The 57,671-nt window shown below is 64.2% G+C and carries 48 protein-coding genes (2 of these 48 only partly in view); 16 read left to right on the top strand and 32 right to left on the bottom strand.

The window, feature by feature from the left end; genetic code table 11:
• The 6 genes from ACLQ2O_RS15570 to ACLQ2O_RS15545 all read right to left on the bottom strand — a co-directional run.
• Positions 1–1,328, bottom strand: the 5' portion of a protein-coding gene (locus ACLQ2O_RS15570; RefSeq protein ID WP_425831747.1) for an AAA family ATPase. Its footprint begins 622 nt before the window's first position; the window shows 1,328 of its 1,950 coding nt (coding positions 1–1,328); its start codon is at positions 1,326–1,328; its stop codon lies beyond the left edge, outside the window.
• 92 nt (positions 1,329–1,420) lie between these two features.
• Positions 1,421–3,112: a hypothetical protein gene (locus tag ACLQ2O_RS15565; protein WP_425831745.1), complete on the bottom strand. Its 1,692-nt coding sequence runs from the start codon at positions 3,110–3,112 to the stop codon at positions 1,421–1,423.
• A 46-nt stretch (positions 3,113–3,158) separates the two neighbouring features.
• Complete coding sequence (locus ACLQ2O_RS15560) at positions 3,159–4,391, bottom strand: AAA family ATPase (RefSeq protein ID WP_404645227.1); 1,233 nt, start codon at positions 4,389–4,391, stop codon at positions 3,159–3,161.
• A 34-nt stretch (positions 4,392–4,425) separates the two neighbouring features.
• Positions 4,426–5,421, bottom strand: a complete 996-nt coding sequence (locus tag ACLQ2O_RS15555; protein ID WP_425831743.1) for a hypothetical protein — start codon at positions 5,419–5,421, stop codon at positions 4,426–4,428.
• A 105-nt stretch (positions 5,422–5,526) separates the two neighbouring features.
• Entirely contained in the window at positions 5,527–6,468 is a 942-nt protein-coding gene (locus ACLQ2O_RS15550) for a hypothetical protein (protein WP_425831741.1), read from the bottom strand.
• Positions 6,469–7,201: 733 nt separating this feature from the next.
• Positions 7,202–7,720, bottom strand: coding sequence for a hypothetical protein (locus ACLQ2O_RS15545; RefSeq protein ID WP_425831739.1), 519 nt, complete (start codon positions 7,718–7,720; stop codon positions 7,202–7,204).
• Between the two features lie 1,031 nt (positions 7,721–8,751).
• Between ACLQ2O_RS15545 and ACLQ2O_RS15540 the strand changes: the two genes are divergently transcribed.
• Positions 8,752–9,024, top strand: coding sequence for a hypothetical protein (locus ACLQ2O_RS15540; RefSeq protein WP_425831737.1), 273 nt, complete (start codon positions 8,752–8,754; stop codon positions 9,022–9,024).
• Positions 9,025–9,111: 87 nt separating this feature from the next.
• Here ACLQ2O_RS15540 and ACLQ2O_RS15535 read toward each other — a convergent pair whose 3' ends face one another.
• The 8 genes from ACLQ2O_RS15535 to ACLQ2O_RS15500 all read right to left on the bottom strand — a co-directional run bounded on the left by ACLQ2O_RS15535 (position 9,112) and on the right by ACLQ2O_RS15500 (position 22,261).
• Positions 9,112–9,669, bottom strand: a complete 558-nt coding sequence (locus ACLQ2O_RS15535) for a DUF7694 domain-containing protein (RefSeq protein ID WP_425831735.1) — start codon at positions 9,667–9,669, stop codon at positions 9,112–9,114.
• 197 nt (positions 9,670–9,866) lie between these two features.
• Positions 9,867–11,651, bottom strand: a complete 1,785-nt coding sequence (locus tag ACLQ2O_RS15530; protein ID WP_425831733.1) for an SNF2-related protein — start codon at positions 11,649–11,651, stop codon at positions 9,867–9,869.
• Between the two features lie 614 nt (positions 11,652–12,265).
• A complete protein-coding gene (locus ACLQ2O_RS15525) occupies positions 12,266–12,589 on the bottom strand; it encodes a VRR-NUC domain-containing protein (protein WP_425831731.1) in 324 nt (107 codons plus the stop codon).
• Positions 12,590–15,715: a hypothetical protein gene (locus tag ACLQ2O_RS15520; protein ID WP_425831729.1), complete on the bottom strand. Its 3,126-nt coding sequence runs from the start codon at positions 15,713–15,715 to the stop codon at positions 12,590–12,592. It lies immediately after the preceding gene.
• A gap of 323 nt (positions 15,716–16,038) precedes the next feature.
• Entirely contained in the window at positions 16,039–17,901 is a 1,863-nt protein-coding gene (locus ACLQ2O_RS15515; RefSeq protein ID WP_425831727.1) for a DNA primase family protein, read from the bottom strand.
• Positions 17,902–19,075: 1,174 nt separating this feature from the next.
• Positions 19,076–19,516 (bottom strand): hypothetical protein, encoded by a 441-nt coding sequence (locus ACLQ2O_RS15510; RefSeq protein ID WP_425831725.1) that lies wholly within the window; start codon positions 19,514–19,516, stop codon positions 19,076–19,078.
• A gap of 91 nt (positions 19,517–19,607) precedes the next feature.
• Positions 19,608–20,420: a CPBP family intramembrane glutamic endopeptidase gene (locus ACLQ2O_RS15505; RefSeq protein ID WP_425831723.1), complete on the bottom strand. Its 813-nt coding sequence runs from the start codon at positions 20,418–20,420 to the stop codon at positions 19,608–19,610.
• Positions 20,417–22,261, bottom strand: a complete 1,845-nt coding sequence (locus ACLQ2O_RS15500; protein ID WP_425831722.1) for a DHH family phosphoesterase — start codon at positions 22,259–22,261, stop codon at positions 20,417–20,419. The genes ACLQ2O_RS15505 and ACLQ2O_RS15500 overlap by 4 nt, the downstream gene beginning before the upstream one ends.
• A gap of 151 nt (positions 22,262–22,412) precedes the next feature.
• On the opposite strand from ACLQ2O_RS15500, the gene ACLQ2O_RS15495 reads away from it, so the two are divergent.
• Positions 22,413–22,751 carry a histone-like nucleoid-structuring protein Lsr2 gene (locus tag ACLQ2O_RS15495; protein ID WP_425831721.1) on the top strand — a complete coding sequence of 113 codons (339 nt, stop codon included), beginning with the start codon at positions 22,413–22,415 and terminating at the stop codon, positions 22,749–22,751.
• An 87-nt stretch (positions 22,752–22,838) separates the two neighbouring features.
• On the opposite strand, the gene ACLQ2O_RS15490 is transcribed toward ACLQ2O_RS15495, so the two are convergent.
• From ACLQ2O_RS15490 to ACLQ2O_RS15480, 3 genes are all read right to left on the bottom strand, one after another.
• Positions 22,839–23,165 (bottom strand): hypothetical protein, encoded by a 327-nt coding sequence (locus ACLQ2O_RS15490; protein ID WP_425831720.1) that lies wholly within the window; start codon positions 23,163–23,165, stop codon positions 22,839–22,841.
• Between the two features lie 289 nt (positions 23,166–23,454).
• Positions 23,455–23,931: a macro domain-containing protein gene (locus ACLQ2O_RS15485; protein ID WP_425831718.1), complete on the bottom strand. Its 477-nt coding sequence runs from the start codon at positions 23,929–23,931 to the stop codon at positions 23,455–23,457.
• A gap of 63 nt (positions 23,932–23,994) precedes the next feature.
• Positions 23,995–24,177, bottom strand: a complete 183-nt coding sequence (locus tag ACLQ2O_RS15480) for a hypothetical protein (RefSeq protein ID WP_425831716.1) — start codon at positions 24,175–24,177, stop codon at positions 23,995–23,997.
• Positions 24,178–26,654: 2,477 nt separating this feature from the next.
• On the opposite strand from ACLQ2O_RS15480, the gene ACLQ2O_RS15475 reads away from it, so the two are divergent.
• Both ACLQ2O_RS15475 and ACLQ2O_RS15470 read left to right on the top strand, forming a co-directional pair.
• Positions 26,655–27,959, top strand: coding sequence for a ParM/StbA family protein (locus tag ACLQ2O_RS15475; protein WP_425831714.1), 1,305 nt, complete (start codon positions 26,655–26,657; stop codon positions 27,957–27,959).
• A gap of 124 nt (positions 27,960–28,083) precedes the next feature.
• The gene (locus ACLQ2O_RS15470; protein ID WP_425831712.1) at positions 28,084–28,893 is read left to right on the top strand and encodes an N-6 DNA methylase; all 810 of its coding nucleotides are present in this window, start codon (positions 28,084–28,086) and stop codon (positions 28,891–28,893) included.
• A 99-nt stretch (positions 28,894–28,992) separates the two neighbouring features.
• Here the strand turns inward: ACLQ2O_RS15470 and ACLQ2O_RS15465 are convergent, their stop codons facing one another.
• From ACLQ2O_RS15465 to ACLQ2O_RS15410, 12 genes are all read right to left on the bottom strand, one after another.
• Positions 28,993–29,424: an NADAR family protein gene (locus ACLQ2O_RS15465; protein ID WP_425831710.1), complete on the bottom strand. Its 432-nt coding sequence runs from the start codon at positions 29,422–29,424 to the stop codon at positions 28,993–28,995.
• 176 nt (positions 29,425–29,600) lie between these two features.
• Positions 29,601–30,335, bottom strand: a complete 735-nt coding sequence (locus ACLQ2O_RS15460; RefSeq protein WP_425831708.1) for a hypothetical protein — start codon at positions 30,333–30,335, stop codon at positions 29,601–29,603.
• Between the two features lie 629 nt (positions 30,336–30,964).
• Positions 30,965–31,366, bottom strand: coding sequence for a hypothetical protein (locus tag ACLQ2O_RS15455; protein WP_425831706.1), 402 nt, complete (start codon positions 31,364–31,366; stop codon positions 30,965–30,967).
• 391 nt (positions 31,367–31,757) lie between these two features.
• Complete coding sequence (locus tag ACLQ2O_RS15450; RefSeq protein ID WP_425831704.1) at positions 31,758–32,135, bottom strand: hypothetical protein; 378 nt, start codon at positions 32,133–32,135, stop codon at positions 31,758–31,760.
• Positions 32,136–32,146: 11 nt separating this feature from the next.
• A complete protein-coding gene (locus ACLQ2O_RS15445) occupies positions 32,147–32,407 on the bottom strand; it encodes a hypothetical protein (RefSeq protein WP_425831702.1) in 261 nt (86 codons plus the stop codon).
• Between the two features lie 106 nt (positions 32,408–32,513).
• The gene (locus ACLQ2O_RS15440) at positions 32,514–32,864 is read right to left on the bottom strand and encodes a hypothetical protein (RefSeq protein ID WP_425831700.1); all 351 of its coding nucleotides are present in this window, start codon (positions 32,862–32,864) and stop codon (positions 32,514–32,516) included.
• Between the two features lie 264 nt (positions 32,865–33,128).
• Entirely contained in the window at positions 33,129–33,608 is a 480-nt protein-coding gene (locus ACLQ2O_RS15435) for a single-stranded DNA-binding protein (RefSeq protein WP_425831698.1), read from the bottom strand.
• A 181-nt stretch (positions 33,609–33,789) separates the two neighbouring features.
• Positions 33,790–34,113, bottom strand: coding sequence for a hypothetical protein (locus tag ACLQ2O_RS15430; protein ID WP_425831696.1), 324 nt, complete (start codon positions 34,111–34,113; stop codon positions 33,790–33,792).
• 525 nt (positions 34,114–34,638) lie between these two features.
• Entirely contained in the window at positions 34,639–34,866 is a 228-nt protein-coding gene (locus tag ACLQ2O_RS15425) for a hypothetical protein (protein ID WP_425831694.1), read from the bottom strand.
• Positions 34,867–35,051: 185 nt separating this feature from the next.
• Positions 35,052–35,300, bottom strand: a complete 249-nt coding sequence (locus ACLQ2O_RS15420) for a hypothetical protein (protein ID WP_425831692.1) — start codon at positions 35,298–35,300, stop codon at positions 35,052–35,054.
• Positions 35,301–35,336: 36 nt separating this feature from the next.
• Complete coding sequence (locus tag ACLQ2O_RS15415; protein ID WP_425831691.1) at positions 35,337–35,624, bottom strand: hypothetical protein; 288 nt, start codon at positions 35,622–35,624, stop codon at positions 35,337–35,339.
• Between the two features lie 158 nt (positions 35,625–35,782).
• Positions 35,783–36,064 carry a hypothetical protein gene (locus tag ACLQ2O_RS15410; RefSeq protein ID WP_425831689.1) on the bottom strand — a complete coding sequence of 94 codons (282 nt, stop codon included), beginning with the start codon at positions 36,062–36,064 and terminating at the stop codon, positions 35,783–35,785.
• A 270-nt stretch (positions 36,065–36,334) separates the two neighbouring features.
• On the opposite strand from ACLQ2O_RS15410, the gene ACLQ2O_RS15405 reads away from it, so the two are divergent.
• The 7 genes from ACLQ2O_RS15405 to ACLQ2O_RS15375 all read left to right on the top strand — a co-directional run bounded on the left by ACLQ2O_RS15405 (position 36,335) and on the right by ACLQ2O_RS15375 (position 48,199).
• On the top strand, positions 36,335–36,679 hold the full coding sequence (locus tag ACLQ2O_RS15405) for a hypothetical protein (protein WP_425831687.1): 345 nt from the start codon (positions 36,335–36,337) through the stop codon (positions 36,677–36,679).
• Positions 36,676–37,851: a hypothetical protein gene (locus tag ACLQ2O_RS15400; protein WP_425831685.1), complete on the top strand. Its 1,176-nt coding sequence runs from the start codon at positions 36,676–36,678 to the stop codon at positions 37,849–37,851. The genes ACLQ2O_RS15405 and ACLQ2O_RS15400 overlap by 4 nt, the downstream gene beginning before the upstream one ends.
• A 233-nt stretch (positions 37,852–38,084) precedes the next feature.
• Complete coding sequence (locus tag ACLQ2O_RS15395) at positions 38,085–40,523, top strand: DNA topoisomerase (RefSeq protein WP_425831683.1); 2,439 nt, start codon at positions 38,085–38,087, stop codon at positions 40,521–40,523.
• 31 nt (positions 40,524–40,554) lie between these two features.
• Entirely contained in the window at positions 40,555–41,439 is an 885-nt protein-coding gene (locus ACLQ2O_RS15390; RefSeq protein ID WP_425831682.1) for a hypothetical protein, read from the top strand.
• A gap of 184 nt (positions 41,440–41,623) precedes the next feature.
• Complete coding sequence (locus ACLQ2O_RS15385) at positions 41,624–42,505, top strand: hypothetical protein (RefSeq protein WP_425831680.1); 882 nt, start codon at positions 41,624–41,626, stop codon at positions 42,503–42,505.
• A 145-nt stretch (positions 42,506–42,650) separates the two neighbouring features.
• Entirely contained in the window at positions 42,651–44,858 is a 2,208-nt protein-coding gene (locus tag ACLQ2O_RS15380; RefSeq protein ID WP_425831679.1) for a hypothetical protein, read from the top strand.
• The gene (locus ACLQ2O_RS15375; protein ID WP_425831677.1) at positions 44,855–48,199 is read left to right on the top strand and encodes a hypothetical protein; all 3,345 of its coding nucleotides are present in this window, start codon (positions 44,855–44,857) and stop codon (positions 48,197–48,199) included. The genes ACLQ2O_RS15380 and ACLQ2O_RS15375 overlap by 4 nt, the downstream gene beginning before the upstream one ends.
• 85 nt (positions 48,200–48,284) lie before the next feature.
• Here the strand turns inward: ACLQ2O_RS15375 and ACLQ2O_RS15370 are convergent, their stop codons facing one another.
• Positions 48,285–48,689 (bottom strand): hypothetical protein, encoded by a 405-nt coding sequence (locus ACLQ2O_RS15370; RefSeq protein ID WP_425831675.1) that lies wholly within the window; start codon positions 48,687–48,689, stop codon positions 48,285–48,287.
• An 888-nt stretch (positions 48,690–49,577) separates the two neighbouring features.
• Between ACLQ2O_RS15370 and ACLQ2O_RS15365 the strand changes: the two genes are divergently transcribed.
• Positions 49,578–50,669 carry an abortive infection family protein gene (locus ACLQ2O_RS15365; RefSeq protein ID WP_425831673.1) on the top strand — a complete coding sequence of 364 codons (1,092 nt, stop codon included), beginning with the start codon at positions 49,578–49,580 and terminating at the stop codon, positions 50,667–50,669.
• A 23-nt stretch (positions 50,670–50,692) separates the two neighbouring features.
• Here the strand turns inward: ACLQ2O_RS15365 and ACLQ2O_RS15360 are convergent, their stop codons facing one another.
• On the bottom strand, positions 50,693–51,340 hold the full coding sequence (locus ACLQ2O_RS15360) for a hypothetical protein (protein ID WP_425831671.1): 648 nt from the start codon (positions 51,338–51,340) through the stop codon (positions 50,693–50,695).
• Between the two features lie 38 nt (positions 51,341–51,378).
• The gene (ltrA, locus tag ACLQ2O_RS15355) at positions 51,379–52,668 is read right to left on the bottom strand and encodes a group II intron reverse transcriptase/maturase (RefSeq protein WP_425831669.1); all 1,290 of its coding nucleotides are present in this window, start codon (positions 52,666–52,668) and stop codon (positions 51,379–51,381) included.
• Between the two features lie 327 nt (positions 52,669–52,995).
• Here ltrA and ACLQ2O_RS15350 point away from each other — a divergent pair, with 327 nt between their 5' ends.
• From ACLQ2O_RS15350 to ACLQ2O_RS15335, 4 genes are all read left to right on the top strand, one after another.
• A complete protein-coding gene (locus tag ACLQ2O_RS15350) occupies positions 52,996–53,484 on the top strand; it encodes a hypothetical protein (RefSeq protein WP_425831667.1) in 489 nt (162 codons plus the stop codon).
• A gap of 802 nt (positions 53,485–54,286) precedes the next feature.
• Positions 54,287–55,390: a tyrosine-type recombinase/integrase gene (locus ACLQ2O_RS15345; RefSeq protein ID WP_425831665.1), complete on the top strand. Its 1,104-nt coding sequence runs from the start codon at positions 54,287–54,289 to the stop codon at positions 55,388–55,390.
• On the top strand, positions 55,383–57,569 hold the full coding sequence (locus tag ACLQ2O_RS15340; protein ID WP_425831663.1) for a tyrosine-type recombinase/integrase: 2,187 nt from the start codon (positions 55,383–55,385) through the stop codon (positions 57,567–57,569). Before ACLQ2O_RS15345 ends, ACLQ2O_RS15340 begins: the two co-directional genes overlap by 8 nt.
• On the top strand, positions 57,566–57,671 hold the 5' portion of the coding sequence (locus tag ACLQ2O_RS15335; RefSeq protein ID WP_425831661.1) for a DUF6262 family protein. It continues 311 nt past the right edge of the window; only the first 106 of its 417 coding nucleotides appear in the window; the start codon lies at positions 57,566–57,568; its stop codon lies beyond the right edge, outside the window. Before ACLQ2O_RS15340 ends, ACLQ2O_RS15335 begins: the two co-directional genes overlap by 4 nt.

Below are 57,671 nucleotides of genomic sequence, written 5' to 3'. Positions count from 1 at the left end.
TTCGAGTCCGATCCGACGTACCCGGGAGGCGCTCCGATGATCCGCGACATGGACGAGTCGTGGTGGAACTCGGTCATATTCAGCGCGATCGGCTCCTGGCCGGTCAGCTGCTCGGAGATGATTTTCGCCGTCTCGGTCTTGCCAACGCCGGAGGCGCCCGCGAACAGCCACGCCATGGGTGTCGTGCGCGGGAACACGTCGAGCTCTTCGCGCGAGATGCGGTCGACGAGGATGGCGAGTACGGAGTCTTGTCCCTGCAGGCGCTCCGTCAGGGTGGTGCTCAACAGGGTGAGGTCGACAATGTTCTTGATGCTGTTTCCGGTGAGCATGCGCCGGGCGACGTCGTGGACCCGATTCTCGGTGAGAGGGACGCACGGGATCGCCTGTAGCGCCTGCACGGCGGCGGTGTCGCCGCTCACGATCGCTGCGGTGATGAGCCGCTTCTGCTCGAGGACTCGGTCGGCCATGGCTCGATCCAGGAGCGTGATCGCGTTGTCGGGCCTGTGGGACCCCGCATGGGAGTTCTCATCCGCGACCCGGACCACTGAGGCCAGGACTCTGTCGTCGACCGTGATCTGCTGCCGGTAGTGGGCCAGCAGGCCCGGCCGGATCTTCTTCAGAACGTCGTGGGTCTGGTCGGCGGTGATCTCGTCGACGACGAGCCGGGAGAACCGGCGCTTGAACGCGGGGTCGTCGTCGAGCGAGCGGGCCTCTTGCGTGGTCGTGGCGCCGATGACCTGCATGTCGCCGCGTGCCATGGCTGGCTTGAGGATCTGCGCGATCTTCGCGTAGGTGCCACCGTCGGAGCCAGCGGTCAGCTGATGGATCTCGTCCATGAACAGGATGACCTTGTTCTTGGGGTCGGAGGCGTAGTCGACGATCGACTTGACCTTCTCCTCCAGCGCGCCGAGCAGGGAAGACCCGGCGACGAGATTGGAGATCGGCAGCTCATAGACCGTGTGGTTCTTGAGCCGGTCCGGGATGAGGGTGTCGCCAAGGGCGATGCGCCGGGCGATGTCTTCGACGATCTTGGTCTTGCCCACTCCGGCGGGACCGACGAGTAACGCGTTGGGCTTGGTCTTGCCGATCAGGATTGACAGGACCTGCTCGATGATCCGATCGCGAAATAGCGTGGGATCGGCGTTCTGGTACTTCTCGTTGTAGTCGATGAGCATCTCCTCGACCGCATCGAGGTCGTCGCCGGAACCACCGCTGTTGCCCGTGGGCAGGCCGGAGATCGCGAAGCCGGGGGGCACCGGAGAGCCGCCGGATCCGGTCGGCGAGTCTGCGTCATCATCGGGACGGCCTGTGAAGTTCTGGAGGCCCATGGATCGTGCTCCTTCGCGGGAGGTGTGGGTGACAAGATGCGACGACGGCGCCAACCGGAAAGTGAGTGGCACCGTCGTCGGGATACGACGACTCAGGCGATCATTCCCAGCAGTCGCTGCGCGGTGGCCGGCTCGATGTGCTGCATGGACCTCGTGAATTGCCTGGCGCTGGAGACCATGGCGTCCCAGTCCATGGCGCCGCATGGTGCGTAGTACAGGTTGGCCGGGTGGTCCTCGCGTGTGGACGGTGGTGACCATTCGAAGTCGGTGATGACCAGGCTCAGCCGGCGCTTGCGCACCGCGCTCGCGTTGATGTAGCGCCAGATCTGCAGGTAGTCGGTGCCGCCATCGACTTTCGGGACCTTGCGGAATTCCCGCCAGATCTGGGTGATCGACTTGTTCTCAACCTTCAGCAGCGTCTCCTGCGAAAGCACGTGGCTGAATGAGTTGAAGTACAGGTTCACGTTGAGCTTCTTTGCGATCCGGATCAGCATCAGGACCGCTTCCTGATAGTTGGCCTCCGTGATCGATCCGGATGTATCGACGTAAACGTGGAGGTCCGGCATGTAGCTGACGCTGATGATCCGGCCGGCCTTGTTGAAGTCGTCGGGGTCACGACGGTTCGCCTTGAGAAACGTGGTCTTCGATTTGCGGAAGATGTTCTGCGACCGGTTGACCTTGCCCATCCGCATCAGCACCCGTGTAAGCGCCGCGAACAGGTCGACCTTGGAGGGCGGCTGCTTGCGGAACAGCACTCGGGCTGCCCTGGCTGCCTGTCGGCCGGGCTGCTGCAGGCTAGCCATGGCCTTGGCCTTGGCGGTTGCCCGTTGCAGGGTCGTGAGCTTCGACAGGGCCTGGTGCGAGACGACCTTCACCGGCGCGGCCAGTGCCTGGTTGATAATTCTCCATTCGCTGGTGACCTTGCTGGCGCGAGCTCTTGCATGCGCTTCAACGCTCACCAGGACGAGCGACCGCGGGCAGAACAGTTCGCCGACCGTGAACGGCAAGATGCCGGCGGTGTCGACAACTGCTGCGGTCTGGGACCGCGCGTGAGCCCCTTGCTGCTCGACGTAGACCATCAGCATGTGCACAATCAACCGGGCGAACGAGAACTCGTCGTTGCCGTCGGCGTCATCGGCACGTAGCTGCAGCGACTCGGTCAGGCCTTTGAGTGAGAGTGCGGCGAAGTCGCCCATCAGCTTCACAGTCTGAGCAGGCAGCCCCGCGCTCATGGATTGGACCTGTCCGGTGAGCCACGCCTTGAAGTCATCGAACGCGGCCGCCGACTGGAACCAGAATCCGAGCGTGTCCGGGTGGTAGGCGTAGGCCAGGGTCGCGAAGAACTCGTCAGCGCTGCCGGATCCTGACAGGAGCCCCTTCGCGGCGGGGATCACGTCCTCGCGGGCCGTGTAGATGACAGTGCGGCTCGGAGCGGGCAGCTTGTGTGCTCGCCCAGCCTGGGCAGCGAACAACTCGCCGACCGGTAGCGGTGTGCCGTGGTCGTAGCTGACCAGGGTCTGGCCGAGCAGCTCCTTCATGGTCTGCTCTGCCGACGGCTGGGCGGTGTCGGTCAGACAGGACATGAGCAGCTGCTCGATGTCTGGGCCAAGGTCATTGCCGTTGGCATCGGTGATACTCACCGGTGCAGTGGGGTTGAGCGGGGTCCGCAGCGGATCAACGATGACGGAGGTGATGGCAGGCAGTGGGTCGTAGTCCCCCTTGCACGAGATGGTGTGTACGGGGTCGAGCACGGCCGGCTTCTGGTTGGTGACGATGATCGTCATGACGGCGCGTCCCTCCTATCAGGGGTGTCTGATGCTCGGCCGCGGATCAGAGAAACGCCGAGATCATCGGCTTGACCGTGTCCGCCACCCTCGTTCCGCTGTTGAGAAGGGCCTCGACGTTCTGCGTGTCGGTCTGCTGCGCGGACAGCATCTCGACGAGCGTCCGCATGTGCGCCGCCTCGATCTGATTCGTGGCCTGGGCGAGCTGTTCGATCAGCCGGCTGTTGTCGTCGTGCTCCTTCAGTGCGTAGAGCAGCGAGCCGGACTTGTCGGAGTCGGTGAGGTCCGCGATGAGCGCCGCCAGGTCGGTGACCGATTGCGCGGCTTTGAGGTCGACGTAGCAGTTCGGTTTCGGGACGTTGATCTGGTTGGTTGCCGCCTGGCCGTTGCCGCTGGCGAGGTCCTCGGCGATCACCGAGACGACCTGCACTGCGAAGGTCGTGTTGCCCACGTGTGACTCGACGGCTTCGTTGAGGACCGTGGTCTCGCGGTCCCCGATCGTCGTCTGCATGGCCAGGTAGCGCGACAGCTGTGCTCGGTCGGCGATGTTCAGCCAGCGTGACAAATTGTCGATTGTGCGCGGAGTCGTGAGCTGGTTCATCTCCTCTCCGGAGTCGAACAGCTCGGCGAACGAGGAGGTGGTGGCGTCATCGTCATCGTCGGGGCCGTCGGCGGCGACGATTCCCGAGATCGCCTTCTGGAAGACCAGCGCCGGGAACTGCGTGAGGACCTTCTTCACCCACGGGTTGAGCTCGTCTCCGAGGATGCTCATGAGCGTCGCGGCCTCGGGCTCGACACGGTAGATCGAGAAGCGGGACAGGCTCGCTTCGTCGAGCGTGGTGACGTTGCCCTTGTCGTTGCCGGCCACGATGATGCGGACGTTCTTGGGCAGCTCGACGTGTCCCATGCGGCGCAGCGTGACCAGGGTCAACGCGCCGGAAGTGACATCGGAGGTCGTGCGGTTGATCTCGTCGAGGAACAGGATCGGCCACTCGCGCGGGTTCGCCTCGGCATAGTCGATGCAGTCCTGGATGACGTGGTGCGGGTAGAAGACCTGCTTGTAGGACCCGCTGTCGGTCGGAACCAGCCTCGCACCTGTGAGGTCTGCCTTGTCTGCGAGCTGGTTGCAAGGGAGCACGAAGGCCTTGGTGTTCATCGAGTACGCCAGTGCCTCGACCCACGACGACTTGCCGATGCCGGGCTCGCCCATGAGGGCAGGAACGATGTTCATCTCGAGGTCCTGACGGATGATCTCGGACAGCGTGTCGTTGAAGCGCATGGTGAGGGTGCCTTCTGTGGTGGGGACGGGGATGTCAGGAGTCGGAATTCTGTTGCGCGACCATTGCTGCTGCGCGGTCGAGCAGGAACGGACGCCCGTTGCGGCGTTCCCTGTGCTTCGCGCGTTCGGGAAGGACCTGCTGGGCTGCCTGAAACAGCAGCCAGGCCAACTCGCTGCTGGAGTAGCTGCGGCCGAGCGAGATGTGCTCGACCAGGTGATTGAGCATCTGGCGGTGGAGCGTTCCGAGGACTGAGAACTCGTATCGGGAGTGATCGCCGCCAAAGTCGTCAAGCGTCTTGAATCGGTGACTTGCAGCTGCGACGGTCTGGCGGATGATCTGCGATCCGCCGGGGATTTCCGGCGCCTCAGCTCCGGTACCGATGTCGGCGGCGGATGCGGTTTGTACCCGAACGCGCTGGGCGAGGAAGGCATACACGTCCGCGACCGAGGTGAACCGTCCCGGGGCGGCCGTGGCGGGACGGGCCGCGGAGGCGGGGTTCGGCGCGCGACGCGTGAAGGTCACCCAGTGGTCAAGCAGGATCTCGTACCAGCCGTGCTCCTCTCGGAGCACGCGTTTGCCGGCGGCGATCGGGAACGCGCTGAAGTTGTCAGGCAGCGGTGTCACGAGGTGAAAGCCGCGCCCCGACATCGACTGCTCGCAGTAGACGACCTCAGGCAGCGCGAGCAGCTGCGCTGAAACTTCCGGTGGACACTCGGACTCGATGTCGATGACCATGAGACCGTCGGTGGAAGCGCGCAGATAGAACGCGGTGTTGGTGGCCGTGGGGAGCCTGTCGGTGAGTTCGTCGAGAACGACGAGGCACTGCTCGTCGACGGACCAGGCACCCCGAAGCCAGTTGTCGTCGAGCAAGGCGCGCAGGTCGATCGGCGCCTTCCGCGTGACCTTCGGATCGTCGGGATCATCACCGAGGCGGCCCGAGATCGTCCACCGGGCGGCACCCGCGAGCGTGCGAATCGCAGGGTTGTCGTAGAAGGCTGTGAACCTGATGCGGGGGTCGTCATTCGTCATCGGCGGCTCTCGCTGTGGGATGTCGGACAGATCGGTGAGGCGAGACCGGACATGGCTCCCTGTATCGAGGCTCGTTTGCAGGGGCCATGCCGGTCCGGGCAGGGATCAGCCCTGGTAGGTGATGCCCGCCGTCTCGCCAGACGATGAGGAATCGCTCCAGGGGTTGGCCGGAGCGGCCACGGCCACCGGGGCACCGACCGCCGAGCCGGCATCCTTGAGCGCGGCGTTCTCGGCCTCCAGGCGCGCGAGCCTGTCCTCGAGGCTCTCTTCCCGCGACGTGGCCGGCGCAGCAGCCGGAGCCGTGGTCGGCGTGCTAGTAGCCGCAGCATGAACTACGGCACCAGCTGGGGCCGCGTGCTGCGGCTGAGGGGCCGCCGGACCCGGAAGGGCGAAGCCGTTCTCGTCGATGACTGTGCCCGTGCCATCGTCGACCGCGGTAGCAGCCGCCGTATCACTCTGCTCCCCCGCTGGAGCCGCGGCCTGGACGGTCTGCGGCGGAACGGCAAAGACGATGCCGCGCGCGGCGAGCTCGGCGGTGCTGGTGTTGCCTGCGTAGTAGCGAACAGGCTCGTTGACGATCACCTGATCCAGCGACAGGCCCCGATTGCTGTACCCCTTGGGCTTGTACACACGCAGCACGAGGGTGACGTCAAGCCCCTGGGCCAGCTCTCGGCCGGACGTGTCCGGCACAACCTTGCCGTCGTCGCCGGGTACTGCGATGCCCGGGAGGTTCTTGCCCTTGGAGTCGATCGAGTAGTTCGCGCCGGTTTCAGGCCGCTTGGCGGAGCCGTAGCGTCGCTCGGCGACGAACCGTTCCTCGACAGTGGGGTTGGCGGGATCCTTGCAGATGACCTCCGCGTGAGTAATGGTCGCGGTGGTGTGCGGCACCTTGACGGCGTTCATGCCGTTCTGGACCTTACGGGCGTCGGATGCCTCGAGGGCGGCACCGTCGATGAGGCGGGTGAGGCGGGAGAAGCCGAGCTTGCCGCGGACGAGGACGAGCTCGCCCTCGGTGAGCTCGCTCGCGGAAACAGAGTAATTGACCATGCTTGGACGCTCTTTCTGTGAGATTGGCTAGCCTGTCTGGATCTTTTGAGACAGGCGGTGAATCGGCAGGCCGGCTCCTATTGAGTGAAGGGCGACTCACGTCGGGACAGAGCTCGTAAACGAACACGCATCGGTGACCACAGCCATCGATGAGAGATGGCAGTGCGCCGCCCGGGCAGAACAGGCGACCGACTGGTTCCTGCGACCCGCGCACGGGGTCGGCGCTGCACCATCGGCAGATGGCAAGTCAGCGGACCGCCTGGTCCAGCAGCGGGCCATTCAGCCGGCATCGATGGAGGCGTCAGTCTGCCGCGGGCTCACAGCTGGAGACTCGACGCGCAGACACAATCAGGAACGAGATCAATGAGCTCGTATCCAGCGCTCACCATGCGAAGCTGCGGCTCGGCCAACCGTTTTCTGCCGGGATGACACCACCGGCCCCGCCGTGCTCCTCGCCGTACCCGTGACCGACGTCAGTCGGTCTGCAGTTGCGCGCTGGGTACCACCGGGATGAACGCGTTCCCTCACTCGACCCCACGGGATCTCACTGAGGCGGTCGAGGTGGCGTCTTGTCGAGATACGGACGGCTATCGTCCCCAATTCACATGACGCGATCCTCAAGGGCGACCCTGGGGCTCCACAGGGGACCCGGAGGATAGACAGAGGTCGTAGATAGGCAGAGCCCGGGCGGGGGCTCTGGTCTTGATTTAGGCGATCTGTAGCGACGGATCGCTCATGCTGCGCCGGCATCATCAGACTCGTCGGGTCCGAGTACAAAGCCGCGGGCCTCGCCGCTTTGCATCAGGTCCGGGAGGTGCGCCAGCACCACTGCCTTCTGGGTGGCTCGACGATCAGCGTCGATGTCGTATTCGCGCACCGCGTCCATGTTGACGACCCACCCGTCCTCGCGGGCTACTGCCTCCTCGAGCTCCGAGCCGGGTGTCACGGGCATCTCGGTGTAGTCGTGGTCGAACTCAGGTGCGACAGCGAGCTGGTCACAAGGCTCCACCACAGGGAGCGTGTCCGCGCTGACACGGCGGCCCTCATCGTCGAACGCAGTGAGGAACACCCGGTCTGCCCGCTTGGTGTTGTTGACGTGAACGGCTTCGACAGAGGTGTCGACGATAAAACTTGTCAGCCCAAGACGCTCGCGGACGCGAGCCCGAGTCTCGTGGCACCACATGATGCATCGTGCCTTCTTGAAGCCCTCAAATTCTCCCGCGCTGGACGCCTCGGGTTGCTGGTAGCTCATCGGTGCGCCCTTCAGGCGTGCGGTCGAAGAACTCGGCGACACCCGGCGCCGGCTCGTCGATGACCGATGTGGTCCCAGTCCTCGAGCCCCCTACCAGCGCACCGTGTCCGAAACACCCGCTGACCGCCGTTTCGCACGGCAACCACCTCCCATGTAGTCGCAGTTTTGGCCCCCCTCCCTGCTCCCCCAGCTGGTCGCTGAACCAGCAACAGAAGCCTATCCGCTGGTCCTACCTGTCGCGGAGGAATTGTGTGGAGCTGTGGATAAGTACGTTGACACTGCTTGAGCATCGCTTCCCGACCCCCGTCGAGCTGTCCGATCGCGTGTGTGTCTTCTCCGGGCCGCCGCACCCTGTCAGCGTGTTGTACGCGGCCGCCCGCACTGCCGTCCACACGACCTCCGCCACCGCAGGCGCCAAGTACCGCGATGGGCGGGAGGAGATGTGGAAATAAGGCTCCGGAACCTTGGATGTTCTCGGCACCCAACCTCCAAACCGCTGAACAGGCCGACCATCATTGCCTCCGGCAATAGACAAAATCAAGACCTATCGGTCTCGATTGCACGAACCTGCAACGCACATACACCGGCGTGTCAACTCCCTTAAATGCGCCCACACAACCGTCAGCACCCGCACATGCACGTGCATCCGCACGGCCATCGCCATGTGCAGGCATGCATAACTGCATCAACCGACGCCGGGAGCGGCATTAACATTTGATCAAATTAGCAGCGAGTTATGCGCCGGGCACCCATTGTGACGAATACCAGAAATGTGAAGAAGTCTCGCCAATTGCGGACGCGCGCGAAGGGCCGTCGACCACCGCGGCGGGAGGTCGTCGGGTGCCTGTGCACTGGCAACGGGCTACCGCTCGCACCCGCGCCGGCAGCATCCCGCTCGGCGCTGTGGTGTCGTCTCGACGGCGTCGGACGCGGGTGCGGATTCAGGAGGGCCAGCGCCCCGTGGAGACGAGTGCGTGCTAGCAGTCGAGGAGCTCGCAGACCGGACACTCGGGCGCCCCTTGCGGAGGAGCGTGCTGGACGGTGAACCCACAAAAGCAGCCGGTGGGGGTGCCGTCGGTGACGTGCATGAAGGCGTTCTCGCGGCCTCGGATGTGAGCGCGGGCATCAACTATTTCCTTGGGTTCGGCGAAGCTGACGCCGCTGACACCGAGCGGCCCGAGGAGGCCGGAAATGGCTTTTCTCAGAGTTCCGGTTGCTGTCTGGCCTCCGCCAATATTCATGCCATTGGAGAAGGCTGCCAGTTCGGCATTGTTCGAGGATTGCTGCGATTGACCGGGATTTGAGTTCTCTGTGTCGCCACGGGATGTGAAGTCACGCATAGGTGTTTCTCCCCTGTTGCAGGTGATATACGGGAATTGCGCGGCTCGCCATTACCAGATCACGCCTTTATGACTCAGATTGGTGTCGGCGCCGTCTTCGAACGGATTCTGCCGAGCGTTGGACAGTTTGCCGCCATGGACGATGACCAGCGGCGCAACCGTTGTGGCGTCGGTATCGGTCAGGACTTCGTCCAGCACGGCGCGGCCGCTGTACCAACCGAGCTGGGGAGCGTCGGGATTGCCGGCCCGCCACACCCAGAGGTGGCGTTGATTGCTGCCGTCGATCAAACGGGACTCGGCTGGGAAGCACTCCATGGCCTCGGCCTCTGATCCACACAGTTCAGACTTGATGCGCTGGATATCGCGCCATGTGATCGGTTCGGGTTGGCGATCGCGGCGGCGGAACGACAGGTGCACATCATGGGTCCCTTCGAGGCCTGCCCACCGCACGCTTCGGTCGTGGCGAGTCGCTACCAGTACCGTGTAGCGGCTGTTTTGCCAGACCTGCTCGCCGGTGGTGGTGTTCTGGTGTCGCGCGAAGGGCGTCCACGGTTCTTGGTGACCTGCGGCCTTGGCCGGGTTGCCCGACCTTCTTCTGGTCTTGGGCATCTTGGTTGCCTCCTATCGGTTGTGGTGTTCTCCTGAGTCGGCGCTGCCGCGGAACGGCAGACGTAGCCGTTTCGGACGATCGACTGACAGCCGACCGCCCGCTCGGTTGGGGACTCAGTTCGGGCCCTCTTGTGGGCTAAATCGGCGATGCGAGATACTGCGATTCGAGGCGCGTCCGGTGGGTGGGCTACGCGAGCTCAGAGCCGCGTGGTCAGCCAGAGGTCGTTGAGGTCGTCGCGGATCTCGTCCTGAAGCGCGGCGAGCAGGGCGGTGTCGACATCGACGGCCCGGATGAGCCGGTCCTGTGTCAGCCGCTTGGCAGACAAGACCAGTGGCATTCGCTCGTCCTGGGTGCCCTCGCAGATGAGCTGGAGGATGCGTACAGGTTTGGTCTGTCCGGTGCGGTACACCCTGCCGTTGGTCTGTTGGTAGTGCTTGAGGGAGAACGGCAAGGTGTACCAGATCAGGGTGGAACCGCCTTGCTGGAGATTCAGTCCGGCACCGGCAGAGGCGGGATGGATCAGCATCACTGGGATGTCTTTGGCGTTCCAGCGCCGGGTCATCTTGCGTGAGCCATCGAACGCCTCGGTGTGGGTACCGGCCTGGTTCAGGTGCGTGAGCAAGCGTTCCTTGTCGGACCTGAAGTGGTAGGCGATCAGGATCGGGTCTCCACCGTGGTTGTGGATGAGGCGTGAGGCCTTGTGGAGCTTCTCGTTGTGGATGGTCTCGTACCGGCCGGCAGTGCTCGGGTCATCTGGGTCGGCGGTGTACAGCGTGCCGGACGCGAACTGCATGAGCTTGCTGGTGAGTACGGCCTGGTTTTCAGCGACGACAGTGCTGACCAATTGTTCGTCGGGATCCTGGAAGAACTGGTGGATCCGCGCTGTGCGAGACGATTCGTCTGCTGCGCGCAGCGCCTCACCGGTCAGCGTCGCGAGCTGGGCACGGATCGTTTGGGCATCCGGCTCGGCAGAGTTCTGCAGCCAATCGTCGTAGGCCGCGTTCGCGGCCCGCAGCGCGGCTTGGTTGACGATGTCGATGACCAGGTCACGCCTGAACTCCCGGTAGGCCGTCAGCACGTCGGGCGTCAGGCTGACGCGGACGTCCTCGACGGTGAGGTCAGGCAGGTTCAGCGACGTGTTCTGCGCACTCATCACCAGATGTGCGATGGCCCGGTGGATTTCCTGCTCGGCGCCAGGCTTGGGCAGCCACTTCGCCGGCGTGGTGGTGCCCGGGACCATCTTCGGCGTGAACCAGCGCTCGCGGTACTCCGTGATCGTCGTACCGAGCGCCTGACCCTGATCGAGGAGGTACGTCTGGCTCCATAGGTCTTCGAGGCCGTTCGGTGCGGGGGTGCCGGTGAGCTCGATGAGCCGGGTGATCGCAGGACGTACGGTCTTCAGTGCCTTGAAGCGGTTCGACGAGTGGGACTTGAACTCCTGGCTTTCGTCGATGATGACTGTCTGGAAGGGCCAGATGATCGTGTCGCGCCCGTCGAGGTGCTGGATCGGCATCTGGTCGACCAGGCCGGTCTGGCAGTGCAGGCAGGTGTGCGGGTCCGGCACACCGTTGCCGTGGCAGGTTGGGCAGTTCTTCTGCGGCGTGCGCGAGATCAGTTCTTGGTTGATGAAGTACATGGTCGGTGGGTCGGTGAACACCTGGCGGAACCGTTCGAGACGGTCGTCGCGGCTGAGCTTCCTGTCGCGTTCATCCGCGATCAGGGACCGGACACGAATTGGGATGCGCCGTTCCTCGATTTCGTCGAGCCAGGTCGACCGTGCAATCGCTACGGGAGCGATGACGAGGATGTGTCCGATTGGCCGGATGTGCTGCAACGCGGTCAGTGTGCTGAGGGTTTTGCCGCCGCCGATGTCTACCCAGATGCCGGCGAACGGGTGCGCGATCATGAAGTCGACTGCGTGCTGCTGGTGTGGCATGAGGGCGGGCATCTGGGGTGCAACTGTGGTGAGGGTGGTGGTCATGCAGATTGGGCCGACCTGTGCCGGCCGGCGCCCTCCTCTCGTGGTGGATCGGTATAGGCGTGGCTGTCGGCGGTCATCGCAGGAGTGCCCCGGCGGCTGCGAGGCAGACGAGGGACAGAAGGACGATGAGCAGGATCACCGGGACCGGTAGGTCCTTCTTCTGGTCGTCGCGGCGATCGTTGTGGGCTTGCCGTCGTGGTGCTGCTTCTTCATCCGCGCCATCTCTGGGCTCCTTTGGTCCGTGAGGTTTGTTGGCCGTGACGCCCAGACGGTGGAGTGGGGCGTGGGGCCGCTTTGAGTGGCCCCACTTCACGTCGGCTTCTCTGGCCCGGGCCTTTCGAAGGCCCGCGGGGGTCGCCGGGCTCGGTCGCTCCGCCTGTGGAGCCGTTGAGTTCACAGCGAGTGCGCCGCGACTGCGGTACTGCACAGGGAGCAGGTGCTCGCTGCCCCTGGATTGACCACTACCAACGTGGGTCGGCCGCGGCCGGTGATTCGGTGTGCTGTCGTGGTTGAGCGGGACGTCTATCTCGGGGTCCCCCGGCAGGCCGCCGGCCTGCTCGTCCAGTCACGGCGCGGTCTGGACGGCCGAGTGTGTCCGGCGTGGCTCGCAGTGGTCAGACGGCTTCGCGCTCATCAGGTTCTGCAGTCTGTCGACCACCGGCGCTGAGCTCGAGGATGAGCCGGTCGACGCTTTCGTGGTCGTCGACGAGATGGACAGCGGCCCCGTAGCGTCGGAGCTTCGAGTGCATCACGTGCTGAATCTTGCGCAGGGTACCGCCGGGCTTCTTCAGCTCAACGAACACAGTCTTGGCCTGTGTTACGACGATGCGGTCGGGCACGCCGTTGCGTGCCGGTGAAACGAACTTCAGGCACAGGAATCCGTGCTTCTTGCACTGTTCCCGGAAGTACTGCTCGATGTCACGCTCACGGCGCCCCATCTAGGCGTTCATCCAGTTCTTGGTGAAGGTCTCGGCAAGCATCTGCGTGTACGCTCCGAGGTCGAGTGCCTCGATGATCGCCGTGAGCGCCGATGGCTCCAGAGTCTCCAGATCGTCGTTGCAGATGACCATCGACCAAGCGGGGTCGATGCCGTTGATCTTGCGGATGGCCACATCGCGGTCGTCTGGGACGAGGGTCAGTCGCGGGTTCTGTGAGTTCATCCACCGGGTTGCGGCCCAGCCGTGGTGGGCGAGAATCGACACGGCGGTCTCATCCGGCGCCGGCCGCTGGGCACCCTCCCGGCGCTTGGCCTGCGTCGCGGGCGGGATCTTCCAGGCGCCGGCGTTGTGGAGACTGACGGTGCCTTCGATGCCGTGGCGTACGACGAACACCCGGTTCACCATTTGCAGCGGCTGCGGGTCAACGATCGGCATGTTGTCGACGCTCGTGTTCGGATCCATTGGGGCAGCAGCGAACGGGTAGGTAATCGAGCCGCGCGATGCGGCGATGACGTTCTGGAACAGCAGTGCCGTGCGCAGCGGGTGTTCGGGGTCGATGGCTTCGCTCATGATCTTGTGTCCAAGGCCTGCGTCGAAGGTCTCCGACAGTGCGGCCTCACCGCGGCTGGCCACGGCCTGCAGGTAGCGGGCCAGGGCGAAGTCGATCACGGCCGGGTGGGCCAGTGACTTGTCCGGGCGGGGCCCTTCGTGGCAGGCCAGTGTCCCGCCGGAGGCGCTGATGATTCGGCTCTCGGTGAGTGCTCTGCCTTCCTGTGGGGCGGTGAGCTCCAGGCGGTTGTTCGAGTCCTTGCTGATGAGGAACATCGGCTCTGGCTCGATCTCGATACCGATCAATGCGGCCTGCTCGGCGAGCACCTGGTCGTTGGTCTGTCTGTCGAGCATCGAGTAGAGACCGTCGGTGTTCGTGGAGATGATGCGGGCGCCGGCGAGGGTTTGTGCCTGGCCAATTCGCCAGCTGAAGAGCTGGCCGATGATGCGCATCGAGATGATCCGGTTGTTCATGCGGATCGGGTTCTTGTGCGAGGCGTCGCCCGCGCCGGACGCGGCGTTGAGGATGAGCTTCGTCCCGTTGCGCAGGGTCGTCAGTCGCTCCTTGTCCGACCGCTCGAGCCCGGGCAGCTTGAGTTCGCGTCCAAGGCGCTCCTTGTCGAAGAAGATCGTTGCGTAGCGGTCCTCCCCCAGCTCGGGGTTGTAGAACGCTCTCATGTTGCGCAGCAGGTTCGGGTAGTAGCTCGTGAAGTCCTCGTGCGTGACGAGACCGGCCGAGGTCCGGGCGTATCGGGGGTGCAGCTTGGTGGACGCATCGTCCCTCATGATGAACAACTCCGGCGCCTTCTTCGCAGGCTCGGTGCGATACTCGGCCGACTTAGTCGCAGACTTCGCCAACACCGCCTTGCCCCGGATGACGAACACTCCACCTGGGCTCATGCTGTCGGCGATCGCTACGTCGAGAGCCTCGTCGGCCGGACGCTGTGTCGCCAGGAGATCCGCAGGGTCGGGGAACTGTTCCCGGGCGTGTGCCACCTGCTCAGCCTGCACCGGATCGTCTTTCCTCGGCTTGCGGTACCGGACCTTGTCCGGCTCGGAGCCGATGAGCACGAGCCGCTTGTCGACGGTGGTTCCGTCGGGCAACGTGAGGGTGTTGTGCTGGCGTTTGGCTTCGGCTACGTAGTCCTTGGCATCGGGGTAAAGGTGGCGGGCGAGATCGAGCATCATCTTGAGGGCGAGATGGTCCGCGTGGTCTCGGTCGAACTGAGCAATGTCGGCCTCGGCGCCGTGGATCCCGCCGGTGGAGAAGGTGGCGAAGCACGACGACGGGGTGCCGTCAGCGAGGTAGTACGGCAGATTGTTCGGTGACTTCGGGATCTCCCGCAGTGAGCGAGCAGGCAGGCTGTAGAGCTCGCCGTACTCGTCGGAGTCGTTGAAGTTCTGCCCCTCGATCGACCGGTAGTATGCGACGACCTGCATGAAGTCGGCGTGCGCTTTCGCGTGCGCGAGGTTGGTGGCCCGATCGGGCGCAACGTCTTGCTCGAAGAAGCGCACGCATTCGTCGAGGACGTTGACCTGGGCGATCCCGCGTTCGTGGGCTACCTCGGCGGCGGGATAGAGGTACGACACGTTCTCGATGTCGCTGAGCGCTTCGTAGGGGGCAAGAATCCGGCCCACGAACTTCGCCGAGGAGGAGTCGACGGTGAGCCGGTCCCTGCGTACCTGGCCGCTACGGGCGAACACTGTCTCGGAGTATTGGGCCAGCAGACCGGCCTTCAGATCGAAGGCGCTGGAGTACGTGGCGTGCTTGAAGAGGCGGGCCAGACCCACACAGTCAGCGACGTTGTAGGCCAAGAGCTCGTAGAGCTCTTCGAGCGTGGTGATGACAGAGTCGTGGCTGAGCTTGCCGGACTCCTTGATCTGGTACCCGAGCATGCCGAGCAGTCGCTTGAGGCTCACCTTCCACTGCGCCTCGTTCAGCCGGGCGACGTCGAGATGGCGACCGGACTGGAGCATGGCCCGCCGGATTCTTCCCTGTGGTGTGTCCCAGCCGAGGTAGCCGGGCATGTACTCGATGTTCTTGGCGTCGAACAGCTCGTCATTGTGGACGCGCAGTGCGGCCGCCGTAATCGGCCTGAATTCCGGGCGCTGAGCAACGACCTCCAGCAGGAGCTGTTCGGTCTCCGCGATGCGCTGCGGCGTGCTCGCGTTGCGGCGTTGCTGCCGGGCGTGCGCCAGGCGCGCGCGGTGGTCGACGACATCGGAGTACACCTCGGACAGGTACAGCGCCAGCATCGTGGTGTCGTAGTTCATCGAGTTGTATCCGGCGAGGAACGGGTGGCGGCCCGCGGGGTTGAAGCCAGGATCGGTGTCACAGACCGGGCGCAGGTCGTCGGGGTAGGACGATTCCTGTGCTGGGTCGCACACCTGCTCGGCGTCGGACAGACCGACGAGCTGCGCCAGCCGCAGGTTGCCTCCGACCGTGTGCAGGTCATGAAGCAAGACGTTCGTCTGCCGAAGCCCCGGGTTGCCGGCACGGATCGCGCCGACCAGTGCATGACCGTCGACGGCTGCGGCCAGTGAGGCGTCGTCGACGAGAAAGAACACCTCGACCACGTCGCGCCCGGTCGGCAGGCCGGGCGTGTAGGCGGCGATGCTGAAGACGTTCGACAGTGACTCGATGTCGTAGAAGGTGAACAAGGACGAGTTGGCTGTGATGCGGGGCAGCCGCGGCGCCTGAGTGCTCTGTGCTTGGGCAGGCACGGTGTCTCTCCTTTCGCTGGGGTTCACGCAGGGCAGGCCGCGGTTTCGGGGAGTTGTCGATGCGGTGGTACACCGTGGGGGCAGTGCTGGCCTGAGGGGCATTCCGGCCCGTCCCTGGGGTCGGAAGGTGCGGGTTCGAAGGCGTCTTGGAACGAACGAATCGGTCGAGGCACGAGTCAGGCTCCGTCGTCGGTGTCTGGGTGGACGGAGACGTTCGCGTTGGGCGTGGTCAGCGCCCGGCGGAGCAAGCCGCGGTAGCTCGCCTGTAGCAGTGGCTTGCCGATCCTCTGCGGGTTGGTGCCCTTGTAGGCCGGCGCGTACCAGGTCTTCAGTTCGTAGTCGGCGATCAGTGGCTCGGCGACGTTCATCAGCTGGCCGGGACGGACCTTGCGGTTCTTGTTTGGGCAGTGCCAGTCGGGATCGGTTTCGACGACGGCAACGAGGCCCGACACGAACTTCTGCCGGCTGATCACGGATCCCGACGGCGAGACCCGGATGAACCAACTTTTGAACAGGTCGTAAAGGAACGGGAACGGCAGCAGGTCCCAGACGAACAGCTCGCGAAACTCCTCCCAGAAGGATCTGACCGGGTCGTTCACTTCCTTGTACTCGGCGAGCACGGCGTTGGTGGCAACCGGCTCAGACAGCTGGTAATAGTTGCCCGGCTCTGCAGCTCCAGCGCGATTGATCGCGTACCACAGCGCGTACTCGAGGACTTCCCTGCGCTGCAGGTAGTCGTCTTTGATGTACTTGCGCTCAATCCCGCTGAAGCTCTTGGTGAAGGGCACGAACAGCTGCCTGCGGTAGAAGCTCTCCGACTTGTCCTTGGTCTTCGGGAACTCGTTGAGGCACTGCACCATGAACCCGAAGAACTGGAACGCGATCGGCATCCTGTACTTCCGGTTGATCTGGATGACATCGCCGGTCACGATCGCTTTGAGGTTGGCGGCCTTGTCGATAAGCGTCCCGACGTCGTTCTCGTCGACGATGATTGCGTTGGCTCGGACGAGGGGTTCGAGCGCGAAGTCCTTGCCGAAGTCGGCGAGCGGGATTGCGGTGTGCGTGCCGTCGCCGACAAGGTTGCGCATCAGGGCGCAGAGCGTGCCTTTGCCGTTGTTGCCCCGCTCGCTGTAGAACCAAGCGGTCTTGCCCCAGCGAACGTGCGGCCGGACAATGGCGCCGATGATCTCCCAGATCAGGTCGGCGAGCCCCTCCTGGCCGGGCTCATCGAACATCTCGTTGAGCCAGGCAACAATCTCCCAGTCGCCGTCGTCAGGGTGCGTGATCACCTGCACCGGGGCGTCTTCGACGTAGTCGACACGGCTCTTGGAGAGGAAGACGATGGCCGGATCGAAGGGGTGGATCTTCTTGGCTTCGAACCGGAACGTCCGGCCATCGATCTCGATGTCGCGATCCTCGGTGCCGTAGAAGACGATGCCGTTGTTCACGGCAAGGAGATCGCGGTGCATGCAGCGCTGGGTCCGCGGGCTGTCCTCACGCAGGATCGCAAGAACTTCTTTGAAGTCATTCAGCGTGAGCTGGGTGTTGTAGCGCCGCGCTGCAGTACGTAAGTCATCCTCGCTCACGGTGTAGGTGCCGCGGTCGACACCTGTGGTGTTGTACATCGCGAGGAGGTCGTACTCGCGATCGGTGTCTTTCGCGTTCGGCGCGATCCGGATGACGTGGTGCAGACGCAGAAGGATTTGTGCGATCTGCCAGTACGACAATCGTTTGGCGAGTGGCAGCTTGCCGTCACCCTGCGGGATCTTCGCGTTCTCGGCCTTGATCACGGCGTTGCCGGCGGCGAGCAATTCCTGTTCGAGCAGGCGTGGAGCCGGCGGGTTGGCCGGATCGAGGCGCGACAGGTACGTAGTCGTCACGTGGGTGACGATGAGATTTTGAGGGGCGGCGGCCTGCGAGCGGTGGTTGAAGAAGTCGAGCAGGTCGCTCAGCAGCGTCGCGGTGCGCATCGTGGAGGGCGAGGCACCGGCATCGGCCGAAGATGCGGACGTGCTCGTGCCTGTCCCGGGATTGGTCATGCGTCGTCTCTTCCCGTGCTGCAGGAGACCCGTCGGCAGGAGTGGGAAGCCGACACGGACTCGGATCTGAATGGAACGTGTGCTTCAACCCTATGTCATTCGATTCATCATTCGCAATCATTCCGACTGAACACGATAGATCATTCGAGTAGCTGCGCACCGGACTTGTGCGACAAGAGGCGCGAGAGGAGCACCACGATCGGGGGCGGCGTGGCGCGGATCTCGGGACCGTATCCAGCGCTACGCCGCACACAGCCCCGCGGGCGGCGTCAGCCGCCCGAGCCACCGGCGAGGGCTCACGGTCAGGGTGGGAGACGTGATGACTACCGGACCGATCGCCCACCACTGCCCATACCGGCAAATGGGCCTGTACCACTTCGCGTGGTACAGGCATTCCCGCAGGTCAGAGCAGAAGTTCACTGGACCTGCACTGACGGTGTACCACTTTCCCAAGTTGAAGTGGTACACACATAAACCCAGGTCAGGCAGGGTTTTATACCCCTTGTACCACTCGTACCAGGAAATTCAGACCTAACGTGCGCATCCGTACGCGCGTGCAGCAACCGGCCCACGACTGCCCAGCAAGGTCCGGCACGTCTACGTGAATCCCCGCCAAGACGGCTAACTTCTGCCACCTCATGAACGTCGGCCTAGGGAGAAGGTCGATGCACCGGTGGTACATCCGGTACATCGACTCAAAGTGGCGCCTGACCTGGGGAAATTGGCGTACCAGTCGGATCTCGACAGTGGTACATGCTGATCGCGAGAAGCTGGTTGAGCCACCTGTATTCCGTGGTCAGGCAGGGTTACAGGGTGTACCAGAGACCGTGGTACACACCTCGACGTCAGATTGCGATCAAAAAGGCGAGCCCCGGATGAGACGGGAGGGTCTCATCCGGGGCGAACCAGCCGGCAGTCGCCGGCTCGAGATGGAATCAGATGCTGATGTTTTGAGTCTACTGTGAGCCACTGCAATCGACATGGATTCGAATGCCTTATCTCAGCTTGTCGAGAGCCCTTTCAATCAGCTATTGTGGTGAGTAAGCGAGAGATCGCGGTCGCCGTCGCGCTTGGCGAATGGGAACGTGTAAAGAAGGGCCGGAGGGCATTCCCCGTGGGAAGGGAGCCTCTCCGGTCCTTCTCGCGTATCCGGCCGCCGTGATGCGGTGATTGATCATCGTGGGATCAGTACTGCAGCTGTCTCCGGCGCGAACCTCAGCTTCCGAAGGTCTTGCTGGTAGTCCGGATATGGCGAGTCTGGTCGCTGTGTTCGCGAGCCTGTCCGCTCGATCACGTACATGATTTCGTAGGTGACCGAATGGTTCCGGTTGCTGTGGATGTAGTCCTCGCGCTTGTCGAGCTTGATCGTACTGAAGCCCTCGACCTGGTTCATCTTGCGGTAGAAGCGGCCGACCTTACGTTTGATGCGACGCTGGGCCTCGTCGTGGGACCGGCCCCATGCGGTGATGCGGAAGATGTGGGTGTAGCCGATGTCGAAGGTCGGAAAGTGCTTGGCGCCGGCGAAGGCCAGGCGTGCCTTCGCCTCGAGCGTCGGCAGGAGAGCTGGAGTCATCAGTTCGCCGTCGACATAGACGCAGGGTTCGATGACGGCCACGATGATCAACTCCTCTCACTACGCTGATCGAAGGCCAGGTTGACGAAGTTCTTCTTCTCAGCCATGCCCCCGGTGACCGGTTGGACACCGGTCACCCAGGCACCACTGCTGCGGCACCTGTTGACCGAGCTCGCACGAACAGGGGCGCGAGGCATACTGTCCAGGCCGCCGCCAGAGGTACCACATAGTGCGGGGCTGCCAGGGCGTGTATGGCTTGAGGCGGAACCAGCATCGCGGCGAGGTTGTATGCCGCGTGCACTACGACGACTTGCCACAGCCCACGCGTGCGCTCCGCAACCAGTGCGAGCACGATTCCCAGGGGCGCCGTGGCCGCGGCTTGAACAAGGTTGCCGTGCACGCAGGCGAAGACCAGCGTCGTGATCAGCGTCGCCGCCACGATGCTCGTGCGCCTGCGTAGCAACGGGTAGGCCAGCCCCCTGAAGAGGGTCTCCTCGCTGAGCGGAGCGACTACGAGCGTCAGTGCTACCACGAGCGCCGTCGCTGAGGCGCGCTCGACGTCGAGGTGCCGGTCGAAACCAGCAGAGCCGATGAGCCCGTACAGCATGAGCGCGTTCGCCTGGCCGGCCAGGAACGCCAGCGCGGCGGCGAGCGCTGCCCACCGCCAGAAGCCGCGCTGGCGCCGTGCGTCGCCCGGAGGTAGAGGCGCAGGCCCGTATGAGACCAACTGCGGCCGCAGGAGGCGGACGCAGCCCACGGCGACTACGACGATCCCACCAACGGTCATCGTGGCTACGACAGGGCTCGTAATCCATGCGGCGATCGGCAGTGCGAGCAGGGTGTAGCCACCGATGACGCCGAGCACCACGGACGCGCACCAGCCGACGCGGCTTAGGGACGAGGCGAGGGGATGCGACGGTCCGGCGATGATCCTTCCGGTCGTCATAACGGCTCCGCGATGACAACCTGAAGTCGGGTCTCTCCCCTGAATGTGTTCAGCTGAAGCCTGCCAAGGAACCGCAGCAGCCCTGAGCTTCTGTGGGCAATATTGAGCAGCTGGTCATGCTGCTCGTCGGCAGCGTTCCACCACAGGCAAGCGAGGCCGGTGCGGGTGACGAGTCGTAGATGTTGCTTCTCGGACCCGATCCGGTCCACCCTGAACCCGTCGATCACGATCTCGAAGAGCGGCTCGACGAAGCCGTGCCCGAACGGACGCAGCGTCTCGATGCGTCGCACCAGCTCGATCAGCGGCTCGACGTCGGTCAGCGGCGCATCGCACTCGGGGCCCGCGCCGAGCACGAGATCGCCGGCCGGCTTGACGGCGTCACCCGCGACGAGCATCGCGGCACGAGTGGCGTCCGCGAGAACCTCCACGAGCTCATCGAGCGCCTCAGCCGTGCGCAGCTTGACTCCGCACGCTTGCTGGTGGCCGATGGCCTGCAGGTCGTCGTGCTCCTCGAATGTGGTGATGATGTCGAACCAGTCGGGGGCTCGTCCGGATCCGCTGAGCGGTTCCGAGAGCGTCGTCGGCCGGTTCAGCACGATCACCGGGTGCCCGCTCCGCTCCATCAGCTGATTGGCCAGCAGCCCGTACATGCCTGCAGGCGCGTCGGAGAAGTAGACCCAGGGCGCCAGCGGCTGGTCGCCGGTGGTCAGCTCCTCCAGGTGCTCGACGACCAGTTCCTTGCGACGCTCGTTGTTGGTGATGATCCGCTGGGCTGCCGCGAGTTTCTGAGCTGTGACCGGGCTGGTGAACAAAGTGAAACAGTCGGACAGGGGCGTGCCAATGCGCCGGGGACTGTTCATGGCTGGGGCGATGTAGAAGCCATAGAAACCTTCGTCGATGTCATCAACGCTCCGCACCTTGCCGGCCTGCGCGAAAGCCTTGAGGAGTATCGCGAACCCCTCGAAGGCAGCGAGGTACGCCGGATCATGTCCGCCCTGCTCGGCGGCCAGCAACTGCATGAGCGTGGCCTTGGCAACGTCGATGCTGTCGGGGTCAGGGTCCAGCCCGCCGTAGCGGTTCGGGATCAGGTTCGGTGCGGGCGCACGAAGCAGCCGGGCGATCGAGAGGGAGTCACGCACGAGCTGCCGGTTCTCGTACAACACGGGCATGACGTCGGAAACGGTGCCGAGGCCGGCGAACAGGCGGAGCAGGCGAATGGCCCATAGCTTGAACGGCTGGTGCTCCGCGGCGTAGGCCTCTAGAACCTGGTAGAGGACGTGAGCGCCGCAGATCCCGCGAAGTGCGTAGGTCTCGTCGAGGCGACAGGGGTTGACGGTGACATCGGCTGCGCTGCCGGGTGCAAGTTCCTGGTGATGGTCGGTCACGAGGACCTTCCACCCCATTGCTTGTGCGGCACGGACTCCAGCGTGAGAGTTCACTCCGCCGTCGCAGGTCAACAGCGCGGTCGTCGCCGGGTAGGACCGGTGGATCTCGGCGATGTCTTCAGGGGTCAGGTCGTGCCCACGTCGGTAGTCGGGAACATGGAGATTCACCTCGAAGCCGAGCTCCTTGAGCCCCGCATATCCGAGGACGCCGGAGGCGATGCCGTCCATGTCGAAGTCGGGAGCGATCGTGACTGTGCTTCCGGAGCGGCGGAGGTCTTCCAGCGCGGCGACCATCGTCTCGAGGTCCTTGAGCGCGTCGTGCTCCTCTTTGTCGATGGCCGCGAGGTACTCGTCGGTCCATCCTCTGCGCTCGCACAGAAGAGAGAACAGGTCATTGGTGATTCCGGCTCGATCCAACTGATGATCGGAGTCGGCGAGAGTGGCGGTCGTAGTCATCATGTCCTTGCTGACTCACTAGGGACTCGTCATGCGATTCTAGCAGTGATAGCATCCGAATCATGCTCGGATCGCAGCGCATGTCGACTGTTTGATCAAATTGACGCCGAATGACTTCTCACATGCCAGTCGATCGGTTAGCGTCGGCGGCATGGCGAAGAGAGAAGTGTTCGAGTCGGACATCAGCGGCAAGCCCGACGCCGCGACGGTCACCTTTGGACTCGAGGGTGAGTGGTATGAGATCGACCTCACCGACGATGAGAGGAAGCAGCTTGAAACGAAGCTGAAGTCCTACTTGACGAAGGGTCGTAAGGCGGCGCCCAAGCAGCCTGAGAAGAAGCGTACGGTCCCGACCATGACCCCGGAGGAGCGTGAAACGATCCGGGCATGGGGACGGGAGAACGGATTCGACGTCCCTGACTTTGGCCGGATCCCGAAACAACTCCAGGCCGCCTACGACAAGGCGCACAAGATCGATAGGGGCAAGTAGCCTCCACCTGCACTTAGCTTCGCCACAGAGCCCCGCTGCTGTTCTTGCAGCGGGGCTCTGCTCTGCCCCCAAGTCGCGGCGGCAGTCTCAGATTGGCAGCAGCGAGGGACGGACTACGTCGACGGTCTCGATACCTGCCCGGATGGCCTGGCCGCGGCAGTGTGCGGTGCCATGCGAGAAGTGCCCGGGGAACCTCGGCATGAGTTGCTCGTCGCGCCTCTGGCGACATCCGGGCTTGCGGCATAGGTCGTGGAACGCCGCGCAGACCACGGTGCTCCCCTGCATGCTCAGGCCGGCGACCAGGTCGACCATCTGCTGATTGCGGACGAAGCCTGCTTGCTTGCCGTACGCCTTCCACTGGGCGGGAACGGGCAGGATGTCGAAACCCTCGGCTCGCCACAGCATCTCGGCCATGGCGTCCGCCCCGCGCCCGTCGGAGTCGGCCGGGCAGTGCCCGGATACGAGCAGCGGACTGGTGACGCTCGGTGGTCCCCAGACTTGCCATACGTCGCGGAACGAGGCACGCATCCCTGCCTCGTCTTCCCAGGTGCGCGCGCCCGTGACGAGGAGGACGTGGGAGTAGCACCGGCCTGTCGGAGACTTCACGACTCCCGCTTCCGCCTCATGTGGCGCGACGTCTCGCATGACAATTCCTCTCCTGGGTGAATGATTGCGGAAATGATTTCGAGACAAGTCCGACTGACTATCGTGTGGTCGGCGGGTACAGCAGTACCTGTACGCCAGCCTCAGCGACAGGGCCCATGGACTGCACGATTCGGCTGGACACCTCGCCCCAGACGAGTCCTCCGAGACCGCAGCCGAGAGGCGGCACAGCAACAGAGCTGGCTTCGGATTCTTCGATCATCCGCCGCAGAGCGGCAAGACCCGACTCGATCCATTGAAGTTTCGACGGGTCACGCCAGTGCTGCTTCGTGGGGAAGTTCGCGATGATCACTCGGGTCGGCAACCCGCCCTCCACAACGTGTACGTCGATGTCTCCGACGTGTACCAGTCCTAGCCGGCAGCGATCGCTGTAGGCGGCAAACATGCTCGGGTAGCGCTGCTTGAACTGCTGCGCCAGGCCGGCACCCATGACTCCGCGTGTGTTGACGGGGTTGACGAGGATCTCCGCGCTGCTGTCGAAGAGGTCTGTTCCCGGGTCCTGGAAGATGATCGGCATGCGCGCTCCAACTTGTGTTGGTGGGGTGAGGCGGCGGCTCGCGTGCGCCGCGGGACTGTCGAGCTACTCGATCCTCGGCTCGGTGGCTTCGTAGGCCAGCACGTGCGCGATGGTGTCGATGCACCCGTGCTTCTCGACCAGGTGGATGAACACGACTTGCTCGAGCTGGCGGTTGCACAGGATTGAGTCACAGTCAGGCTCCGGGCATTTGGCCGAGATCGTGATCACGGGCGCGTCGATGGTCACCGAGCGCCCCCACCAAAGCGAGTTGGGCGGCGGCGGTCGGCTCGTCGCCGGGGCGTGACGTGCGCGCACTGGTCTGAGGCGTGATTCACGATGCTCTCCTACTGGTCTTCTTCGCGACGGATGGCAGCGGCGGACCCGACAAGGCCTGTTGCTGCGTTCTGCTTCTCGTCGAGAAGTCATTCGGACCTCTAGGCCTGCTCGACGAGTGCGGTGTGAACAGGGAGTCGGCCTGGCCTGCCTTCTCCTGTTTCGTCCCGTGCCAGCTCTGCTGGCTCTGAGACGCCTCCGCTGGTTCGCGGTCGTCGCCACCGCGACTGTGTCGACGTGCCCGTAGGGCATTCACCTCTTTCTCGCCGGCGACGAGCGCAGCGGCTCATCCGCCCCATTTGGGCATGCCGAGCGCAGCGAGGTGAGGGAGCGCCAGCGACCGGGGAACCCGTCGGCTATGCCGACCAACACGTCCTCGCAGCGCAGCGGAGAGGCCGAGCGAAGCGAGGGTCCGCAGGACACGTGTTGCCAGGTTTCCTTATGCCCTTCTTCTCCGCCTTCTGTTCCACGTCCGGAGCGTTAGCGGAGGACTGGAACGCTGGTATATCAGGGGAACTTCTCGGTACGTACCGGTCCGGACTTCGTGTCATCTTGCGCGAAGCGCGTGTACGGTCCGGTGCCGTTTCCCTGGTCATGGCCCTCTTGGGGTGTTCGGTCTGATCGAGGCCCGTGGCACCGCCGTACGGATGCTCGTTCGTGGCTCCGCGAGGCACGAGCGGCGTGCTCTTCTCTCATCAGTACGGGTAGTCCTCTTCGGGGACTTTGGCCCCCTGTCGCTTCGCGACGTCCCGATTGCCGCAGCCACGCCACCCCGTGGTTTTGACCTTCTGTCGCGGCGGTCGCCACCGCTGGGATCGACCTCTCGCTGCGCCGCGCCGCGGCTCCCGCCACATCGTGCGCCGGCGCCTGCTACCACCTCCGGCGGCGGACAGTCGTTGGCGTCTATCACCTCGTGGCCTGTCCATCGTGTCGGCGCTTGTTGCACCGCGCCCGAGGCGGGCCGCAGGTCCGTTGTTGCTGCCTGCGCAGCAGTCGTGGGCGCAGTAAGAGAGGGATGGCCCGTGCTCCCGAGGAGCATCTGTGTCCGGGGCAGAGCAGCCGATCGCGTCGACTCTCGGCCTCCGGGTCGAGGCTGGAATCGCTGGATCGACAACTGGCAGGACCAGCGCGACGAGAGCTCGGAGCGGGGGAACAGCCCCCGGTCTTCATGGGACTCGTCAGGGGCGCAATCAGGTCTGTGGCTCGGCTTTTGCACACCGGGACAGGTCGTCGCCGGGACCGGGTGCATCCACGCGGCAGTCCAGAAGATGCGAGGTTGGCTCATTCTCGGTCGCTGGGTGTGCTTCTGGGGCTGGCAGGGCTGCGCCGCGTCTTTGACGGTCGCTGCCTGGGACGTGTCGGTGCACATGGAGGGACTGCGACGAGCCCGGGACCGAACTGTGTGCCCCTCTGGGCTCGATGAGGGCTTCGTTTCGCCTCTTTCGCGACCACTGCCGGGTAGTACTGAGTCCTCGATCCGTTTCGGGGCGATACAGGTGTCCGGGCTGGGCCGCATGCGACACACACCGAGACCACGAGCGTCCACGGCGCAAACGGACAGGCGGGGCGTATTCCGGTCCGTGCGGCGTCCTTGGCAGACCCATCGTGCGCCAAAGGCCAGTAGGGCATGGTCATCCACGGTCTTGGGCCGGGCCCTTGCTGGTCCCGCCGTGATTGCGGCTGCGACATGCGGAGCTGCCACGGGACCGCGAACCCCCTGAGCGGACCAACAGTAGGCCTTTCAATGGCTCATTTGAGTGATGCGGATAGACCTTTCAGAGACCATGCGATAGATTGCCGATAGGCGACTCGGAAGAGCCCCGAATGAGCCCAGGAGATCACGACGAACAGGGAGCGTGTATGCGATGAGTAGGAGCGGTGAGTCCGAGACGGCGGAGCCTCGGCGGCTTCGCTGGAGCGTTCCCGCGGCCGATGTATCGGTGAACCGGTGGCTCGACGTCCAGGAAAGCATCTCAAGCTCCCTACGGTTGCTGATCCGTGAATCGATCGAGCGCGAGGGCTACATCGACGTAGTGAACAAGCCTGTCGAGCAGTTGCCGCGGCGTGGCCGCCCTCCACAGGTGGAGGGTCCTGAGGCTGGTCAAAGCAGCACACCACAGACGCAGTACGTCGGTTCGCCCGCACCGACGACACACGCCGGAGCGCCATCGAGCCACTCTGAGTCTTCTGCGTCGATCGGAACCGCGGCGGACCGCGCAGCTCCGGTGCCAGCAATCGTGCCTGTAGTTCCTGAACCCGAACCTGAGCCTGCGTCCACACCGGTCAGACCGCAGGCCTCGATCGACGAAATCATGTCGTCCACCCGCCGGTAGTCCAGTGCCCGCCGTACTGCCGCAGATCACCAGACCATGCAGAAGAAGGATCCAGAAATGAGCGCAGAGACCATCACCCTCACCGGCGGCATCGACGTCGGCAACGGTTACGTGAAGGGCGTCATTCGCAACACCGAGACCGGCGTCTTCGATGAGATCGACCTCCCATCGGCGGTGGTTTCGACAAGCCGCCAGAACCCCAAGGTGCCACTCGCGGACGCGACCGCCGCTGACGTGCTCGGCGACGCCACCGCGGCATCGGGCGACGACTTCTACAACCGGCTCGACTGCACGATGACCACTCCCCTCATCACCGCCAGCGATCGCCGCATCTTCGGTCGGTCGTCGCTCCACGCGCGCGGGTCGAAGTTCACCGAGTTCGAGGTCCTGGGCAAGCACAGCAAGGTCGACCAGGAACTCGCCAAGGTGCTCGTGCTAGGCGTCTTTGCAGCTAAGGCGCTGCGCGACCACGTCCGCGCAACGGGCGCGCTTCCCAACCGCGAGCTGCGCGTCAAGATCCGCGCCGGTTTGGCTCTGCCCATTTCGGAGTTCGTCGCGCGCCGCCACGCCTACGCCGCCGAGTTCATGGGGGCCGCTGGCAACACTGAGCCGGTGGTGCACCTGGTGACGATCAAGAACTTCTCGACGCCGGTCTCGGTCCGTCTCGAGTTCGTCGACGTTCAGGTCATGGCCGAGGGAGCCTCGGCCCAGTTCGCGATCACCGACAAGGGCGAGCCGCTCGCACAGGCCCTTCTCGACGACCTCCGCGCCCGCCAGGGCCACCTGGCCGAAGGCGTCACCGCTGCCCACCTGGTCGCGGTGCGCAACACGATCGGTATCGACGTCGGCGAAGGCACGGTCAACTTCCCGGTCTTCACCGATGGCAGGTTCAACCCCGAGGCAGCCTTCACGCTCGAGCAGGGTTACGGCACTGCCCTCATGAACGCCATGGAGCGCATGAGCGAGTCGGATCAGGCTTTGCAGTTCACGTCGCGCAAGCAGCTCGCAGACTTCCTCCAGGGTGAGCCGTCGGTGCTGCAGAAGGCGCGGCACGAGCGCGCCGCCGGGTTCGTGACCGATGAAGCCACCTACCTGGTCGACGAGATCGTCTCGGCTTTCGGTGACGTTCTCTCCCAGGCCGGCGCGACGACTGAGGTCGTCTATGTCTACGGCGGCGGCGCTGGCCCGGTCCGCGAGTTGCTGCACCCGGCACTCCTGAAGGTCGCTGGGGACATTCCAGTGCTGTATCTCGACTCGAGCTATTCACGGCACCTGAACCGAGAGGGGATGTACATCGCAGCGCGCCACGTGGAGCTCGGCTCCACGGCGCAGAGCGAGACCAAGGTTGAGGTGGCCGTGTGATGTTCTCGCCGGTGCAGCGCTCCTCGAGAATTCGCGGGGCGCGGATGGTCGACAAGGCCCGCATCCTGCCGCGTACCGGCGGTGGCGTGGGCCATCCCGCCTCGTGAGCGGCTACAAGGAGATCGTGAAGCTGCTCGAAGCGAACGCCGGCGCGAAGCGAATGTCGGAAGTGTTCGACGACTTCGTCGAAATGTCCGCGCTGACCTTCCGGAACGCGGTGGATTCCTGGGGGTACGACGAGCGCGAGGCGCAGTACCTGCGCACTGCTGGGCGGTACGGCCGCGAGGAGCTGGACCGCTTTGCGCACGCCCTCGCGCTAGTCGTCACAGAGATGGACGAAGAGCCTTGCGATGTGCTCGGCCGTCTCTACATGGAGCTCGAACTCGGCAACGGCCGTCTCGGTCAGTTCTACACTCCGTACGACGTCGCCAGGCTCATGGCCGGGATGCAGATCGACGCAATTGCCGAACGTGTCCGCTCCCACGGGTTCGCCAAGCTGTACGAACCTGCGTGTGGGGCAGCCGCATTCATCGTTGCGGTCTCTCAGGAGATGCGCACCGCCGGACTGAATCCCCAGACGCAACTGCACGTGACGGCAGAAGACATCGCACCTCAGGCCGTGCACATGGCCTACATCCACCTGTCCCTGCTTCACGTTCCCGCGGTCGTACACCGCAGGAACACCCTCGCCCTGGAGACGTTCGACACCTGGCGAACACCCGCCCACATCCTCGGCGGATGGCGCGGGAAGCTCCGCCATGCCGATGTGTTGAAGGAGACGCAGGAGCTCCTCGACTCGAGGCCGCCACAAGCTTGCACACCCTCGTTCACCACGGCGATCCGAAGGCCCCAACCAAGATGCGACAAGCCGGATCTGGCCCGCGGTGAGCAGTGGCTCTTCCGAGAGGCGCGTCTCAAGACAGTGACGTCCTGATGCCGCTGGGGACGCGACTGTAGGGATACGGCCTCAGCGAAAACGAAGCCCTCCCGGATCAAGATCCAGGAGGGCTTCTTCGGGTGACGATAGGGCTGTTCAGTTGTGGTGCGCGCGGACGGCCATCAACAGCTCCCCGAGCATGTTCGTGCCAGGGACCCGCTCATGCTGCGGGCAGAAGCATGATCCCCAGAACTGGTCGTGCCAATGATTCGTCTCGACGAGCCTGAGGTCCCCGGTGCCAGCCAGCAGCGTCGAGAGAGCAGGGGCGGTGAACTTGGCCGTGAGCACCAGCTGCATGGCCCAGACCCGCCCGCCGATGTCCCAACCGCGCCGAAGCGCGACCCATCGGCCGCGGCGCTTGCTCTCTCCCGGTGTGGGAGCCTCGAGCACATAGCGCTGCTGGCTCGGGTCGACGGTCTTCAACGCATTGAATGCATGCTCGGCCGACGCGACCTCCACGTCTAGCAGCGGCATGCGGAACGGCGTCTGGTCGAAGTTCGACAGGAAAGCGAGCTCTCCGGCGAACATGGGTGTCTGATCGAATTGGCCCACGGCTATCACTCCCGAATCTCATCCACTCGTTCTAGCCACGCGCGGCCCGAATCAGCTGCGCTGATGTCTCAGGAGCACAGCTGAGCCCACGAGGGCCGATCAGCGGTCGTAGTGGGACGTGAACAAAGCTGGCTCGATCAGAGCGGGGCAGTTCACACCGCGATGCTGTGCTCGCCGGCCAGTTCTTCCAGCTCCGCGGTGAGCCGGCGCAGGTCGGCTGCGGCCGCGACCCACGCGAGCGCAAGCACTCCCTCGACGTCCATGGCACTCAGGCTCCTGGAGACCTCGCGCACGCACGGCAGGTATTTGCGGAGCAACCGCAGCATCCGCGCGTCCTGCCCTTTACCCAGCTGATGGCGGATTGATCCGGCATTGTCCTTCAGGTCGCTGGCCTTGATCAGCACCGCCGGCGTACCCGACCAGGCCAGCGCCGCGATATGCAGCCGGTAGGTCGTCGAGTCGACCACGCTGGCTGGATTGGTGACCTGCGCAACATGCTCTGCCGTGTCAGCACCAAAGAGCCTGGCCAAGCACCGCAGCGCTGTCTCGTTCGGCTGACCGAAGACACTGAGCAACTCCTCGGCGCAGTCCTCGACGACATCGTGCAGCAGAGCTGCCGCGACAAGGTTGGGATCCTGCACACCCCAGCGCAGCAGCCGGAGCGCGACGCGGAGCGGGTGCTCGATGTAGGGCACGAGCGGCAAGCCGCCTCGAACGAACCTCGTTTGCCGCCGGTGCAGGAATGACGCCATCGTTGCGGCCGACGTGACGAGCTCGGCGGCCTCAGGCATAAGGCTGTGCGCCGCGCGATCGAGCTCGAACACGAGCATCGACGGATCCATGTTCTTCAGTGGGACGTGCGGAAATTCGATGGGCTGTGCGCTCATGGTTGTGCTCGCATTCTTTGTGGGAACGAGCTACTAGATGGTCGCTACTCCCCCGGCGCTGCGATGCAGCGCACATGTCCCGCCTCGTGATGCACGAGGAACAGATTCCGCAACCGAAGGCGTGCCGACTGGCGCCCTCCGCCCGTTGCTTACGGCAACGACTGTAGGCGAGTGCACAATTTCACAAGCCTGTCTACGATTGCATCTGACCTCGCCCTGAGGGACGATGGCCTATGTCTGGGAGCACTCTGCCTCTGTGATGGATTGGTGGAGCCAGTGCGACTGGATCATGAATGCCCCGTCTGATGCAGGTGTGAAGCACAGGTACTCCCTTCACTTCGCGCTTTCCGGCCGGGGCATTCGCCTTCCGAACGCCTTCACGCCTGTGACCGTTGGGTCGAGCCTGAACCCAACTGATCAACAGCCGTCGCCACTGCCCTGCACCGAGGCATCTCCGCCCGACGCGAAACTCGACAGTCGGTCTCGATCGAGGCAACGGACACCGCAACGAGTAGCTCTGTCGTCGAGACCGATCCCATTCAGGAGGACGCATCCGGGCATCGGGCTGATTCGGGGTACAAGAAGGCCCCTGCCAGCCGAAGCTGGGCAGGGGCCTCGTGCAACACCTCTCAGTGAGCGCTCGGATGGTCGCCTTCCTGATCTTCCACGTCGACTAGGTGATCCAGCTCGCCGCCGCTGACGTTCGGCGAGGGGCTCCCGTCGTGTACCCCGCACGTGGGGCAGCCTAGGTCAGCGAGCACAACCTCCAACCAGGCCTCCGGATCGCAACTGCCGGCGATCTCGTCGGGGACACCAGCGCTGTGGCTGTCCTTCCAGTGCACCTTGCCGCCGAGCGGATGCGTGCAGTTTCCGGGCGACCCATGCCAAGGGGAATGCTTGTCCTGCCAGCTCCCGTCTCCGAACTTCACGATGCGAGCGCCACAGTCGACGCACTTGAACCAGCCCATTTCGTGTCGCAGATAGTGCGCGTCCCACGGCCTCCCGCAGCGTGCGCAGGTGACATCAGCCATTCCATACTCCCTTCAAGCTGCCGCCTGGGTGATGGCCAGACGGCTGCTGCCTGAGCGACAGCGGGCCAGACGCCGGTACAGGGCCGGCGCCTCACCCTCAGTCCTCACACCCGGGGGTCAGCAGGCAGGATCAGTGGCGCTGATCGGTAGAAAAAAAGTCCCCCGCCGACAGAGCGCCATGCTCGATCGGCGGGGGTCCCCGCATTCGTGTCGGTCCAGGTCAGCAGTGACCTGCCGGGGTTCGCATCCCCGCGGCCGTCGCCGCATGCGGCGCTCCGCACCGATCGGTCTCTGCTGGCCTGGCTCGGTCAGCGAGTGCTGCGCGCTGGCATGAGCCCGGCTTCGCCGGGTTCGCCTGCGCTATGACCGCGCATTCAATGCGCGGATCGGATCAGGGATTGTTTCCAGCCAGTCCGTCGTCGTACGGGGACAGCCCTTCGGAACCAGTTAAGGCATCAGGATGTGCTGCTAGGTGGTCGACCATGCCGTCGCGGTCGACGATCAAGACCCGCCAGGGCGCCGGAATGCCACTCTGCTGACGGGAGTGGCGATGCAGCTCTGCACTTGCTAGAGCCACCGCGTCGCTGGTGGCCTGGGCGGCACTGTCGTACCCGGTCTTCAGGGTGACAGTGGCAGTGATGCCACCTACGTCGGCGAACAGCATCACGTGGCCGCCGGGATCGGCGGCCGCCCGGCGCAGGATCGTCGCGACGGTGGCCATGGGAATCGTGTACTGCAGTTCGGCGTACTTGTGGACGAGGTTGGTCAAGTAGCGCTCCTCTACTCGGCGGGCTCGGCACGTTGCGCGGCTCGGACGTCGACCGCGGCTCGCTCCTGGCTGGTGGCGTCATCGACGCTGATCAGCCAGGTGAGCGGCACCGAGGTCAGCATCAGGGTCGGGTCGACCGGGTCGCGCAGGATCGCGAGTTTCTGGCCTGTGGTTTGGGTGGTTGCCACGCCGACCCATCGAGCGGTGATGCGCTGGGTGCGGTGCCGCAGTCTGGCTTCGTGGTCGAGCCAGCCGGGTCGGCGCAGGCTCACGGTGACAAGGTCATCGTGACGCGTCGCGACTTTGGCCTGCGTTTGCGCGACGATGACACGGCGACTGGCTCTCGCACCGGCGATCGCTCTAGCCATCGACCGTTCCCTATCCCTGGATCTCTCGATCGCTGGCGATTCGTTCGGGCTGCAATGTGGGGTTCTGCGGCGATTCCGCTGCCCAGGCACACAAGGTGGCGAGGTTGACCGCAGCAACGTCAGTCGAGACCATGACCGCGCCGGTGAATCGGTCGCGGATCACGCGGGAGAAGATCACGTGCTGCTCGAGTGGCTGATTCAGGCCACGCTGCGCGCCGCGAGGCCAGTGTCCGTTCGCGGTGAACGCGCGCCCCTCAACTCTGGCGTCCAGATAACAGTCCGCGGCATGCTGCCAATCGGTACTGCTCAGATTGTCATCGGTGAACAGTTCGAACTCGGAGCGGTCGGTGATGATCTGCATCGAGTGCTATCTCCTATGGATCAGTGCCACAGATCGAGCGGCGCGATCTTGGGCAAGTGCTGGGGAAGAGATGTGAAGCTGCTGCCCCTTCGGCGGTGACCCGCGGGTCAGCGCCGGCACCTCCAGCGCATCAGGCAACGGGAATTGGACGTACTCGTCGGCGCGGCAATGCGCCACGAAGGGGAGTCGTCTCGGCATCACTGCCAGGCCCGACTCCCCTTGACCGACATCGACAACTGGCTGGTTGTGCTTGTGCGTGTCCGATCAGCCGAACGGCAGCTCGGCCCCGATCGGCGAGTTCTGCGCGCCGGCGAGTACCTCTGTCGGGGCAGGCGCAGCAGCCCGGGCTTCCTGGTTGGTCTGCTCGGCGGCGGCGACGCGCTCAGCCAAGCGGGCCTGGGTGATCTGGCGGGACTCGAGGAAGGTGATGTCTTCGACAACAACCTTCAGGTCGTATACGTTCTCGCCGTTGCGGACGTAGGAGTCCATGCGCAGCGCGGTGTTGAGTGCGACCTGGTCGCCGCGGTGGATGTTCGCGAACGGGGTCTTGGAGAAGTCGGTCTCCTTGCGCACGAACGCCTCGACCGGGATCCCATCGGACAGGACCTCTCCTTGGGCGTTCTTGAAGTTGCGGTTCGCGAAGACCGTGAAGACGACCTTCTGTGAGCCGTCGGCGTTGCTGAAGATCTTCGGGTCACGAGCGAGGCGACCGACGAGGGTTCCGTGGTTGACCGGGTTCGACATGTTGTCTCCTTGATGATTGTGGCTGAATGTCGCGGCCACGGGCGACTGATGGATCCCTGACGCGTCGCCGGGGATAGCTTGCTGAAGGCGGTTCAGGTGTGTGCCACGGCCTGACTTGAGTCAGGTCGTGTTGATCAGGTGGTGCGTCGGGATCTGCTTGTTATCCCCACGCCCGCATCGGCTACGCCGATCGAGTGCTGAGCTTTCGTTCAGCGCTGTTGTCGAGACCCTGATCAGCTGTGCTGGTTTCTGATGTGCCCGCCCGGCTGGACTTCTTGGGCATGAGGCGGTGGTTGATCTCCCGATGGAGCGCTGCAACAGCCTCGTCATCTGCGCCGGGTCCTGTCGGCTGCTTGAGCGCCGCATAGAAGGCGATGAGGTTCTGGGTCCTCAGCTCGTCGCGAATCTCTTGCTGAACTTTCACCTGCGCCTCAGTAGCTGTACTCAGGCGCTTGTGCTGCACGATGAAGTCGATCTGGAAGTCGCTCGGCTCGTTGGCGCGCATGGGGCAGTCCTCCTGGGAACGTCGTGGGCCCCTGTCCGCCGCGGCGCCAGGCACAGGCGACGGGCGAGGGACGAGTAGATACGACGAGCAGGCGGCCGAAGCCGGGATCGGCAACACCGGGCCTACTGTCAGAAAGGAACCCGGATCAACTTCGTTGATCCTTGCTTGGGCTATTGCTCGGCCGCTCTGCCCCATCGGCTCGCGAGCTCAAGAACCGGACGTGGCCATCAGTGCAAGAGTGCTATTCGGCACGCGGGCGTCGATTTTCTTCTCGCAGAGATGCTCGGCGTCGATCACTCACTCGTTGCAGCAGGCCTCACCCTGTGTGGGCCCCGACGCTCGCGGTCTCGAGGTATGCACTCCTTGTAAGGACCGAGAGCCGGGTCTGTCTCGACCCGCTAGTCAGCCGTCTTGCTTCGCGATGATGCGCAGGCGCACGGCCCGCGATGAGAACGGTCCAACGAGATGCTCCCCCACGATCTCGGCAAGGCCGGCGTCGATGAGGCTCTGCGCGATTCCCTCGCCTTAGGACCAGTCCTTGACGAACACCTCGTCGTCGGCTTTGGGCAGGATCCCGTAGGCCGCGAGCGAGATGCTCAGGTATTCCTCCGGCTCACCGTCGCAGGTATCCAGTACGAGCAGGCCGGCGGATGGATCATGCAGCACCGTACCGACGAGTTCGACCAGTCCTCGAGCGAAGCGAATCGGAATCTTGGTACCAATTGTGGTCAGGGCCGGGTCGGAAACGGTCATGTTGGCCTCCTCGGTGCTCTTCAATGGGTCGTTCGCGAGCGCACAGGGTCGCGTGCTCGGAGTCCTGCGTCGCAGTCCGGGAAAGATGTTCAGGACCGCGTGCTCCTCCTGGAGCGGGAAGTCGGCGAATCGATCGTTGGCTGAGTCGCGGTGCGCTGGTGGGCTGACAGCCGCAATCAGCACGATCAGAAAGCGCCCGCCACGGGGCAAAAGACATTCCCCGCGGCCAGATGCGGTGAAGCATCACCAAGGAGCTGAACGCGGGTGAGCTCAGAGCTGAGCCAGATTTCGTTGTCGAGGCGCGGATCGTCCGCGTGGACGTTCGCCTCGTACTCGTGCAGCACCCGACGCGCTGCCGCCTCATTCTCGGCGATCACCACCATGCTGATGATTGGCGCGTCGCCGTCTACAGATTCACCGTGATAGATCCGCATGTCAGCGTCCCTGTCTGTCGAAGGATGTGGTGGCGGCTACAGACGGGCCACGGCGGAGAGGTCGACCCGTCGGCCGCGCGCTATCTCGGCGGCCGTGACGACAATGCGGTGGCCGCCGACCGGATAGCTGGGGTGGTCCGAGGCGACCACAGCGCAGGTCCAGGTGCCGGAGTTGCGCTTTCGGGGCAGCGCCTCGTCGTTCTGCTCGGGGTGCGAGTCCGGCCGGTACTCGATAGGGACGACGACGACACGATGCTGCTCCACTGCGGGCAGCCGTTGCCAGGGCAGCTCGACGAGTACATCCTGGGGCCACTCGGTGATCATCACCGGGAGGGTTGACAGTTGATGGTTGGTTGAGCCCGCAGGGCATCGGGCGAGTCTTGCGCGTTCCTGCTCCTCGGTCTCGAGGTAGCCAATGCGCTCAAGGAAAAGCATGGTGATCAGAGCTCCTGCTTCGCGACGTCGACGGCTGAGTGCACTGTTCAGGCCTGTGCGTACTCGACGGCGTAGACCTGAATGTCCGAGCACAGTGCGTTGAAGGTGGTCGGAAAGCGCGACCAGTCAGCATGCTCATCGATGCCGATGTGCACCCGATCGCGGTAAGTGACGACGTACGAGGCTGCCTGGCCGTCGACATAGGCGGCGCTCTCCCCCTCGAACACGACCTGGTGCCAGGTCTCGCCGTCGACGCTCACCGGCAGCACCAGGGCAGTCAGCCCGGCGTCAGTCCGGCTCGCGGTCACAGTCATGGTCGTTGCAGGCATGGCAATGCTCCTCTGCGTCGTATCTATGGGTGATTCAGGGCTGGCTGAACTGGTGGCCGGACCACGATTCCTGCTCGGCGATGAGCGGCGCCGGTCTCACCGAACGCACTGAGAGCAGCCAGGCCACTTCTTCGGTACGGTCCCCGGATCGACTCCGTCGATCAGACAAACTAGTCGCCAGACGATTCGATAGGCACTGTGCGACAACTCAAATGATGAATAGAATAGATTCGACATGCGAGTCGCGCGTTGATCAGAGGAGAGTCCGGTATGTCCACTGTCGTCAACCAGGATCGCCGGCAGCGCGCGGTCTTACGTCTGGATCCGGACGTCAAGCAGCGGGCCGAGTACTGGGCAGAGCGGCGCGGCTACCGGTCGGTCAACGAGTACATGGCCGAGGCGGTAGACGAGAAGATCCGGCGCGAGAATCTCGACTACGATCTGCCGACCCTCGAGATCGCGCGGCTGAACCAGCTCGTCGACGAGATGAAGGCTCTGTCGACCAATGCCGCCAACCTGGAGCGGGTCGTTACACAGGGGTTCGACTCCCTCATCGGGCTCACCCGGGGGGACAATTACCTTCTCGACGCTGAAGAAGGCGAGTTGTCAGCATGAGCGGCAGCAGCTTCCAGGACATGCTCGACGATGCGAAAGCCAGCTCGCCAACGGACGTCGACACCTCGTTCCTCGACGAGTTCCGTCGCACCGGCGTCGCACCGTCCGTTCAGGCCGGTGAGCCCACAGCTGAGAACCGGGACGGCGTTGCAGACGAGCCCAAGTTCGACGATGCCATCGATCCGGCTTCGGTGGCGCAAGGGCTACCGGCGGAGCCGGAGCGAGGCGGACCGGTGGTCGACGGAGAGACGGCCGGCCGGGCAGGGGCAGCGCGCATGGGCCGCGGCAATGGCCGCGGCGGCGCCGCCACAAGCGGTAGCCCGGCGGCAGGCGGCTCCACCACAGCGCAGGCGCAGGCTCCAGGGCCGGCGTCAACTGCTTCACCCTTCTCGGACGGCGCAGGTGAGGGACTGGATGTGGGCGCCGACGAGGGACCTGGAGCAGTCCAGGAACTCGACTCAGCCCTTGACGCCGAGGCTGCGCAGAGGCTTGACCACTTGGCCGAGGTCGAGCTGTCAGCACACCGCAAGACCGACCAGCAGGACGCGATCCAGGCAGCAACGGGGACGAAGCGAGGCAGTGCCAGCAGCACCCCAGCGACTCTTCCCGAGTCAGGCTTCCGGATCGAGGGACCACAGAGCCAACCGATGGTGCGGAACCTGCCCCGTCAGCTCGTGGAGGCAATGCGGGCACAGGTGCGCGCGGCCGCTGTACGCGAGCGGGGTGTCAGCGACGGCGCAGCCGAAGCATTCAGCCGGCGGCTCAGCCAGGGCGCCCTGGTGACGGCCTTCCTGCTGGCCCAGCTGGACGTGCGCATCGGCACGGACCCAGCGACCGGGACGGCCGCCGAGTTGTTTCGCTCACAGGACCCGCTGCTCGGCGCGGTGGCCGACCGGATGGAGCGGCTGGAGCAACTGGAGCGCAGCCGCGCCGCACAGCTGGAGAAGCTGCAACAGGTGGTCACGGATGTGCAGGAGACCGGCGCGGTGATCGAGCAGGCAGTCGCGTATTCCATCGCGGACCGCACGGTGAACTTCCTACGCGGTTCGCACGATATCCACGACGCGCCGATCACCCACGAGGACGCGATCTACATCCGCGACAGGGTCCGCGACGAGACGGAGAAGCGCAGAAGGCTCGAACGTGCTCGGGACGGACGACCCATCCGATGACTCCGAAGCTGGCCTTTCGAGCGCCGAGTCCCTCCGATGCGTGAGTCAGGCCTGGGGTCCCAACATGCCACCATCGCGTGAAGGTTGGTCTCCTACAGGCGGACTCGACCATGGACCGGAAGCACCGCCATCCGAGATGGTGGTCATTCGAATAATGATTAGATAGACGATTCGATTCCTGTCCGTATAGGCTGCTCGTTGTTCAAGAGTTGCCTGTCGAGACAGGGGTCGATATGACTGTGGGGATCCTGACCGAGAAGCCGTCGGCTGCGCGTCACTTCGCAGCGGCGTTGGGTGGCAGTAGCGGCAGCTACAAGGGCGAGCAGTACGTCATCGCCCACGCGCGCGGCCATCTCTACGAGTTCGTCGACCCGCACCGGATGGTTGCTGACCCGGCGCTGGTCACGAAGTACCAGAAGTGGGACCTGGCGAATCTTCCCTGGGATCCGGAGGACCTCAACTGGGAGCTGGAGCTCATCAAGGGCGCTGGCAGCGTGGCCCAGGACGTGAAGCAGACCCTGTCGGGTTGCGACGAGATTGTCATCGCGACCGATGTCGATCCCACAGGCGAGGGCGGCATGATCGCCGTGAATCTTCTCGTTGAGCTAGGTCTGCAGCCGAGGTCGTGGTCGCGCATGTACTTCACCGACGAAGCTCCGGCGTCCCTGCAGAAGGCCTTCACCTCACGCAAGACCATCCCGTCGCTGCAGAGTTTCGACGAGTACAGCAAGGCCGTCTACCGCTCGAAGTTCGACTTCCTCTCGATGCAGTGGACTCGTTGTGCAACCAACATGGCGCGTGCCTCCGGGCGGGACACGGTGCTGCGGCAGGGCCGGCTGAAGTCGGCGATGGTGAAGCTCGTCGGTGACCAGCTGAAGGCGTACAACGGCTACGTGAAGCAGCCCTTCTTCCAGAATCGCTTCCGCGATGAGAACAACGTCATGTACACAAATCCGACGGAGCCGCGGTTCGGCCAGAAGAACCAGGTGCCGCAGCCGTACTCGGCTTCACCGGTCGTGGCCGACAGCACGGCGACGAAGAGAACCGCCCCGCCGCAGCTGCTCGACCTTGCAGCCTTGTCGTCGATGCTGGTGGGCAAGGGCGTGAAGGCCAAGTTTGTACTAGCGACCTACCAGAAGATGTACGAGGCGCAGGTCGTCAGCTACCCGCGCACCGAGGACAAGACGATCACCCCGGAGCAGTTCAACGAGCTTCAGCCGCTGATCGACAGCATCGCGGCAGTCGTTGGAGTCGACAGGGCGCTCCTGACACATCGCGGGCCCCGCAGGACCCACGTCAAATCGCAGGGCGCACACGGCGCGAACCGGCCTGGCCCGAAGGTTCCGGCTTCACTGGACGACGTCGCGCAGCGGTTCGGCCAGACCGGCCGGCTCATCTACGAAACCCTCGCGAAGAACTACCTGGCCATGCTCGCCGAGGACTACGTCTACGAGCAGCAGAAGGGCCACGTGCAGCGATACCCGGAGTTCGTCGGGATCGCGAACGTGCCGAAGAGCGCAGGCTGGAAGGCCGTGTTCGACCCCGATGCCGGCGACGGACTCGCGGACGGGAACAAGAGCCCTGCAGATGACTTAGGTGCGGCCGAGAACAGCAGGGGGCTCGGTCAGCACGCCGAACCGTTCGTCTTCGAGGGCGCGAACAAGCGCCCTGAGCACCCGAGCATGAAGTGGCTCATGAAGCAGCTCGAGAAGCGTGACGTCGGCACCGGTGCGACGCGGACCTCGACCTACAGCGAGGTGACCTCGACAAACACGAAGCACCCGCTACTCGTGGAACGCGGCCGCAAGCTCACGCTCGCCAAGGCGGGCGAAATGAGCTGGCTGCTACTGCCCGGAACGCGGATCGGCGACCTGGAACTCACCGAGAAGGTCTATGCCGACATGCGTGACATCGCCGCAGGGACAGCGACCGCAGAGGAGCGCCTCGCCGTCGTCGCTGGCTGGGTCCGTGAAGACATCGCGCAAATGGAGAAGAACGCCGCGGCGATGCGCTCCACTCTCGGCCTCAAGGAGACCGATCTCGCACGGAAGGAACGTGCCGACGGCACCTGGGCGAAGACTGGCCGCACTGTGGGCTTCGCACGCTCATGGGGTGGTCACCGCTTCAGCGACCTGGAAGTGGAGCGGCTGCTGGCCGGCGAGACTGTCGAGTTCCGGGCCACGAGCCAAGAAGGTAACACCTACGACGTGTTCGGTCAGCTGGCCGAGCAGACCTTCAGAGGCAAGAAGTTCGTCGGCTTCAAGAAGCTCGGACTCGGCCGCCGCGACGCCAGCGGCGTTATCCAGCCGCCCACGCAATGGTGCTCGCACGCCTTCACCCCCGAGGAGATCCAGACGCTCGCGGCCGGCGGCTCGGTGGAGGCCAGCGACTTCGTCAGCAAGCAGGGCAACCCGTTTCAGTGCAAGGTCTGGTTCAAGGAAGTGAGGGCCGGCGAGGGCAAGAAGCTCGTGCCGGACTTTGACGCCTCGCTGGACTCCCCGCCGGTGAGCTGGTGCAAGCACACGTTCACCGACGCAGAGCGTGCCGCGCTCGCACGCGGCACGAGCATCCACGTGAAGGGCCTGACGTCGGCACGGGGCAGGAAGTTCGACGCAGACCTGACCTGGAAGGACCAAGGCGGCAAGAAGAAGATCGTGCCGGCGTTCGCATGAGCCACGCGGCAGACACGGAAAGGGTCTCCTGATGACGACCACTCAGCCTTCGAGCACAGTGATGTGCTCGGACCTAGCATCGAGCCCAGAACTGGGCGGGCGTATCGGCCTGATCGGCGACGCCCACGGCGACGCCGGGTTCCTGCGGGGCGCCACTGCACTCCTGGCGCAACGCGGCTGCACTTCACTGGTACAGCTCGGCGACTTCGGGATGATCTGGCGCGGCACCCGCGCCGAGTCACGCGCACTGGATCAGCTGAACAGCGCGCTCGCCACAGCCGGCCTCCGGCTCTATGTCGTGCTCGGCAGCCTCGAGAATTACGACCTGATCGACGCACTCCCCCGCGACGCCAACGGCATCGTGCGGATCTTCTCGCATATCGGGCTACTGCCCCGCTCCGGCGTCGTGCTCGCGGGCAACAACGGTCCCTTCGATCCTGTGCACGCCATCGGCTGGCTCGCGGGAGCCGCGAGCAGCGACCGCGGCACACGCACGCCCGGCAGGAACTGGTGGCCCGCAGAGCTCACGACCGATACGCAGGCTGCCAGTCTGCTGTCCTCGCCAGCCAGACCCAACGTCGTACTTGCTCACGAGGCGCTGGCCACACCGGGCCTGCTCGCCCGACTGGGAGATGCTTCAGACTCGGATCCGCGCGACCTCGCCTATGCGCGGACAGCGCAGCGCGAGCACACCGATCGCGTGCTCTCGGTGCTCGATCCGGGCAGAGAGACGCTGCTCGTCAGCGGGCACTACCACTTCCGTCACTCCGAACGCGCGATCCTCCGGCGGGCCACGGCCAACGGGGGAATCCAAGCAGTCCCGGTCCGCCAGGAGATTCTGGACCGTGAGCGGACGCTGGGATGCCTCGCGGTGATCGATCTGAGTGGTCCTGCTCCGCTCTTTGAGGCTCCCTGACAGACGCACCGCTGGTCTCCTCACGCCACCGGTTCGAGGACACGGCCGACCACCGCTTCCCAGTCCGATGATCTGCGCCTCCGATCGATAGCTTTATGCGATAGAGTCTGAATGATCATTGATTCACCTATCAAGCTCTATCTGCTTCTGGCTACGGGATGGAACCGAAGTAAGGACAGCAACCATGGCCCGCCACTCCTACAAGATCCCAGCGCCGCTGAACAGGTCGTTCCTCGATCACGAGATCTCGTTCAGCGTGGGCGGCTGGCAGGTTCCGGCATCGCCCATGAAGCAGATCCTCTTTCTGGGCGCCGGGATCCTCGTCACGCTGTGGGCGGCAACGGCCACGTTCATCAAGTCGGCCAACCCGGCACTCATCGTGCTGTTCGTCGTCTGGTCGCTCATCGCGGTGTTCTATCTCGGCGGGCTGACCAAGACCAGGGAACTGCGGTTCATGACAGTGCCGGCGTTGCTCTCCTATCTGCCGCGGAGTGCCCGCCTGGTCCTCACCCGGCGCAGTGCGGATCCAAGCGCCTTCTACTCCATCGTCGGTGTCGACGGCGTGGCCGAAGATGGCTCGATCAGTTTCTCCGATGGCAGCGTCGGGCGGGCCTATCTCGTGGTCGGCTCCGCGAGCTACCTGCTGTTCGACGAGGACCAGACCTCGATCCTGAACCGGGTCGACTCCTTCTGGAGGAAGGTGCCGACAAGCTGCGAGCACGTCTTCATCACCACGAAGGAACCACAGCGGATCTACCACCAGGTCGCAAACCTGGAGCGCCGCAACCAGGCGCTTGAAGTGCGCGACCCCGACCTTCTGGAGCTGCAGGACGAGCAGTACGACATCCTCACCGGTCACGTCGGTGGCCGGTTCACCTCGATCCACCAGTACGTCGTACTCAAGGGCAAGAGCGCCGACGCGCTGCGCCAGGCGCACCTCGTGCTGCAGGCCGAGGTTGAGGGTTCCTCACTCATGATCAAGGAGGTCACGATGCTCGACCGAGACGAGTCTTACCAGATGCTCCGGGTCCTCTACCAGGGCAGCACAGAAAGCCTCTTGGGCTAGCGCCACCATTCCAAGACAGCCAGCAGAGGACATCCCGACGATGGCACTGACGACAAAGTTTCGAGCATCACTCAGCACCCGGACGCGGCAAGATGACCTGCCCAACCCTGGTGGACAGCGGACGCTGGAAACGGCCGCTGCAGCCGTGACGACCGGGAAGGATCGAGCCGTCGACACCCCTGGCCGGGCGGAGCCGGACAAGAGGCTCGCTTGGTGGCGCCGCCGCCAGGAGGCGAAGCGTCTCGAGGGCGAGTTCGAGTCGTACCCGCACCTGATTGCGCTGAAGCCGAAGGAGAAGTATCTCTTCCGATCTGACTACTTCCAGGTCGACGGATCGGTTGGCTGTGTGCTTGCGTTCTTCCACGACATGGCCGCCCACGACGGCTTCGCCCCGTTTTGGGGGATTGGGCGCATTCCCGATGGCCTCGACGAACGCGTCACTGCGGTCGTCCTCGAGCAGGTCGCGCGGATGACCGACAAGTGGATCGACCAGTACACGAAGCAGTCCGAGAAGCTCGACAACCTCGAGGCCGGCGAGCAGGCCGACGGCGGCACAACTTCCTCGAAGTTGAAGGCGAAGAAGGTCGCGGGTGATCTCGAGGTAACGATCAGCGAGATCCAGGAGGGTGCGTCGTACCTGTCGGTGCACAATCGGCTCCTGCTCAAGGCCCCAGACCTGGCGGCGCTGGAAGACAGTATCGAAAGGATCTCGCGCCTCTACATCGACCGTTTCGGCACTGTCAAGGCTGCGGCGTACGCCGGCGAGCAGCGCCAGGAGCTGTCTGGACTGCTGAAGAAGAACGACAAGAAGCGTGGCCGCGGCTTCCACTTCACCTCGACGGAGTTCGCCGGCTCGTACTCACTTGTCACGAACGGCCTCAACGACCGCAGTGGTGAGTACGTCGGCTACATGGTCGGCGACGTGAACAACTCGGCGGTGCTCTTCGACAGCAACGGCTACGACCACCACGTGGTCCTCGCGGACGGTGCGATCTCGGACTACCTCGACCGCACGCAGATCTCCGACATGTGGTGCTCGAAGCTCTCGCAGTCATGCTTGCTGAACAACGGCCACGTCGTGCACCTGGTGCTCGACGGCGCCGACCTGGACAAGTTGGGTCCCCGCTTCGACGGCCTGACCTCGCGGGTCGACCTGAACACCGGTGACGTGAACATGTTCGAGATGTTCGGCGAGGAAGCCGACGAGCTGTCGGTCTTCGCGGCGCAGATGCAGAAGCTCACGCTGATGTTCGAGCAGCTCTACGAGTCCGCCGATGGAGGGGTCGGGTCCATCATCCGCAACGAGCTGGAGAAGACGGCGACGCAGTTCTACATCGACCAGCGCATGTGGGTACGCAATGCAAAGGCGCACCGGCACCGCCTGCGCGTCGTGAGCATTCCGCACGAGCAGGTCCCGCGCCTGCAGATGTTCGTGGCCTACCTCGACACCGAGCACAAAGCACTCCTCAACTCCTCCAGGAACGACCCCGACCAGCTGCGCGCCTACAACGTGCTCAGAAGCGTTGCGAAGAACCTGCTCGACAACAACGGTGACCTGTTCAACAACCACACGGCTGCTGCCGTCGACGGCATCCGCGACGCCAAGCGCGTGGTCTACGACTTCTCACACCTGATGCGCCGCGGCCGCGGTGTCGCCATGGCGCAGCTGGTCAACATCGTCGGCTTCGCGATCGGCAAGCTCGAACGCGGCGACACGGTGATTATTCACGGCGCCGAGAATATCGACGACCGGGTCAAAGCCTATGTCGAGTTGCAGTTCGAACAGCTCTACCAGCGCGGCGGCCGCGTGGTGTTCAGCTACAACGACGTCGACAAGATGCTCGCCGACGTGAAGTTCAATCGGTTCGACGCCGCGGACTACACAATCTTCGGGGCAATGCGGGACAAGACCGTGGCGGACTACCAGCAGCTGCTGCACCAGCGGATCCCGCCGGATCTTGCCCAGCTCATCACCCGCAAAGGCGAGAACCTGAGCTACCTGCGCCGTGGGGTGTCCAACGTCGTGTTCCACCTGGACCTGGCCTTGGGAATCAATCCGAACCGGGAGAAGCAGCGCCGCGAGCTGCAGCGCGCCGCACGGCGGGCCGAGGAGGCGTCGAAGTTCGACGCCGTGATGACCATCAAGCCGGTCCCCGGCGCGAACGTCACCTCGGTGAGCGGTGCCGGCAACGAGACGCAGGACCGTACAGAGCGGAACCCGGATGCAGCCAATCCGGGATGGCGGCGAAAGAAGACCCTCGGTGCCGGGACGCAAACGGAACTTCAATCCGGCCCGCGGAGAAAGACGCGGCAAACGACGATGAGGAAACGACGAGACAGGAATACGCGATGACTCAGACAGCCATGGTGGCTGAGGCGATCACACGGACCCGTGTGCGCGCCCTCTCCGCCGCCGGCGCGCAACCGGCCGGGACGCGGACTATCGCGGGCATTCTGCTCTCGGCACTACTCCTGGTCCTGTTGCTGGTTGCCATAGCGCCGGTGGCGCACGCCGACGACCCGAGCGACAAGGATCAGAAGGACTACAGCCTCTACCACCTGGCCTCGAACGCGAGCGTGTACTTCAGCGAGAAGAGCGCGCCCGAGAACGGCGGGAAAGGAGTCGGCGACTCGTGGCAACCTGTGGTGTCCAACCCTGCACAGGCCGGCTCCATGCTCGGCTACGCCGACGACGAGGGCTTCGTCAAATGGCTGTTCTCGACGATCTCGGGCTCGTCGCAGACGATCAAGTACGACGCATTCGACAGTGCCAATGCTTCTGGCATGAAGGACTACTCACACTTCGGCGCAGCGCTGCGCGACCTCGGCTTCGACGACATGGTCTCGTCCGCGGGCTTCGATCCGATGATCCACGCGGTCGGCGGCTCGCTGATCTGGCTGGTCTACGCGCTCGCTATGGGCGTCTCGCTGCTGTTCTGGATCTTCATCCAGATCCTGAAGCTGCTGAACCCCTTCCTCTGGTTCCACAACGGCATCGCCGCGGTCTCGCCGACCTACAAGGTGTGGGCGGACGGCATGGTCACCACGTCATCAGGCGTCAACACGACGCCCGACGCGCTCTCGGGCCTGGCTGGTTTCGTCTCACAGTGGTACAGCACGCTCGTGTCGTTGTCCTGGGGCGTGCTGGTGCCGCTGTTCATCGGCTTCCTGCTGATCGGGCTGGCGTTCTTCAAGAAGATGGACCGAGGCGCCGCTATCAAGAAGCTCGTTGTGCGTTTGGTCTTCATCGGCGTCGGTCTGCCGATCATCGGCGGGATGTACACCTCGATACTCAACCAGTTCGACGATTCGCTGCTCTCGCAGAGCGTAGGACCAACCAAGGTCGTCCTCTCGACCTACGTCGACTTCAGTGCATGGATGAACACCAACCGGCTGCACATCCCCGCCAACGCATCCATCACCTGGGACGCAGAAACCGGGCATGCCCAGCCTGTCTCGGTCTTCTCGGCCAGGAACTCCGCACTTGCGATCAACGCGCAGACCGGGAGCTATCCCGGAATCAACGCCGGCGGGAAGATCACCGATGCCGGCAGCGCCTGGGCGAACAACAACCCGAGCCTGAAAGACAGCGAAACCGACAAGAACGCCGCGTTCGCGACCCTCGGCATGCTCGGCCGCTACATCCAGGGCCAGAAAGTGAATGCCTCAGACTTCGAGTCGAACATCCAGGGCGCAGTCACCGCTATCCCCCGCGACGACGTCAACTGGGACCTGAAGAAGAACTGGTTTCTCGGCAAGAGCTACAAGGATTCCAAGGACTTCGGCGACGGCAACAACCCCGTGTCACCGAACGAGCACCCACTCGTCGCAACAAGCGGAACCGGCCTGACAGCGAACACCAAGGGCGCGACCACCGAGTTCACCTCGACCAGCGGCAACCCGAACTGCGGCTTCACCGTGGTCGAACCGAACACCAATGGGAAGCCCGCGGACTGCAACCTGTCTCCGCTGGCGGCCTACAACTACCTCAACACCGAGTTCAACACGGACTCGATGACCATCTTCTCCTCGAACAAAGTGACCTCGGGCTTCACCCGCTCCTTCCACTCCTCCGTGGCGCAGATCGGCAGCGGGCCAGCGTCGTTCATGTACTGGGCCAACGCCTTCACACTGCTGAGCTCGATCACACTGATCGGCTTGTTCTACGGCCTCGGGATGCTGACGGGCGCGCTGCGGCGCACCTTCGGGACCGTGTCAGCGATCCCCTTCGCGACGATGGGCGCGATGGCTGGCATCGCCAAGGTGATCATCTACTCGGTCGCCATGATGCTCGAGGTGCTGGTCACCTTGTTCCTCTACCAGTTCGTCTCGGAGTTCCTGGTTTCACTGCCGCAGATCATCGAGGGACCGATCGCGAAGCTGGTAAGCAGCAACCCCACCGGTACCGACCGAGGCATCACGAACATCTTCAGCAACCCGGTGCTCGGATCGATCGCCGTCGTCGTGATGACTGTCGTGTCGATCGTCCTCATCATCAGCGTCACCTTCACACTGCTACGAGTGCGAAAGTCAGCGCTGAAAGCCCTCGACGAGGCCGTGACCAAGCTGGTCGACAAGTTCCTCGACACGACCACCCCGCCCAAACAAACCAATAGCGGACTGCTCCCGGCGCTCGCCGGCGGTCTCGGCGCGGGCGCCGGGATGGCCACCGGCCAGGGCATCATGGGCAAGCTCGGCGGAAAGCCGCCGAAGCCACCACTGAACAAGCCCAACATCACAGGCCAGCCCAGCTCCACGTCGACCAACGCAGGCGGGACGAACGGCACCCCGACGCTGACGAGAGGCAACCTGGGCGAGCTCACCGGTCGCACACCCGGCGAACTCGGCAGCGGTCAGTCCGGACCGCCTCCTCTCTCAGGCGACGGCGGTCCGTCGGGCGGATCCGGCGGCCCCCGAGGTTCCGGCGGCCCAGGCGGACCCCGTGACGCGGGCTCTGGTCGCGAGCTACCCGGCGGGCCCGGCGCGGGAAGCACGGGAAGCACGGGAAGCGCGGGAAGCACGGATAAGTCTGCTGGGAGCAACAGCACCGACGGCGAGGGCACCAGCAAGAAGGGCACCAGCAAGACAGGCCACAGCAGTGCTCCCGTGGCTGACACAGGGTCACCGATCGCGAACAGCGACAGCAAGAACCGAACGCAGCCCAGCCGCCCACAGGACGACCGGGCACTCGCCGAGAGCGTCAGCAATCAGGGTGGACTGACCGATCTGGGCGTCGGTGGACAGGACCGCAAACTCCGCAGGACCCCCGGCCAGACCAGGCCGCCGGCAGATCAGAACATCGGCGGTTCCAACGGCCAGGGCAGTCGCGGCGCCATCAGCGCCAGCTCGAGCGCCAACGATCAAGGCCGCTCGCACCCCGCCCGTGTGCCGGCGAGCGCATCGCAGGGTGGACGCAACCAGAGCCGCAGCGGCACGACGAGCACGCCCGGTAACACCGGCGCACCGAGTACACCGGCTCTCACGCGCCCGCAACGCACCGAGCGCTCAGCCAGCCCTCCGACTAGAGCCGTTCAACCCGTGCAGCAGGCCAGCCGGCCGCCTGCCGCACCCCGTGTCTGGGAAGTGCCACCCGCCCCGGAGCCACCGCAACAGAGGAAGCCGGCGCGGCCCATGCCACCAGCCCCTGAGCCACAGAATCACCGACGTGCCGACCAAGGGCCGCAGAAGAAATAGTCCGCGGCCGCAATCGAGAACCCCGTGGAGCCAGGGCAGGCTCCACGGGGTTCTTCAGTTCGTGCAGTTTCCTCGGGTCGTTCGATCAGCCGCACATGGGCTGGTAACTCTGGAGAGCCTTCTCCTTGTCCATCTTCGCGTACTGCTTGCCGTCGATGTCGACGGTGTCACCGCTCTTGCTCGAGGTCACTTTGCCAGTGCCCTTGCCGTCCGACCAGATGACCTGATCGCCATCCTTGCTGAGCTCGCCCGAGGACGACGCCTCGCTCTTGATGACCGCGTTGCTCTTGCCGGCCTGCTCGCACCCGAACGCGTAGTAGGCAACCGAGCTCCCGTCGATCACGAGCTGGCCCTCTTTGTCGTAGTACTCGCCGCTCAGGCCGTCGGAGTCGCCACCACAACCCGCGAGCACCAAGACGAGAGTCGAGAGCGTCGCGGCGGCCGGGATCACGAAACCCTGTTTCCGGAGTCGGATGCTCCTGACGATCATGCTGTCGGCCCCCTCGTGCCTCGGTGGCGCGTGCCCCTGCGACACACAACCCTCCTGGCCTCATTGTTCCATACGCAAAACAGCAGCTGGCTACAGCGCGTTACAGGCGCCGGGCAGCGGGGGTGGCTTCAAAGGCGCAGACCAGCTGTCCGGGATGGCAACATATGGCCTATGCCCACCGATGTCGTCCATCACTTGTACCGGCGTCCCAGCGACCTAGTTCCCTACTGCGGCGTGACGCCCGCCCGAGATCGACTCACGGGCGATTGGCACACCGGGCACAGCCGCGACGATCTGTTGACATGTGTCGAGTTCGGCCTGCCAGTGTGCGCGACGTGCCTGTCGCCGCAGGCTCTCAGTGGCTTCACTCCCCTCATCATGGACGAGGAGCAGTAGCCGCAAACGAGAGCCCCGTAGGCGCCGCTCTCACGACCATCAGCGTCCGACAACCCGGGGCGGCTACCGGACGGCACCGAACGATCAGCCGCGAACCGCTCGAACTCCTGTTCTATTATGACGCCATGGGGGCTCGAGGTCGCGTTTGCACGCCTCCAGAGCCGCCGCCGGACGAACGGCAGCGGCACTGCTGGGTGCGCGCCCGCGTGAACGAGTCCGAACGATGGTGTCCAGGGCTGATCCAGGAATGGCGACGGGCCAACGGTGGCGGCTGGGCGGCGCGGGTCGTGTACGCACCCGACCCGAAGCGCGCCGTGTCGGTAGAGGCCTGGTTCGCCAGGGCACACCTTCGGCGGGTGGAATCGCAGCCGCCGAGTCAGGCAAACGGCGCGATGGCTCGGTACAGAGCTGCCGGCGGCACCACGCACTAAGGCGGGATGCTACGTCGGAATTCAAGTCGGCACATGGTCATTGAGTCGATAGCCTGAGCAGGTGGGAACACTGCGCTGGCGTGAGGATGCTCCGTCCGATCTCGTCCTACTTGCCGTCGGTAAGCGCCTGGCCGACATGGATCAGGCGACGTCTGGTGAGTGGCGCGAGCTTGCGCTCTTGACCGGCACAACTGAGCAGGTCGAGGGGCATGGTCGACTCCTTCGTGCACTCTCCTTTCGTGACGACGATTACGCCGGGGCGGTCTACCAAGTAGTACCTCATCTGTTGGGCGATCTAACACAAAACCCGATGTACTTCGGCCCAAAGGACGTGATGACACGGTTTCCTAAGCTGATGGAGGTGAGCGACTATCTTCAACTTCCGGATTGGATTGCCAGAAATGAGCCCCGGCTTGCCGCTCAGGTTTTGGTCAACGAGGAGGCGGACGCACTCCTGCCGGATGGCACAGTACTTAGTGATGTCGAGGCCGCAGCTGGGCGCCTTGGAGTAGCAGAGATGCGGCGGCAAGTCGACCGTATCCGGCGCGACTACAATGGCGATGCTGAAGCTCTGATAGGCCACGTCAAGGAGTTGGTGGAGTCCACCTGCAAGACAATTCTTGGACTGACGGGGGATGGGCCAGAAACCCGCGATGACGTGCCGGCTCTTGTGCACAAAACACTCACCCACCTCGGGCTCCACCCGAAGGATGTTCAGGCAAGCGGAGCTGACCCAACCGAAGCCAATGCAATCAAGAAGCTATTCGGAGGGTTCAACTCAATCCTCACCGGTGCCGCCGAACTGCGGAACCGACGAGGCGGCGGGCATGGCCGAAGCGGTGCCCCTGTTGCAGACGACTCTGTCGCACGGCTGACCGCGGGCATGGTGCTCGCGGCCGTTCTTTTCCTGTGCGAGGCGTATGAGGAACGCATCTCGGCCGCTTCCGAAACGGGATTAGGCGAAGAGGGGCCACGCCTATCGGAGCGGCAGGTACGGGTAGGTAGCGTGGTCAACCACCCTACCTACGGAATTGGAACGATCGTCACGATGGCCGGCTCCGGCGATAGCTTCAATGCCACCGTGAGATTCAATCAACACGATGAGAAGCGCCTCCTGATGCGGCACGCCCCCCTGGCCTTGGTCCGTCTCTAGGCGAGGGGGCGACGGTACAGACATCAGCTCGGCTCGACCCACGTCATCAATTGCGACTCGACCTCCTCGCCCGTAGCAAGCCGCACTCTGGCTCGTATACCGACCACATCGAGACCAGCAGCCTTCGCCCCCGCAACCATGTCGATAATCGTCTCCATCTTCGTCAGCCACGACACCGCATCGCCGTCCTGCAGCCGGTGCGACAGCACCGGGTTCTGGATAGGGAAGTCGTTCCTACCCATCAGCGTGAAGTGCGCCGGCCTTTCGGGGTCGCCGAGGACTAGCCACAGGTCGACTGTCGCGATGCTGACCGCGAGGGTGCCCGTGTTGCGGATGTCTGCAACTGCCACCTGCTGACGAGCTCTCAGGTGCTCGTTGATATCCAAGATCTGGTACAAAGTCTCCAGATCGCCGGTCACGGCGGCCTCCATAGAGGTGGCCATGAGTCCAGCACTCAGGCTGACTTCGATCTCGCGCGTCGGTCCCGCCTTCGCCACAACCTGCTCGAGCACTTTCTCAAGGATCTCGTCGGTTAGGCCGGCCGATTCCAGGGCTTCGATGCCCTCTGATGGCTCGTTGTCTCGCTTCCATTGCTGAAGGAGCTCCGGCGGATAGTCATCACGCCGCGGGCCATCGACGACCTTGTGGTGAGTCGGCGGCGGGAGTTTCACCCGCCGCCGCTCTTAGAACCGTGCGTGACACTCTCGCGTCACACGGCTCCCACTGTCGAACCGGTGGGGAGCGCTCCGTGGCGCCAGTGCGCGAAGGTGCCTGGGTGGGTGGAAGCGATCTGGACGAGTCGCTTCCGGGCCTTCGCGGGCGCTCGGTGCAGGTGTTTGTATTTCCGCATGGCCCATCGGACCAGATGCGGGTTGATCCGGTTGGCGAGGAAGGTGATCAACTCGGATTTGTAGAAGCGCCCGTAGTAGTTGATCCAGCCCGCCACGACGCGATTGATCATCGTAGCGACCTGTCTGAAGGTCAAGCCGGTGCAGCGCCCGAGGCGCCACCCGCGAATCACGGCCGCCATACGTTTCTTGGCGGCTTTGCTCACCGCGGGCAGGAACCCCGATTTCCAGCGGCCGTCGGTCAACCGGGCGTATCGGGGCCGGAAGTCGTAGCCCAGGAACGTGAACTCGACACCACGGCGGCGTTGGGTTCGGCCTTCCTGAGCGCAGTACACGATCTTCGTCTTCTCCGGGTGAAGCCGGAGCCCGAACCGCCACAGCCTGGCAGCGATCACATTCCGCAGGTACTTGGCCTGTTTCTCGCTGACACAATGAACGATCGCGTCGTCGCAGTACCGTTCGAACCCGACCATGGGTTGCGTCTGAGCCAGCCAGGCGTCAAACGCGTAATGCATGAACAGGTTCGTCAACAAAGGCGAGATCGCGGACCCCTGCGGGGTCCCCTTCTCCCGCTGCTCCAGTGTCCCGTCCGGTCGCTGGATCGGCGCCGTGAGCCACCGCTGCACATACAGCAGCACCCACGGTTTGTCCGTGTGTCTCCTGACCGCCGCGAGGATCGGTTCGTGCGGCACGTTGTCGAAGAAGCCCTGGATATCCAGATCGATCACCCAGGCCCTCTCCCAGCACCGTGCCCGGCACAACGCGACCGCGTCCAGCGCGGACCGCCCCGGACGGTAACCGAAGGAGTCCGGGTGGAACATCGGTTCCACCTCGGGCTCCAGCACCATGGCTACCGCCGTCTGTGCGATCCGGTCGGCCACGGTCGGCACGCCGAGGACCCGCACACCTTTCCCGCCCGCTTTCGGAATCTCCACGGCCTTCACCGGCGGCGGGAAATAACTCCCTGACGACATCCGGTTCCAGATCTTGTACAGGTTCTTTCGCTCGTCCCGCGCAAAATCTGCCAGCGCCTGCCCGTCCACTCCAGCAGCACCCTTGTTGGCCTTGACTTTCTGATACGCCTCCCAAAGAAGCCATTTCGGAACATCAAACGATTTACCCGACGATCCTGGCTTGTCGATCTGACTCATCCCAAACCTTTGGTTGATCAACGATACGCAAACCTGACAGTCCGCCCCCTTCGCTCCACCTCCATTACAGAGGCTTCATCACTACTATGAGACGGCCCGACTTCCCTACCCTGCGACCGGTACTCGACCACTCACGGCTCTTCACCATTCGCGGTTCTCCCTCTCGCCACCCGCACAACCACGGATGTCCCTTCCAGGGCAGGGATCTCTCCCGTTCCGTACTGGAGCCTGGACCGAGCTCGCGCCATCTAAATGCCGGACACCACCAGGCCAATCAACAGGCACCCGCCTGGCTCATCCCGAGGTGCTCACCAGTCCCCGGTTTTGATGTCATTCCATGCATTACGACACGTCATCGATGGTTCACTCGCGTTCGCCTTCTCGGACCACACCTGCCACCTCAACGTGCGGCTTTTTTTTTTCCGTGACGCTCACCACGACAGTCTTCAGCTAACGCAGCTCACGGTGGTTTGGAACCCTCGCCTGCACAACGATTCCGAAGGACCTACCTTCATCTCCAGCACAGCATTCCAATCAAGCAACTCTGGCTTCTACATCAGAACCCCTCAATCGAATTCGGGACACACGGTGAACTGTGCACAGCAGGATGAGGTTTTCGAACGCTCGTCGTTGGCCATCGGTCATCGTTTCGACGAATCGGGCGGATCCTGGAAGCGCCCCGTAGATGTGCGCTATCTCTACCGCGACGATCGGCTCGTCATTCACGAGCTCGAAGATCGGGTGCGGACAATCAGGGAAGTAGCAGGTTCCGCGCGCCAGCCGGTACAGCGCTTTCTCCACCCCGGATCCGTATGAGCGTGGGCCTCGTGCAGCCATGCCATCCCCTCTTCTTCAACTGCCCTTGACCCGACCATAGGCCGCAGGTCCATCACTGCGAGTCCTATGAGGATCGCACCACTGTCCGGTCCACGTATGTCAACGACCTAAGCGATAAGTCGCAACTCCAACGCACGCAAAGCGTCCACGACCGCTGCCCCGCAATCAGGGTCATGTCTTGCCGACCGCAACAGCTGAAGAGTGCCCTCATCGCCAACCGTTCCGAGCGTCGAGATGACGAACTCAACCTGATCGGAAGCCCAGCCATGCCGAAACCGAGGCAACCCGGCCCGATTGTTCATGCCCCAGGTCAGGAGCTGCCGAAGCTCGATTCCCCATCGGTCTTTGAATTCTGCGAAAGGCCGAGTCTCGTCTGCTCGGAAGTCGGCTCGACTCAGGTCGTACATCACCTCGAGGCCGGCTTCCGGGTGCTTGCGAAGGAATTCCCAAGCGGACTCGATCGGCTCCGCCGTGTTCAGCCCGCGGCAGGTAGCGAAGATGAGCTGATCCACCGCGTTCCAGGCCCCGGCGAACGGGTCCGCGTGTTATCCGGTACGCCATACCGGCTGGCGGTGACGTCGTAGACGACAAGACGAGGTGGGCGGTGGAGTGTCGGCGGCGTTGATATCAGGTACAGCATCCTCGCTGTTGAGGACGTCCGCCTGTCGGTGCTCGCTTCTACCTTGATAGCCGACCGAGAAGGAGGTGCCGCATGGCATCGACCCAGCGAGTGGCGATTCCGGATGGCGTGACGTGGACAGTCGTCGACGACGAGGCCCACGTGATCGAGCACGTCGAGTCGTACCTGGACTTTGTCCAACAGTCTGACTACTCACCGAACACGGTGCGCTCGTATGCGAAGAGCCTGGCTTTGTGGTCGACGCACTTGGCGGGTCGCGGCCGTGCGTGGGATGCAGTGCAGTTGACCGACTTCGGCTCGTTCCTACAGGCGCTTCGTGCCGGTGAAGTCGGTTCCAGTACGACCGCGTTGAGATCGACCCGGGTTGTCTCCGACGCGACCGTCGCGGCCCGGGTTCGTCCGGTGATGAGCTTCTACCGGTTCCACGCAGCGATGGGAGTGCCGGCGGCCCCGTTCCTGTACGAACAGGTGAGCCGTCGCCCCGGCCGCTACCTGCCCTTTCTGGAGCATGTGGCCCGTCGTGGGACCCGGAGCCGATCAACCGTCAAGGTGCGTGTCCGGCCCCGGGAGGTGCCCGTACTGGAGCCCGCGAGCGTCGATGCACTGATCACGGCCGAGGGCGACTTCGACACCTCCAGCGGGGAATGGTCGGGCGATCTGCGTTACCGGTTGTTGTGGACGCTGCTGGCGGAGACCGGGATGCGGATCGGCGAGGCCCTCTCGCTGCAGCACCGAGACTGGGCCACGGGTCGAGGGGACACGGCCTCGGTCCACATCGTTCCTCGACCGCACCCGCACGGTCTGCAACTCAAGAGCGGGGCCAGGCGAGTGTTCGTGGGCAGCCGACTTGACCGTCTCTACGGCGACTACGTGTGGTGGCTGTGCGATCGTGGCGCCGACGCCGTCATCGAGGACTGGGACGCGGCCTACATCTTCTGCAACGCCTTCCGGGAGCCGATGTTCGCCCCGCTGCGAACGGAGAGCGTTTACGCGCACCTGAACCGGCGGAAGCGCCAGATCCCGGAGCTTCCGTCGGGGATGACTCCGCATTGGTTCCGTCACACCCACGCCACAGCCCTGCTGCTGGCGGGCACTCCACTGCACGTGGTCAGCCGCCGTCTGGGCCACCGCGACGTGCAGACCACCACCAACACGTACGGGCACGTCACCGACGACGCCGAGCTGGCCGCGTTGGCCAACTGGCGCCACGTTGTGCACGGTTGGGAGTCGACTGCAGATGACTGAGCAACCAAACCAAGCCCAGCGCAACGGGCACGCAGGGAAACGACGGGACCGGCGAGACCCACGGCTACCGGTCTCCGAGATGTTCGATGCCGACGTGGCCGCCACTCTCTGGGAGTCTCTACCCGAGGACTGCCGGCGCGACCACTTCGACAAGACCACCATGCCCGAGCGGTACCGCGCGGCTGTGGCTGAGACAAGAGTTGGGGGTCCGTGGACCACGATCGCCCTCAACATGCGAGGCCTCCCCGAGCCGATGACTGGGGAGCTGGCGTGGTTGCTGCACCGTGAGATCGAGCTCGGACGGCGCGTCTACCCTCTGGCCTTCAACGCGACGACCAGGGTGTTGCGGGTCGCCACCGGTCAGGGCGGAGCCCCCGCTCGAACGGCCCAGTCGTTGTTGCAGTTGACGCCCGAGGAGTGGCTACACCAGGCCCACGGCGCGCGTCTGCGCGGTGCCGATCTGGGGCGCAGCAACGACGACCACGCGCTGCACACGATCCGCCGGCTCCAGGACGTCTTGGTCTACCCGTACCACCGGGGAGACTGGTGGCAGCTGAATGTCTGGAACCCTCAGCTCGATCCGCGCGTCCCGCAGCGCGATCATGAGCCGTACGGGCGCAACATCGCCAACTTCAGCCACCTGACCAGCGACTGGCTCCGGGAGGGCGCGAAGTGGTGGCTGTCGACCTGCCTGGAGACGGAGCGCTACTCCTGGAGCACGATGAAGACGCGGCTGGACGGGCTGAAGTGGCTGCAGCGTTACCTCGACGAGGCCGGCGACGCCGGCCCACCGCTGGTCGTCGACCCCGATGAACTGCGTCTCTTTGTCCGTGGCTTCCTGGCCGATGTACGCAGTCACAGGGTGACGTGCGGACCTCGAACGGGCCAGCCTTTGGCGGCGAACCCGCGACGAGCGATCCTGACCACGATCGAGCAGTTCTACGCCTGGATGTATGACAACCGGAGGGATGCGGCGACCACCTTGCGCGAGCCGCGGTGGCTGGCACTGGGTCCGGCTCACAGCGTGCTGTTCCGCGCCGGCGACAAGCCACGACTGACGAACAAGCGCAGCGAAGACATGGTGCTCGAGGACGACGTCGTGGCCCGCATCGCCGAAGGAGCCGAGCTGTTGGCGCTGCCCAAAGCCGAGGGCGGGCTCGGTGATCTCGCAGCGTTCCACGCGTTGATGCTGCTGATCCGAACCGGTCGCCGGGTCAACGAGGTACTCATGATGGACTTCGACCCCCTGCGGCCGCTGGTCGGCGCCAAGGACAGCGACGAGTCCGGCCTGGTCGCCCGAATGCGCTACCAGCAGACCAAGGTCCAAACCGGCCAACCGAACTCGATCCCCGTCGACGCCGAGGTGGTCGCCATCATCCGCACCCAGCAGATCGAGGCCCGCCGACACATGTCCAGCATGGGCTGGACGGACCGTGAGCCGCGCTACCTCTTCCCCCGACCGAGAGAGAACCGCAACGGCGCGCATCCCTACTCCGCCGCCACGCTCCACAGCATCCTCGGCAAGCTCACCGACCGGCTCGGCATCACCGACAGTCAGGGACGGATCGTGGCGATCAGCAAGACCCACCGATTCCGGCACACCGCCGCAACGAACCTGCTCAATGCCGGGGTCCCACTGCACGTAGTCATGCGCTACTTCGGCCATGTCACCCCGGAGATGACCATGCACTACGCGGTCACCCTCGCGCAGACTGCCGAGCGCGAGTTCCTGCGGTTCAAGAAGGTCACCACCGACGGACGCCCACTGCCCCTGGACTCCGAGGACCTCTACGACGTCCTCCAGCTCGACAAGCGGGCCGACCGAGTGCTGCCCAACGGCTGGTGCATGCTCCCACACAAGCAGGTGTGCAATCGCGGCAACGCCTGCCTGTCCTGCGACAAGTTCGTCACTGACGCCAGCCACGCACCGGAATTGCGACGCCAGCTCACCGACACCCAGCGGCTCGTCGAACAGCGCCAGTCGGCGTTCCTGGCCAAGTACGGCACCCCGATGGACGAGGACAACGTCTGGGTACAAGGCCGCGCCGCCGAAACCGCCTCCCTGCGCCAGATCCTCCTCGCCATCGAGGACGTCAGCGGTACATCACAGGCCGTACGAGGGGCCGGCGCCAATGACAGGGCCCAACGCAACGACGCCGCGGGAGAGGGTGCTGGATGAGCGAACACCTGGTCCGAGCCGCCAAGGCTCGTCACGACGACGTGATGAAGCGCGCCACCAAGGCGCTTCAAGAGATGGCCAAAGCAGGCGAGGCGATCACCT

The organism is Kribbella sp. DT2 (genome assembly GCF_049844575.1).
Classification (GTDB): Bacteria; Actinomycetota; Actinomycetes; order Propionibacteriales; family Kribbellaceae; genus Kribbella.
Note: the sequence above shows the minus strand (reverse complement) of the source record. Positions and strands in the feature narration are given on the sequence as shown.

What these genes read in the sequence shown, in the direction of transcription:
- ACLQ2O_RS15565 (WP_425831745.1), bottom strand. Translation starts at nt 3,112, where the DNA reads ATGACGATCATCGTCACCAACCAGAAGCCGGCCGTGCTCGACCCCGTA.
- ACLQ2O_RS15560 (WP_404645227.1), bottom strand. Translation starts at nt 4,391, where the DNA reads ATGCGCTTCAACGACACGCTGTCCGAGATCATCCGTCAGGACCTCGAG.
- ACLQ2O_RS15555 (WP_425831743.1), bottom strand. Translation starts at nt 5,421, where the DNA reads ATGACGAATGACGACCCCCGCATCAGGTTCACAGCCTTCTACGACAAC.
- ACLQ2O_RS15550 (WP_425831741.1), bottom strand. Translation starts at nt 6,468, where the DNA reads ATGGTCAATTACTCTGTTTCCGCGAGCGAGCTCACCGAGGGCGAGCTC.
- ACLQ2O_RS15545 (WP_425831739.1), bottom strand. Translation starts at nt 7,720, where the DNA reads ATGAGCTACCAGCAACCCGAGGCGTCCAGCGCGGGAGAATTTGAGGGC.
- ACLQ2O_RS15535 (WP_425831735.1), bottom strand. Translation starts at nt 9,669, where the DNA reads ATGCCCAAGACCAGAAGAAGGTCGGGCAACCCGGCCAAGGCCGCAGGT.
- ACLQ2O_RS15530 (WP_425831733.1), bottom strand. Translation starts at nt 11,651, where the DNA reads ATGACCACCACCCTCACCACAGTTGCACCCCAGATGCCCGCCCTCATG.
- ACLQ2O_RS15525 (WP_425831731.1), bottom strand. Translation starts at nt 12,589, where the DNA reads ATGGGGCGCCGTGAGCGTGACATCGAGCAGTACTTCCGGGAACAGTGC.
- ACLQ2O_RS15515 (WP_425831727.1), bottom strand. Translation starts at nt 17,901, where the DNA reads ATGACCAATCCCGGGACAGGCACGAGCACGTCCGCATCTTCGGCCGAT.
- ACLQ2O_RS15505 (WP_425831723.1), bottom strand. Translation starts at nt 20,420, where the DNA reads ATGACGACCGGAAGGATCATCGCCGGACCGTCGCATCCCCTCGCCTCG.
- ACLQ2O_RS15500 (WP_425831722.1), bottom strand. Translation starts at nt 22,261, where the DNA reads ATGACTACGACCGCCACTCTCGCCGACTCCGATCATCAGTTGGATCGA.
- ACLQ2O_RS15495 (WP_425831721.1), top strand. Translation starts at nt 22,413, where the DNA reads ATGGCGAAGAGAGAAGTGTTCGAGTCGGACATCAGCGGCAAGCCCGAC.
- ACLQ2O_RS15490 (WP_425831720.1), bottom strand. Translation starts at nt 23,165, where the DNA reads ATGGCCGAGATGCTGTGGCGAGCCGAGGGTTTCGACATCCTGCCCGTT.
- ACLQ2O_RS15485 (WP_425831718.1), bottom strand. Translation starts at nt 23,931, where the DNA reads ATGCCGATCATCTTCCAGGACCCGGGAACAGACCTCTTCGACAGCAGC.
- ACLQ2O_RS15475 (WP_425831714.1), top strand. Translation starts at nt 26,655, where the DNA reads ATGAGCGCAGAGACCATCACCCTCACCGGCGGCATCGACGTCGGCAAC.
- ACLQ2O_RS15465 (WP_425831710.1), bottom strand. Translation starts at nt 29,424, where the DNA reads ATGTTCGCCGGAGAGCTCGCTTTCCTGTCGAACTTCGACCAGACGCCG.
- ACLQ2O_RS15460 (WP_425831708.1), bottom strand. Translation starts at nt 30,335, where the DNA reads ATGAGCGCACAGCCCATCGAATTTCCGCACGTCCCACTGAAGAACATG.
- ACLQ2O_RS15455 (WP_425831706.1), bottom strand. Translation starts at nt 31,366, where the DNA reads ATGGCTGATGTCACCTGCGCACGCTGCGGGAGGCCGTGGGACGCGCAC.
- ACLQ2O_RS15440 (WP_425831700.1), bottom strand. Translation starts at nt 32,864, where the DNA reads ATGCAGATCATCACCGACCGCTCCGAGTTCGAACTGTTCACCGATGAC.
- ACLQ2O_RS15435 (WP_425831698.1), bottom strand. Translation starts at nt 33,608, where the DNA reads ATGTCGAACCCGGTCAACCACGGAACCCTCGTCGGTCGCCTCGCTCGT.
- ACLQ2O_RS15430 (WP_425831696.1), bottom strand. Translation starts at nt 34,113, where the DNA reads ATGCGCGCCAACGAGCCGAGCGACTTCCAGATCGACTTCATCGTGCAG.
- ACLQ2O_RS15425 (WP_425831694.1), bottom strand. Translation starts at nt 34,866, where the DNA reads ATGACCGTTTCCGACCCGGCCCTGACCACAATTGGTACCAAGATTCCG.
- ACLQ2O_RS15420 (WP_425831692.1), bottom strand. Translation starts at nt 35,300, where the DNA reads ATGCGGATCTATCACGGTGAATCTGTAGACGGCGACGCGCCAATCATC.
- ACLQ2O_RS15415 (WP_425831691.1), bottom strand. Translation starts at nt 35,624, where the DNA reads ATGATCACCGAGTGGCCCCAGGATGTACTCGTCGAGCTGCCCTGGCAA.
- ACLQ2O_RS15410 (WP_425831689.1), bottom strand. Translation starts at nt 36,064, where the DNA reads ATGCCTGCAACGACCATGACTGTGACCGCGAGCCGGACTGACGCCGGG.
- ACLQ2O_RS15405 (WP_425831687.1), top strand. Translation starts at nt 36,335, where the DNA reads ATGTCCACTGTCGTCAACCAGGATCGCCGGCAGCGCGCGGTCTTACGT.
- ACLQ2O_RS15400 (WP_425831685.1), top strand. Translation starts at nt 36,676, where the DNA reads ATGAGCGGCAGCAGCTTCCAGGACATGCTCGACGATGCGAAAGCCAGC.
- ACLQ2O_RS15395 (WP_425831683.1), top strand. Translation starts at nt 38,085, where the DNA reads ATGACTGTGGGGATCCTGACCGAGAAGCCGTCGGCTGCGCGTCACTTC.
- ACLQ2O_RS15390 (WP_425831682.1), top strand. Translation starts at nt 40,555, where the DNA reads ATGACGACCACTCAGCCTTCGAGCACAGTGATGTGCTCGGACCTAGCA.
- ACLQ2O_RS15385 (WP_425831680.1), top strand. Translation starts at nt 41,624, where the DNA reads ATGGCCCGCCACTCCTACAAGATCCCAGCGCCGCTGAACAGGTCGTTC.
- ACLQ2O_RS15375 (WP_425831677.1), top strand. Translation starts at nt 44,855, where the DNA reads ATGACTCAGACAGCCATGGTGGCTGAGGCGATCACACGGACCCGTGTG.
- ACLQ2O_RS15370 (WP_425831675.1), bottom strand. Translation starts at nt 48,689, where the DNA reads ATGATCGTCAGGAGCATCCGACTCCGGAAACAGGGTTTCGTGATCCCG.
- ltrA (WP_425831669.1), bottom strand. Translation starts at nt 52,668, where the DNA reads ATGAGTCAGATCGACAAGCCAGGATCGTCGGGTAAATCGTTTGATGTT.
- ACLQ2O_RS15350 (WP_425831667.1), top strand. Translation starts at nt 52,996, where the DNA reads ATGTCATTCCATGCATTACGACACGTCATCGATGGTTCACTCGCGTTC.
- ACLQ2O_RS15340 (WP_425831663.1), top strand. Translation starts at nt 55,383, where the DNA reads ATGACTGAGCAACCAAACCAAGCCCAGCGCAACGGGCACGCAGGGAAA.